The sequence below is a fragment of the Escherichia sp. WS547 genome (assembly GCF_046486065.1).
GTDB classification, from domain to species: Bacteria; Pseudomonadota; Gammaproteobacteria; order Enterobacterales; family Enterobacteriaceae; genus Escherichia; species Escherichia coli.
On record NZ_JBJQMA010000001.1, the window covers coordinates 230,687 to 288,357 of the forward strand.

Here is a 57,671-nt window from a genome sequence, read left to right on the forward strand (position 1 = left end):
ATTCCACGTTGAGTTCCGGTTCGCCTTCCCAGACATCCAGCACTACGCTTAACTTCTGGCCTTCGTTCAGACAGGTCAATAGGGCAGTATTATCGACGACTGCGCCACGGCAGGCGTTAATCAGAATCGCTCCGGGCTTCAGGCTACGGATCAGTTTTTCATCCGCCAGATGTAGCGTTTTGTACGGACCATCTTTAAAGAGTGGCGTATGGAAAGTCAGAATATCCGCATGCTGAACTAATTCATCCAGCGAGCGGAAATCACCCTCATCCCCACGGTCGGCGCGAGGCGGATCGCAAAGTAAGGTTTTAATCCCTAACGCTTCCAGTCGTGCCTGTAAACGCCGACCAACGTTACCAACGCCCACGATCCCCACGGTACGCTCGCGCAGTGAAAATCCATCGCGTTCGGCAAGCATCAGCAGGGAGGAGAAAACATATTCCACCACCGCAATCGCATTACAGCCAGGTGCCGCGGAAAAACCAATTCCCGCCTGCTTTAACCACGCTTCATCGACATGGTCGGTCCCCGCGGTGGCAGTGCCAACAAATTTAATGGGTTTTCCTGCCAGCAAAGATTCATTCACTTTCGTGACCGAACGCACCATCAGCGCATCCGCGTCTGCCAGTTGAGCGACGGGGATTGGACGCCCGGGAACCGCGGTCACCTCACCCAAACGGCTAAATAAGTCGCGGGCATAAGGCATATTTTCATCAACAAGGATTTTCACGTTTGTGTTACCTGTATGAGACGAGAGTTAACCGGACAAGTGTGCCATAATCTCGCGGCCAGGCATACTTGCGAAGATTTCAGGTATAAGGATACGTAATGATACAACCTATTTCCGGCCCTCCTCCTGGGCAACCACCAGGTCAGGGAGATAACCTGCCGTCTGGCGCGGGCAATCAGTCTTTATCCAGTCAGCAACGTACTTCGCTGGAAAGCTTAATGACGAAAGTGACCTCACTGACGCAACAGCAAAGAGCAGAACTGTGGGCGGGTATCAGGCACGATATTGGTCTGTCGGGAGATTCACCGCTGCTTTCGCGTCACTTCCCTGCCGCTGAGCACAATCTGGCGCAACGTCTGCTGGCCGCGCAAAAAAGCCATTCTGCCCGCCAGCTTTTAGCGCAATTAGGGGAGTATTTACGTCTGGGGAATAATCGTCAGGCGGTCACGGATTATATCCGTCATAACTTTGGTCAGACGCCGCTGAATCAGCTCTCACCGGAGCAATTAAAGACCATTCTCACCCTGTTGCAGGAAGGGAAGATGGTTATTCCGCAACCTCAGCAGCGCGAGGCGACCGACCGTCCGTTATTACCGGCGGAGCACAATGCGCTCAAACAGCTGGTGACCAAACTTGCGGCGGCAACGGGAGAACCCAGCAAGCAGATCTGGCAATCGATGCTGGAACTTTCCGGGGTGAAAGATGGTGAGTTAATTCCAGCGAAACTGTTTAACCATCTGGTGACCTGGCTGCAGGCGCGTCAGACGCTAAGCCAGCAAAATACGCCGACGCTGGAATCACTACAGATGGCGCTGAAACAACCTTTAGATGCCAGTGAACTGGCGGCGTTATCGGCATATATCCAGCAAAAATATGGTCTTTCTGCGCAATCATCGCTTTCTTCAGCCCAGGCCGAGGATATTCTTAATCAGCTTTATCAACGGCGGGTTAAAGGGATTGATCCGCGTGATATGCAACCGCTGCTTAATCCTTTTCCACCGATGATGGACACGTTGCAAAATATGGCAACGCGTCCCGCGCTGTGGATACTGTTAGTCGCGATTATCCTGATGCTGGTCTGGCTGGTTCGTTAACCCCGACGAAACGACAGTATCGTGACAATAATTCCCAGCACCGCAGAGATCGCCCCGGCAAGAAATACCGAAGAGTAACCAAACGTGGTCGCCAGCATTCCCGCCAGCGGCCCGGAGACGCCGAGGGCGATATCCTGAAACGCGGCGTAACCGCCCAATGCGGTGCCGCGAACTTGTGAGGGGACGCGTTTAACCACCTCCACGCCCAGCGCAGGAAAGATAAGCGAACATCCGGCTCCGGTTAACGCCGCGCCCGCTAATGCGACCCACGCACCAGGGGCTTGCCAGAGCAGCAACAAGCCCACCGTTTCTACAAGCAGAGAGACAATCGCCACTTTCACGCCGCCAAAACGGTCCGGCATCCAGCCAAACATGACACGCATCACGACAAATGCGCCGCCAAACGCGGTAAGAGTAAAGCCCGCCATCGCCCATCCTTTGCTGGCAAAGTAGAGCGAAACGAAAGTCCCGATAACCGCAAAACCAACGCCTTGTAGTGCCAGACCTAACCCAGGTTTCCAGATAAGCCCGACAACACTCCACAGCGATGGACGTTCTCCCGCCAGGGCCGGTACTTTGCGCACTGTGCCGTTACAGGCCCACGCCAGTAAGGGTAATGCCATTGTGGTGAGCGCCAGTGCGGCAAAACCGTAATGGCTATGAATCAACAGGCCAAGCGGCGCACCAACAGCGAGGGCACCGTAAATCGCCATTCCGTTCCATGACATCACTTTGCCGGAATGTTTTGGCCCAACGATGCCTAATCCCCAGGTCAGAGCGCCCGTCAGTAACTGGCTTTCACCAAAGCCAAGAATCAAACGCCCGACGACCAACAGGGCAAATTTGAACGGTGCGGAGACGGGCAAAATCGCCGCCAACAGCAGCGCGCCGCCAGCCAGACCACAAGCTAACATCCCCTGAAGCGCCGAACGTTTTGCGCCATATTGATCGGCCAGTCGCCCGGCATAGCCACGCGTCAGCACCGTAGCCAGAAACTGAATGCCGACGGCAATCCCGACCATGGTGTTGCCATAGCCCAGTTCATGATGAACAAACAGCGGGATAACCGGCAACGGCAGCCCTACGGTCATGTAGGTGAGAAAAACCGCAAAAGCGATGCGGAAGAGCGAAAAATTGGCAGAAGATCGTGTTTCGGTTTGGCTTACAGCAGTCATGCATTACTCCAGAATGCAGCGCAAGGCGAGGAGTCTCCCCGTCTCATCTCTCTGGTTTTCAGGGTTACGGTGCGTTGGCAGGATTTAACGCGTACGTCTTTTCAGAAGGAAATCGACAAAGCGGGAAGTTTGCCTGGAACAGGCGGCGATTGTCAATAATGTGAAAAAGGGAACCATCAGGTTCCCTTTTGCGTTAGTGTCGGATGCCGCATTGGCGCGTAATGTTGGATGCGACGCTGGCGCGTCTTATCCGACCTACTCCGGCCTACTGCGAATTAATCTTTCAGCTTGCGCATTACCAGCGTGGCGTTGGTGCCGCCGAAGCCGAAGCTGTTAGACATAACGGTGGTCAGTTCGCGATCGGTCGTTTCGGTCACGATGTTCAGACCCGCAGCCTGCTCGTCCAGCTCTTCAATGTTGATGCTCGGGGCGATAAAGCCGTGTTCCAGCATCAGCAGAGAGTAGATAGCTTCCTGTACGCCAGCAGCGCCCAGAGAGTGACCGGTCATTGCTTTGGTTGCAGAAATCGCCGGGCTCTTATCGCCGAATACTTCACGGATAGCCGCCAGCTCTTTCACGTCGCCAACCGGAGTCGAAGTACCGTGAGAGTTCAGGTAGTCGATTGGGGTATCAACACCGTGCATCGCCATCTTCATGCAGCGCACTGCGCCTTCGCCAGACGGAGCAACCATGTCTGCGCCATCAGACGTTGCGCCGTAGCCAACGATTTCAGCGTAGATATGAGCACCACGTGCCAACGCGTGTTCCAGTTCTTCGACCACCACCATACCGCCGCCGCCAGCGATAACAAAACCGTCACGGTGAGCGTCATAAGTACGGGAGGCTTTTTCCGGGGTGTCGTTGTATTTGGTAGACAGCGCACCCATCGCGTCGAATTCGCAAGCCATTTCCCAGCACAGCTCTTCGCCGCCGCCAGCAAACACGATGTCCTGTTTGCCCAGTTGGATCTGCTCTACTGCGTTACCGATACAGTGTGCGGAAGTCGCACACGCGGAGCTGATGGAGTAGTTAACGCCGTGAATCTTAAACGGCGTGGCGAGGCAGGCAGAAACGCCGGATGCCATCGCTTTGGTGACCACATACGGGCCTACCGCTTTCAGGCCGCGCGGGCCGCGCATTGCGTCAGCGCCGAACACCTGAAAACGCGGGGAACCGCCGCCGGAACCTGCAATCAGGCCAACGCGCGGGTTATTCTGGTAAGCTTCCGGGGAGAGGCCAGCATCTGCAATTGCCTGCTCCATAGAAAGGAATGCATAAATGGATGCGTCGCTCATAAAGCGCACAACTTTGCGGTCAATGAGGCCAGTGGTATCCAGTTTTACGTTGCCCCAGACGTGGCTACGCATGCCGGAATCCTTCAGCTCCTGAGAGAAAGTGATCCCTGAACGTCCTTCACGCAGAGATGCCAGGACTTCCTGCTGGTTATTACCGATGCTGGAAACAATGCCCAGGCCAGTAATCACTGCACGTTTCATTCAATACCTCTGTAAGTCGCACATAGAGTAAGTTTCGAATGCACAATAGCGTACACTTGTACGCCGAACAAGTCCGATCAGCCAATTAATAGAGAAATTTGCGCAGCCTGACACACATCGCTAAGATCGAGCCACCGCCTGTAAGACGAGTAACTTACGTGAAACACTACTCCATACAACCTGCCAACCTCGAATTTAATGCTGAGGGTACACCTGTTTCCCGAGATTTTGACGATGTCTATTTTTCCAACGATAACGGACTGGAAGAGACACGCTATGTTTTTCTCGGAGGTAACCAATTAGAGGCACGCTTTCCTGAGCATCCACATCCTCTGTTTGTGGTAGCAGAGAGCGGCTTCGGCACCGGATTAAACTTCCTGACGCTATGGCAGGCATTTGATCAGTTTCGCGAAGCACATCCGCAAGCGCAATTACAACGCTTACATTTCATTAGTTTTGAGAAATTTCCCCTCACCCGTGCGGATTTAGCCTTAGCGCATCAACACTGGCCGGAACTGGCTCCGTGGGCAGAACAACTTCAGGCGCAGTGGCCAATGCCCTTGCCCGGTTGCCATCGTTTATTACTCGATGAAGGCCGCGTGACGCTGGATTTATGGTTTGGCGATATTAATGAACTGACCAGCAAACTGGACGATTCGCTAAATCAAAAAGTAGATGCCTGGTTTCTGGACGGCTTTGCGCCAGCGAAAAACCCGGATATGTGGACGCAAAATCTGTTTAACGCCATGGCCCGGCTGGCGCGTCCGGGCGGTACGCTGGCGACATTTACGTCTGCCGGTTTTGTCCGCCGCGGTTTGCAGGACGCCGGATTCACGATGCAAAAACGTAAGGGCTTTGGGCGTAAACGGGAAATGCTATGTGGGGTGATGGAACAGACATTACCGCTCCCCTGCTCCGCGCCGTGGTTTAACCGTACGGGCAGCAGCAAACGGGAAGCGGCGATTATCGGCGGTGGTATTGCCAGCGCGTTGTTGTCGCTGGCGCTATTGCGTCGCGGCTGGCAGGTAACACTTTATTGCGCGGATGAGGCCCCCGCACTGGGTGCTTCCGGCAATCGCCAGGGGGCGCTGTATCCGCTCTTAAGTAAACACGATGAGGCGCTGAACCGCTTTTTCTCTAATGCGTTTACTTTTGCTCGTCAGTTTTACGACCAATTACCCGTTAAATTTGATCATGACTGGTGCGGCGTCACGCAGTTAGGCTGGGATGAGAAAAGCCAGCATAAAATCGCACAGATGCTGTCGATGGATTTACCCGAAGAACTGGCTGTAGCCGTTGAGGCAAATGCGGTTGAACAAATTACGGGCGTTACGACAAATTGCAGCGGTATTACTTATCCGGAAGGTGGCTGGCTGTGTCCGGCAGAACTAACCCGTAATGTGCTGGAACTAGCGCAACAGCAAGGTTTACAGATTCATTATCAATATCAGTTGCAGGATTTATCCCGTAAGGATGACTGTTGGTTGCTGAATTTTGCAGGAGATCAGCAAGCAACACACAATGTAGTGGTACTGGCGAACGGGCATCAAATCAGCGGTTTCAGCCAAACATCGACTCTGCCAGTGTATTCGGTTGCCGGACAGGTCAGCCATATTCCGACAACGCCGGAACTGGCAAAACTGAAACAGGTGCTGTGCTATGACGGTTATCTCACGCCACAAAATCCGGCGAATCAGCACCATTGTATTGGTGCCAGTTATCATCGCGGCAGCGAAGATACGGCGTACAGTGAGGACGATCAGCAGCAGAATCGCCAGCGGTTGATTGATTGTTTCCCGCAGGCACAGTGGGCAAAAGAGGTTGATGTCAGTGATAAAGAGGCGCGCTGCGGTGTGCGTTGTGCCACTCGCGATCATCTGCCAATGGTAGGCAATGTTCCCGATTATGAGGCAACACTCGTGGAATATGCGTCGCTGGCGGAGAAGAAAGATGAAGCGGTAAGCGCGCCGGTTTATGACGATCTCTTTATGTTTGCTGCTTTAGGTTCGCGCGGTTTGTGCTCTGCCCCGCTGTGTGCCGAGATTCTGGCGGCGCAGATGAGCAACGAACCGATTCCGATGGATGCCAGTACGCTGGCGGCGTTAAATCCGAATCGGTTATGGGTGCGGAAATTGTTGAAGGGTAAAGCGGTTAAGGCGGGGTAATCTCCTTTGGCAGTGTTTGCCGGATGCGGCGTGAACGCCTTATCCGGCACATTACTTACTGCTGTGACGCCTGCTGAAACAGGTTTTCCCACATATCAGTCACCAGCGCCTGGTCACGCGGCGACAACTCACCGGCACCAATGGCTTTTTCCAGACTCTGGCTAACGGTTGTATGTACCGCCTGGGCGGAGTGGTCATCACCACTTTCCAGTTCTGCGATGGCTAATGTCAGGTGGCCACGCAAATACCCACTGGCAAACAACTCATCATCACTGGCATGGTCAACCATACCGTCGATTAATGCCAGAATGCGTGATTCAAACTCCGCGATCATCTTCTTTCCTCATTGTAAAACGTGGCGCTGGCTTTAGTTGAGCGCTTCCGGCCACGGGAACTGTTCCGCCGTAAGTTCCGGCGTGTGATAATAATTTTGTAATGCTTTAATGAAGCGTGCCGGGCGTTCAGGAATGCCGTTTTCCAGATAATCCATCACCTGTGCATGTACCCGCCGTTGAAATACCACGCGGTCCGGTTCGAAATCCCCTTCCAGATTGTCGCAGCTAACATTAAACGGATATCCCGCCGCCACACAGAACAACCAGTCGAACGCCTGCGGCTTCACTTCAACATCTTCAAACTGGCTTTGCGTTTGGGCATCGCGTCCGTCCGGGCAATACCAGTAGCCGAAATCAACCAGCTCACGGCGCGCTTTCCCGGCAATACACCAGTGCGAAATCTCATGAATTGCGCTGGCATAAAAGCCATGAGCAAAGACGATTCGGTTATACGGTACTTCCGCATCAGCAGGAAGATAGATCGGTTCGTCGTCGCCTTTAATCAGACGGGTATTAAAATCATCGGCAAAGCAGCTATTAAAAATTTCAATCAACTGCTCATAGTGGTGTGTACTGTTCATTAGTTAATCCCCAACCAGTGGAGGATCTCCTGTCCGTGGCTATCGTAAAGTAATTTGGCACTCATCACCGCTGAGACAATAACAATCATCGGGCGGATCAGCTTTTGTCCTTTGCTCAACACCAGTCGTGAACCCATGCGCGCGCCGAGGAACTGCCCCACCAGCATCACGAATCCTGTCGCCCAAATCACTTTGCCACCGAGAATAAACAGCAGTAAACCGCCGATATTTGACGTTGCGTTGAGTAATTTGGCGTGAGCCGTGGCTTTGGCGAGGTTGAATCCGCACAGCGTAACAAAGGCCAGCGCGTAAAACGATCCCGCTGCCGGACCAAAGAAGCCGTCATAAAAACCGACGCAGCCACCGGCAATTAACGCGAAGGGTAAACCGTACATCCGGCGCTGGCGATCTTCTTCACCCAGCTTTGGCATCAGCAAGAAATAGAGGCCGATACAAATCACCAGAATGGGCAAAATCTGCCGTAAGACATCAGCCTGAACATACTGCACCAGCAATGCGCCGCTCATTGAGCCGACAAAGGTCATGGCGATATTGAGTTTCTGATCGCTTAAACTAACCACTTTGCGGCGAATAAAGTAGATAGTGGCGGAAATAGAGCCGCCGCAGGCTTGCAGTTTATTGGTTGCCAGCGCGTTAGCGGGAGACATCCCCGCCGCCATCAATGCCGGAATAGTGAGTAACCCACCGCCACCGGCAATCGAGTCGATAAATCCCGCCAGCATGGCGACAAAAAAGAGAACTCCCAGCAACAGCGGGGAAACCATAAACAGGCTATTAAACGTTTCCATTAGATCACGTGCTCATCCAGTAGCGCCTGGCAGGAAGGCGGCAACGGAGGCGGTGTCTTCTTCTCAGGCTTTGTTGTTCCCGGTTTTGGAGGTTCAAACCAGCTTTGCAGTTCTGCCCCGCAACCATCGCCCGGTGGCGGTAAAGGTTGATCTTCACACTCCAGACTATCGGCAGGACAACGTAATCGTACATGCATATGCGCGCGATGCTGGAACCAGGGTCGCACTTTGCGCAACCAGTCGCGATCGGTGCCCGCATCAAGGCAAAGTTGTTGTTTAATCGCCGGATTAACAAAAATGCGTGTGACGTCTTTGTCCTGGGCGGCGAGTTTGATCAAGCTGAAAATTTCCGGCTTCCACAGCGTCGGGACAACGTGTTTACCGTCGCGGGAAACTAAATCTAACGCTTGCGGGCGCAAGAGCTGCGCGGAGGTCCAGCGTGTTTTTGGCAGTTGCAGGAAGATGTCCACATCCAGTCCGGTCTGGTGGCTGGCGTGACCGCCGTTGAAACGACCACCAGCAGGCATCCCCATATCGCCAATCAGCACCGTGCCCAAGCTCAGATTGCTCACCTGGCTACTCAGACGCTGGATAAACATCACCAGATCCGGATGTCCGAAATAGCGACGCTGATCGGTACGCATGACCTGATAATGTTCGGACTGTATCGGCAGCGTGTCAGCGCCGACGATACAACCATTAGAAAAACTGCCTATCGATTGTGCGCTACCCGGCACAGGTTGGGTTATTTTTTGCCACGGCGTCGCTGCCAGGCTGGCGCTACTGGCAAGCAGGGCCAGCAGCGCAATCGCGGTTTTGTTCATTTTTTACCAGCGTGGAATATCAGTCTTCACATCGGCATTTTGCGCCCGTTGCCGTAACAGGTGATCCATCAAAACGATCGCCAGCATCGCTTCTGCGATCGGCACCGCACGGATCCCAACACAAGGATCGTGACGGCCTTTGGTGATCATCTCAACTTCTTCGCCAAAGCGGTTAATGGTACGCCCTGGCACGGTAATGCTGGAGGTTGGCTTCAGCGCCATATGGGCAATGATTTGCTGCCCGCTGCTGATGCCGCCAAGAATGCCGCCTGCATGGTTGCTCTGGAAACCGTCTTTAGTGATTTCGTCGCGGTTCTGGCTGCCACGCAGCGCCACCACGTCAAAACCATCACCAATTTCTACGCCTTTCACCGCATTGATGCTCATCAGCGCATGGGCGATGTCGGCATCCAGGCGGTCAAAGACCGGCTCGCCAAGTCCGGCGGGGACGCCACTGGCAACAACGGTGACTTTCGCGCCGATGGAGTCGCCCTCTTTTTTCAGCGCGCGCATCAGTTCATCTAACGCGTCGATTTTGTCCGGGTCCGGGCAGAAAAACGGATTTTGCTCGACCTGCGACCAGTCTTTGATTTCCAGCGGAATGTCACCCATCTGGGTCAGGCAGCCGCGAATCTCAATGCCAAATTTCTCGGCGAGATATTTTTTTGCAATCGCCCCTGCCGCCACGCGCATGGCGGTTTCACGAGCGGAAGAGCGCCCGCCGCCGCGATAATCGCGCAGACCGTATTTTTGTTCGTAGGTGTAATCGGCATGGCCTGGACGGAAAACGTCTTTAATGGCGCTGTAATCCTGAGAACGCTGGTCGGTATTTTCGATCAACAAGCCAATGCTGGTGCCGGTAGTAACGCCTTCAAAAACACCGGAGAGAATTTTGACCTGATCCGGCTCACGACGCTGGGTGGTGTAGCGCGATGTCCCAGGGCGACGACGATCAAGGTCATGTTGCAGGTCCGCTTCCGTCAGCGGAATGCCTGGCGGAACACCATCGACGATGCAGCCGAGCGCCAGCCCGTGCGATTCGCCGAAGGTGGTTACGCGAAAGAGTTGTCCAATTGTGTTTCCAGCCATCACGGCTCCGTTATTGTTGTGTTTGCGTGTTTACTTAATCTTTATAAATCGCGAAATGTTCACGGGCCGCCAGCAGCTGCTCTTTGGTGAGCATAAACACACCATCGCCGCCGTTATCAAACTCCAGCCAGGTGAACGGAACATCCGGATATTGTTCCATAAGATGTACCATGCTGTTGCCCACTTCACAAATCAGCACGCCATCATCAGCGAGGTAATCTGCCGCGTTTCCGAGAATGCGACGCGTCAGTTTCAGGCCGTCGGTGCCAGATGCTAGGCCCAGTTCCGGCTCGTGACGGTATTCGTTTGGCAGGTCGGACATATCTTCCGCATCGACATACGGCGGGTTAGTGACAATCAGGTCGTACTGCACTTTCGGTAAATCACGGAACAGATCAGAGCGAATCGGAATGACGTTGTGGATCAGACCGTGTTCTTCGATGTTCTGTTCAGCAACCGCCAGCGCGTCGGGAGAGATATCCACCGCGTCAACTTCCGCATCCGGGAAGGCATAAGCACAGGCAATGGCGATGCAGCCGCTACCGGTACACATATCTAAAATATGCTGCGGTTGCTTGCTGATAAGTCCGGCAAATTTATTGTTGATCAATTCACCAATCGGCGAGCGCGGCACCAGCACACGTTCATCGACGTAAAATTCATGACCGCAGAACCACGCTTTGTTAGTCAGGTAAGCCACCGGAATGCGTTCATTGACGCGGCGGATCACGCGCTCAACAATACGGTGTTTTTCGCTGGAGGTCAGACGCGCGGTGCGCATATCTTCCGGGATATCCAGCGGCAGGTAGAGTGAAGGCAACACCAGTTGCACGGCTTCATCCCACGGGTTGTCAGTGCCGTGGCCGTACCAGATATTCGCCGCGCTGAAGCGGCTCACCGACCAGCGCAACATGTCCTGAATGGTTTGCAGCTCATTTACTGCTTCATCAACGAAAATTTTATCCACGTATTCCTCCAGGGCATGATCGCAATAATTTCGGCGGCTAGTTTGCCATGAAGATGACGATAAATCAGCATTCACGCGCGGTGAGTGAGGAAAAATACGTTTAAAACGATCGATTGCGCTACGAGTCGGGTAAACTGTAGGAAAATTAGAAATAGAGACAGATAAATGAAAAAGAAAACAACACTTAGCGAGGAGGACCAGGCTCTGTTTCGCCAGTTGATGGCGGGGACTCGCAAGATTAAGCAGGACACGATTGTCCACCGACCGCAGCGTAAGAAAATCAGCGAAGTGCCGGTGAAACGGTTGATTCAGGAGCAGGCCGATGCCAGCCATTATTTTTCCGATGAATTTCAGCCGTTATTGAATACCGAAGGTCCGGTGAAATATGTTCGCCCGGATGTAAGCCATTTTGAGGCGAAGAAGTTACGCCGTGGCGATTATTCACCGGAGCTGTTTTTGGATTTGCACGGTTTGACGCAGCTGCAAGCCAAGCAGGAGTTAGGCGCATTGATTGCCGCCTGTCGCCGCGAACATGTGTTTTGTGCCTGCGTGATGCATGGTCATGGGAAGCATATTTTGAAGCAGCAAACGCCGCTGTGGCTGGCGCAACATCCGCATGTGATGGCATTTCACCAGGCACCAAAAGAGTACGGTGGTGATGCGGCATTGCTGGTGTTGATTGAAGTGGATGAGTGGTTGCCGCCGGAATTACCGTGAATGCTGGCATCGAATGCCTGATAAGACGCTTCAGCGTCGCATCAGGCATCAGTGCACAACGACGAGCTACTACAGCATATTCAGTACGTACTGGAATCGACAGGTAGAATCAATAGGTTGCCGCGAGGTGGTATCCACGCGAAGCACCATATCATGAAGCTCTTTGTCGGTAATGGGGTGACGATTTGGTGTTACCGTCACTTTGGCATTGTCACAGCCCGATGAGGTGAAGGTGAGCATCTGCGACACCCAACGACAATAAGCACCACGATCGTCAGTATCACCAAATTTGCTGCCGTCACACAGTTTGCCGTCTTTCATCAGGTAGGTGGAGAGCGTTTTTTCAATTATCCCGCCGGTAGACTGGAGCGCTAACGTCTTATCATGCACAACCCGACTTTCATTCCAGGAGACATCATAAGGCCCTAACGGTATAGGTGGACAAGAAGAGTTACTGACTGTGCGTCCGGAATAGGTTCCCGGAGCAGGATCAATAAGATCAATGCTATCTGCATGTGTCGATACCAGCCACGGGCAGCCATGAACGCTGGAGTCTTCCTTCCAGACTTCCATTCGTATTTCATAACAAGTCCACATCGTCCTTTGCGCACGGCTGTCATACTCTGCAAGCCCCGGACAAGATGATTGTGATATCGCTGTCATCGATATGACTTTTAATGATGGTGCAGGGCCAGGTCCCGTCCAGCTTTTCAAAGGTATCCATCCAGTGATTAAACCGGTGTTATTTGGTGTCTCATAAACACCGTGATTGACGCTATCGGGGGTAAGAACATCAAGATAATAAGTTATCTTCGTAGAATAGCTTGCATACCCTATCGGTGTATACATTGTTGCAACAATGACATTCGCCTGAACTGCTGTACTGAAGAAAAGTGATATCAGCAGGCCCAAAATCCAGCGCATTATTTTCATCTTAAATATACTCAAACGTTGCGGTTAACTGGGCGGTAAAATTACCAGGTGTTACATCACGCCCCTCTTTTGCCTGTAACCATGCTCTGAAATTAAGACTGTTATTGCCATCATTCAGCACAAAGGTCACTCCCGTCGTGTTATTAATAGCAACAGCAGTACCATCAGTAGTTTCCATACCAATGCCTACGCCCTGTGCACCAGAGGTATCATCCAGAGCCAGAAATCCCGGTTGCCCACTGTCTTCTGTTCCGGTCAGAGTAACTTTTACGCTGTACTGCGCTGGCCCACGGCAATCTTTCAGGCGAAAAACCACCGGTACACGATCGGACTGACCGCGCACCATCAAATCTTTGTGGCTAATATTCGCAAACTGTACCTCTGCCAACGTTCCAGCCTGTTCCACCGGAGTACAGGTTTTGCTCATCAGGTTGCCGTAAAAATGCAAATTATTAGCTGCCAGTGCTGAATGACTCGCCAGCACCAGCACACCGCCCAACAGAAAGGTTTGCACCCTGATACATTGATATTTCTTCAGTTTGTTCATTGATAATCCACCTGCAATGTGGCGTAAGCGGAAAAGTTACCGTCAGTCAGCGTGGCATCGGAAGCTTTTACAGGTGCGGCCTTCAACTTCGGCAGGTTGGCGGGTGTCACGTTAAGCGGGGTATTCAGCTTAAAGGGCTGACCGTTTTGCTGGAGTTCAATCCCTAATCCCGTGACATCCGTCTGAATCGCCGCATCGTTATAGTTGGTCTGTGTACCGGTCCAGGTTAGCGTCATTACCCAGGCGTCATCGGTAATATCAGGGTCACACGTTATCTGGTACGGAACATCTTTGCGGTAATTAACCCCGTCAATATTGTCGATAATGACGTCGATAAACTGGATCTCAATATCATCACCATTGCTGACGGTGCAGACCGGAGGTTCGATCAGCGTACCCGTGAAGGTGATATCTTCCGGTGCGGCATGCGTTATGGTGCAAAAAGCGGATAATAAAATTAACGAGAGTCGTTTCATTGGTAATCCACCACCATTGTCATGCTGGCGTTAAACTGTGCGCCTGTCAGCGTCACGCCATTCTGTTTGACTGGCACTGCTTTTAGTTGTGGCTGGCTACTGACGCTAAATGGAGTCCAGGTATTGTCGCCAATCGCAAACAGAGAGTTATCTGCTGCATTTTCAATACGAATGCCAAACCCGGTAATTCCCGTGCTTAACACCGTTTCGCCATTGATCGTGGTGGTTGTGCCCTTAAACTGCATCTGAAGGTCATCGCTCAGGCTATTGGCACAGTTCAGGGTATAACCTGCATCTTTGCGATATTCAGTACCATTGATTTTTTTGATGATCACATCACCAAAATCGACGTTACTGCCTTTTACGGTACAAGGAGGTGGTGGGTCTACCAGTACGCGCAATGTCAATGGCACACTTTTCGTTTCACCGGCAAGAGCACTGCCCGTAAGCAGCACTCCTCCCAGCCCGGCCAAAAGTAGTCGTTTCATCTCACACTCCCGGCCTCAGCCTTTGCGGCTCTGCTCTTCATCAACCTGGCAACTGTTACCGTTGCAGGTGAAAAAGAGCGGCATCCGAGCGCCATAGTCGTTGACATAGGTCAGTACCGGCACACTCCCCATCTTCACATTCAGCGGTGCAGAGGTTTTCGGCGACATCACTATTGGCGAGAAACCGGCTGCCGGATTGCCATTTTTCTGTGCGCTGGCATTACTGAAAATGACGTAATACGGCGTCGGGTTATTGACAGTAAATTCCTGACCGTTGCGGGTTAAGGTCACTTTATGCTGCCACGGGTTTTGCGTGGTGTTTTTTTCCAGAGCTTTCGGTCGCCAGAAAAGTTTGATACGCGTCTGAAGAGCGATTTGTAGCGTGTTGGATTTGTTCGATTTCGGCGGAATTTCGCGCACGTTGAAATAGAACATCGATTCCCGATCGGCAGGTAATTTATGAATATCCGGCAGGCCCTGAATTTTAACCTGGCCATTCATCATTGCTTCAATGCGCTGTACAGGCGGCAATACCGCCAGCGGCGAGCTGATCTTGACGCCCTTTTCATCTTCAATCCAGCTTTGCGCCAGATAAGGCAGTTTGGGGTCGTTATTACGCAGCGTCACACTGATAGATTTATCGCTTTCATTAAAAATCAGGCGAGTACGATCGGGCGTTACTGACGCCTGGGTAGAAAAACTTACCGTTGCTGCCAGTAACGACAGTACCGTTGTCAATGTTTTGGCAGAGAGATATTTAGTCATGGATCATTCCTTAATCACGTTATTGGTTCGATGAAACAGACATCGGCGGTTCCATTGGTGTCACCTGTTGTGTCTGCTCCTGAATGACGGGTTGAATATCATGCGGTATGACGGGAGAACTTCCCCCCTTTTGCTGGCATGGCAACAACAAGCCATTGAACAGGTCATTCGGTAACGGGTCTGGCAGGCTGATATCGCAGTGAGATTCACCCTCCCAGAAAACGGTCATATGTTCACCCGGTTTAACGCCTGCCAGATAAACATTACCTTCGTCATCAACCAACCCTACTTGTTGTTGATTATCGTTTTTCACTTCCGCCCCAAATGGCGGATGGCTGCCATCCTGCAAGCGCAGCACTGCCATCGCCTTCTCACCGCTGATTACCGCAAATTTACGGTAGCCAATAGCGCCTTCCGTCAGCGTTGCCTGAACCACTGATTTTGTAGCTTCAGCGTTTTCCGGCAGTTTGTTCAAATCGATATAAGCCTGGTTGCGGTAGTAATCATTAACATCTGCCACCACCGCTTTGCCGAACATGTTGGTATAAACGGCGGAACCATTACCTTCAACCGGCACATTAGCAACGCCATCAGCGTCGATTAACAGACGTGTACCGCCCATGTTTTGTGTACGATGCAGTGCCCCGCCATGAGCGGTCAGCGTTGCCCCGCCCTGTAAAGAGATCCCTGCTGAGGTGTATTGCCCTTCATGGTAGTTGGCACTGAGATCCACTTTTGCCAGAGTACCATCGTGGCTGTAGTAGCCATCCACGCTGCTGTGGTTTTCGCTGGTTCCGGCGCTTAACGTGTAGTGGCTGGCGTCATCAATGCGGTGATACAGACTCACCTGATTGCTGTCGGCACCGCTGCCATAGTTGCCGTTGTAACTGATGGTGCTGTTGTCGCCCCACGGCAAACTTAAGGACAGATAAACACCCTTGTCAGCACTTTTATCGTATTCGTAGCGATAACCGGTCAGAGAAACGCTCAGGTTGCGAAGGCTTCCTAAATTAAAATAATGAGAAAGCATCATGTTGTAGTTGGTCTGATCCTGGCGATCCCAGTAGGTATGGTGGGAATAGTTGAGATAGACCGAAACGCGCGCATCCGTGAAGTTCTGGTTATAGGTGACCGTATACATCTCTTTGTCGTTACCGGTGCGCGCCCGGTCGTCGTCGTTCGCATCCAGATACTCGCTCATGGTCATGTAGTTTTTTTCAGAGAAGCGGTATCCAGCAAACGTCACCCGACTGTTGAGTTCATCAAAATCTTTGGCATAGCTGACGCGATAAGAGTTGCCGTCCAGCGTTTTGTTGCCATACACGCTGTTATCGTCGAGTTGAACACGAGAGTGAGTGACATCAAACGCTAACGCGCCTAGCAGCGCCAGGTCACGACCGAGGCCCAGCGCCGCCGACTGGTAGTTTTCATCGGCTAACGCACCGCCGTAGAGCGACCAGCCATTGGCAATCCCCCAGGATGCCTCGCCGCCCGAGAAGAAGCTACCTGCAACCTGATGGTCCCAGTTTTGTGGACGCCCCATTGTCACTTTGTAACGCACCTGGCCGGGGCGAGTCAGGAACGGCATGGACGCCGTGCTGACGTCGTATTCCTGTACCTGGCCGTTTTGTTCTTCAATGCGGACATGCAGCGTGCCAGAGACGGAATCGCCAATATCCTGGATGCGGAATGGACCTGCGGGTACCTGGGTTTCGTAAATGACACGGCCCATTTGGGTTACGGTCACTTTAGCGGTAGTGTGTGCAACACCTGAAATATCGGGGGCGTAGCCGCGCAGGTTTGGCGGTAACATTTGATCATCGGTACTGATGCTGCCGCCAATGTAACTGAAGCCATCAAAAATATCGGAGTTGAGATAATCTTCGCCCAGCGAAAGTTTGGCTTTTAATGACGACAAGGCGCGCCAGGCGTAGTAACGACTCCACTCCCAGTTTTTTTGCGTACCGCTATCGTCAGTGTCGCCGTCATCGTTACTGCGGGTATGCTGATAATCGCTCTGCCAGTCAGCTCGTAAGCGCCACGGCCCAACGTTAACGCCGACCGTACCATTACCGCTGATGTCGTTAGTGTCATCACCCCCATTTTCATGCCGGGTTTGCGCGTTGATACTGTAATCGGCAATAAGCCCAGGGATACCGTCATCCCAGCGCGAAGGCGGATCCCACTCGCTGTCGGTATATTCCAGATAAGCCTGCGGTACAGAAACAAGGAGTGCAGACTGGCCTAAATCGCCGCTAATTTCTGTACCTGCTAAAAGTGCCGTATTCAGACACTGACCATCGCGGATCCATTGCAAATTCTTTGCAATATCTTCCTTCAGACCAAACTGGGCAACCAGCTCTGGCGATAAGCAGGCATATGATTTATTCGGATCGTTTTCAGTTGCGTACCAGTAGATATCGTAGTCGTCAGGTAACGGCTGATTATTTACATGAACGCGTAAGTTATATTTTCCCGGTTCTACATAGCCTTTTTGCGAAAAACGGCCCAAATCAATTTTGGTATTGCCTTTTAAATCAAGAAATCGGCCATCAAACTGAATGGTATCGTCTGCCAGGGCATTAAATGGACTTCCAGAAATTGCCAGAGCAATCCACCACGAAAGCCCCCGTAAACGGAGAAAAGAATGTTCTGGCATCGGCGTATCCATCCATGATTTTTTATAATTTAGTTATTTGGTAGTTATAAACCCCATAACTTTGCAGCTATGGGGGAAATACATTAGAGATACGTGATCTGGAACGTCGTCAGCGTTTCAAACGGTGCCGGTGTTGGTGTTACAGCATCCGTTTCACCCACTAACCATGCTTTAAAGTTCAGAGTTTGTTTAGGCTTGCCTTTTCCCGTTGAACTGTCCTTCACGATAGGTTGCTTAATCTCTGCTCCCAGTGCATAACCTGTACCGTGCTGGTCACCGATAACCAGGCTAACGTTTGGAATTTCAGTTCCATTATCCATGTTAGACAGAGAATAGTTATCTGCGTTAGTGGAGTACGGATTACCGGTGAATGTGGTAGCCATTGTCGTTTCTGTATTGAAATTACAGTCCTGTAAACGAATCTGGAAATCTTTTGGTGTGGTTGTTTTGCCGCCGGTTAAAGAACCCGTACCGATGCTGCCCATATCCACTTCCAGTTTATGATCGTCAGGAACAATTGAGCACGGGGAGTCTTCAATTGTGCCGTAAAATCTCACTGTACCGTTGTTCCCTGCGGCAACGACTGATGCTGAAGTCAGCGCCCCCATGAGCATTGCCGTGGCAACTGCTGCTTTTACAAACTTACTCATTATTTGTCCTTAAATCATAAATAATTAGAATATAAGCCAACTGAAATATTGACGTAGAGCTTCTTCAATTTTTACAGCGACTTTTAAGCAGCCAATGAACAGATTTTCAGCTCCTGAAAAAACAGGTTCCTTGATATAATATTCTTTGGCGTGCCGAACATGTTGATATTTTAATATGACTGATGCAATTTAAATTTTCTAACATTCAAAGTTAGAAATACTTAATTAATGGACGGGGATAATAATTACTGAAATTTTTCATCTCAGTTATGAAGAATGAGTTCAAAAAAACGGCAAATGCAAAAACTCAGTGAATAAATCAAAGTCAAAAACAATCACATGGCAATGACTATCTTGTGATATTAATTTCGCAACGATATAATATTAAAACACTATAATTAATATAAAATCAAGACCCAATAATATTTTTCACTTTAGTCATTATTTACCTAAAAATGCTTCCAGAAAAATAATTTATGAATAAAAGTAAATTCTCTTTCAATATGTAAATTTTTACAAATAAAAGCGTCATGCCGTATAAAATAAAGACCATTCGATCACAAGCGGATCATTGTTAGTACAATAAGATTGCATAAATTCAACATTGCCAGAAAAAAATAAAGGCCCGATAGATTACACCAGCGGGCCTTGTGCATGCGTATTAAATCGCTTTTGCCATCTTCAGATTACACGGGCTCATCTGCCAGTTGAATGTGCCGTTTCCGCTTTCATCAAGCGTTACGCTGGCAATGGCCGAGGTGGTAAACATAGGCGGCGTTTCGCCCGGACATAACTCAGCAACCAGATACCCGACTAAGGGTAAGTGGGAGATCACCAGTACCGAAGCAACACCTTCATTGGTCAACGCCTGTAAATAGGCACTGACCAGACCAACATCGCCGCAGGGCGTTAACTCCGGCAGAACTTCTGCACTGGAAGGCAGGTTCAGACAATCCCCTACTTCTTCCAGTGTTTGCTCGGCTCGCAGGAACGGGCTCACCAGAACGCGTTCGATTTCCACTTTTTGACCTTTCAGCCAGTTCGCCATCAGGCGAGATTCGTCACAACCGTTAGTAGTCAGAGGACGAACCGAATCACTGGCGGCATCGAGGGCTGCGTCGCCGTGACGCATGATAAAAACTTGCATATTGCACCGCTTTTGTTAACCAGATTCGCCCGTTTTCTTTCATCTGAAACCAGAGAAAGAAAACGGTGGCCGGCATTGTGCCTTATCCATTCACCGAATGAAACGCTGTTTTTTACCTCAATGGCGTAAGTATAGTCAATATGCGTTTACATTTTGAGCAACACTCCGCCATTCAGCGCGGATTCATATAGCTTTGACCTTCTTATTGCAGGTCAGTTGCAGTTGTTTTCCAAAAACTTTCCCCACGCTTGCTCATCTCGACTAAACGCTCGCAAGGGGTAAAACGGGAACCATACTGCGTGGCCAGTCGTTGCATTATTGCAACCACTTCACCCGCACCGAGAGAATCGATGTAGCGGAACGGACCACCGAGAAATGGCGGAAAACCAATGCCAAATACCGCGCCAATATCTCCGTCACGCACGCTACGGATAACCTGCTCGTCCAGACAACGTACTGCTTCATTCAGCATCAACATCACACACCGTTCAGCTACCTGCGGTGCGGAGAGTCGCCCCTGCCCTTGTGTGCCAATCAGCGGGTAAATGGCGGGATCGACCTGTTTTTTGCTTTTACGCCCTTTCTGACCATAAAGATAGAAACCCCGACCATTTTTTCTGCCTTTGCGATCGTCGTTCAAAATTGAAGAAACAACATTTGCAGGCGCGCTAAAACGTTCTCCATAAGCGGCTTCCAGTACAGGAATAATTTTAGTCCCGGTGTCGATTCCTACCTCATCCAAAAGTTGGATTGGGCCTACCGGAAAACCAAATTTCACCAGCGCGGCATCAATGTGCTCTACCCGTTCACCTTCGGTCAACATGCGGATAGCTTCATTAATGTAAGGCGCTAAAATGCGATTGACGTAAAACCCGGCTTTGTCACGCACGACAATGGGCGTTTTACCCTGTTTTTTCGCCAGTTTTACTGTGGTAGCGATGGTTTGCGCCGATGTCCCCGCATGAGGAATAATCTCCACCAGCGGCATTTTTTCCACCGGACTGAAGAAATGCAGGCCAATAACTTGCTCAGGTCGCGTAGCGTGAGCGGCGATATCACCAATCGGTAAAGATGACGTATTCGAAGCAAAGATGGTATGAGCGGCGCAATTTTGCTCAACTTCCGCCACCATTTGTTGTTTTAATTCGAGATTTTCAAACACCGCTTCAATAATCAGATCGCGATGGGCAAAGCCGCGATAGTCCGTCGTTCCGGAGATTAATGCCAGCTGTCTGTCACGTTCGCTGGCTTTGAGATGACGACGGCGAACTTTGCCCTCCAGCTGATCCCAACTGTACTTCAGCGCATGATTTATGCCCTGCGGGTTGATATCTTTAATTCTGACCGGAAGCCCCGCTTTACAAGCAGTGACGTAAGCAATACCGCCGCCCATCAAGCCACCACCTAAAATTCCCACGCTGTTTAATGGCGCAGGCGGCGCATCACTGCCAGGATCTTTCTTCACTTCCGTACTGGCAAAAAAGATACTACGCAGCGCCTGCGATTGCGGCGTCATCGCCAGTTCGCCAAAAGCACGGGCTTCAGCGTCATAGCCGCTACTGGTGCCTTGCGCTAATCCCGTTTCGACAACCTCCAGGATGCGTTCTGTCGCCGGATAGTTACCCTGAGTTTTGTGTTCTGTTTTCTTGCCGACCATTTTGAACAGCAGCGCACGACCTAACGGCCCCGCCAGAATACGCTCGCGTACAGGTAGAGGGCGTGAAGATGGACGATCCTGCTTTGCCAGCTCAACAGCGGCTTCCAGTAAAATGGATTGCGGAACGACGTCATCCACCAGCCCCAGCTTTAATGCCTGTTTCGCCCGAAGTTGTTTTCCGGTGAGGATCATCTCTAATGCTGTGCTGACGCCTATCAGACGCGGTAAACGCTGGGTGCCGCCTGAACCGGGTAATAATCCAAGTTGTACTTCAGGCAAACCGAGCACCGTTTTAGGATCGTCAGTACACATGCGACCGTGGCACGCCAGCGCCAACTCCAGCCCACCGCCCAGGCAAGCGCCATGAATAGCCGCGATAACCGGAACGGGCAAAGCATGAATCTCCGCCATTAACTGTTGACCCTGCCGCGCCAGTGCTTCCGCTTCTTGCGCCGTTTTGCAGTTGGCGATCATGTTGATGTCTGCGCCAGCAATGAAGTTGTCTGGTTTCGCGGAGATAAACACCACGCCGCGCAACTCTTTGTTTTCACGGAGTTGCTTAATAATGGCGCGCACCTGCGAGGCAAACTCCGCCTTCAGGGTATTCATTTTCTCACCCGGTACGTCGATGGTGATAACAGCAATGTTGTCCAGACGGACATTAAGGGTAAACGCTGATGCCATTTCCATTATTCCGCCTCCACAACCATTGCCGCGCCAAGCCCACCCGCAGCACAGGCGGTCACTAATCCAAATCCACCGCCGCGACGCCGAAGTTCATGCAATGTCTGGGTAATCATCCGCGCGCCGGTCGCCGCGAAGGGATGCCCGTAAGCAATCGAACCGCCAAGCACGTTAAATTTGCTATCGTCCACTTCGCCAGTGGCATGTGCACGCCCCAGTACATCACGAGCAAAACGTTCGCTACCCAGCAACTGAATATTCGCCAGTGTCTGAGCTGCAAAGGCTTCGTGCATATCGATCAATGTCAGATCGCTCATTGTCAAACCGGCACGTTCCAGCGCCAGCGGCGTTGACCAGGCCGGACCGAGCAACATGTCCTGCCAGACATCTATCGCAGTAAATGCGTAACTGCGCAGATACCCCAGCGGTACCAGCCCTAATTCTTTCGCCCGGGATTCAGTCATCAGGATCACCGCTGCCGCGCCATCGGTCAGCGGCGTACTGTTTGCCGCCGTTACCGTTCCGTGTTTGCGATCAAACGCCGGGCGCAGCTTTGCGTAATCGGCAAGCGAGGAATTACCGCGAATATTGTTGTCTTCGACAAGCGGTTGTTTATAAGGAGGGATAAAGGCAGTCATCACCTCTTCTTTGAGTTTACCGTCTGACCACGCCTGAGCGGCTCGCTGATGCGAACGGTGCGCTAATGCATCTTGCTGTTCGCGAGTAATACCGTAGGTTTTCGCCATTTGTTCAGCGGTGTCGCCCATCCGTAAGCCAGTAGAGTATTCCGCCACTGCCGGAGGCACCGGCATTAAGTCGCGCAAACGCAGGCGAGAGAAGAGTTTCAGGCGCTGGCTCATGGTTCGAGCTTTGTTGACATCAACCAGCACGCGCGCCAGTTTTTTACTGACGCCAATTGGCAATACGGAAGAGGAATCGGCCCCACCGGCAATCCCCGCGCGAATAGTTCCCGCCATCAGGCTTTCTGCGACGTTTGCAATCGCCTGGAAACTGGTAGCGCAAGCGCGGCTGACGCTGTAAGCATCGGTATGCACATTCATTCCGGTGCCGAGAACAATTTCACGCGCAATGTTGGGGGCTTCCGGCATTTGTACGACCTGACCAAAAACCAGTTGTTCAATCACTTCGGCGGGGATCTCGCTGCGTGCCAGCAGTTCGCCTACCACCATCTTCCCTAAATCAACCGCGGGAATGCCATGAAAAGCCGTCGCCTGGCGGGCAAAAGGCGTACGTAAACCGCTAACAATGGCGATACGATCGCCCTGGCGGGTAACCAGCGGTAAAACCTGACCCATAACACTCCCCTGTAAAATAATAAATAAAGTGGTCTGACCTGATCATAGTCTTAACTATTTTTTTACATTTAGCCAAGTGGAGAAAAGGGAAAGTGGGAGCTATGACACAGAGAGAAAAGTAGAAGAGAAAATAAAACGCCCCTGCCAACAACTGACAGGGGCGTACGTACCCGAGAGGAATTAACGCAGACCCAGCTGGAAGATCAGCATTTCAGCTTCGCAGGCAAAAGTGAAATCGATATCCAGGCGCACACCGTCAGACTCTTCAGTGAAAGTCGGGGTGATTTTGCACGGTTCGGATTCCACGCTACGGGCTTTTTCAGTCAGCGCCGCCAGCGTTTGTTCTGCTTCTGCGCGGTTTGCAAACACGCGGCTGTAAGACGCGGTGCAGTCGGAGTTGTCCATAATGGTGCCAACATCCATACAGCAGCAAACCGGGGTTTCATCAGCACTACATTTACTCATCGTTGATTTCCTCTGTATGTGCACCCAAGGTGCCAGATAAACGTTGTGGATATTTTACGCTTCCGGAAAGTGCTGCTCCAGTTGTTAATTCTGCAAAATCGGATAAGTGACCGAAATCACACTTAAAAATGATCTAAAACAAAATTCACCCGAATCCATGAGTGCGCCACCTCCAAATTTTGCCAGCTGGATCGCGTTTCTTAGATCATATTTGAAAAAAGATAGAAACATACTTGCAACATTCCAGCTGGTCCGACCTATACTCTCGCCACTGGTCTGATTTCTAAGATGTACCTCAGACCCTACACTTCGCGCTCCTGTTACAGCACGTAACATAGTTTGTATAAAAATAAATCATTGAGGTTATGGTCATGAGCCAGAAAACCCTGTTTACAAAGTCTGCTCTCGCAGTCGCAGTGGCACTTATCTCCACCCAGGCCTGGTCGGCAGGCTTTCAGTTAAACGAATTTTCTTCCTCTGGCCTGGGCCGGGCTTATTCAGGGGAAGGTGCAATTGCCGATGATGCAGGTAACGTTAGCCGTAACCCCGCATTGATTACCATGTTTGACCGCCCGACATTTTCTGCGGGTGCGGTTTATATTGATCCGGATGTAAATATCAGCGGAACGTCTCCATCTGATCGTAGCCTGAAAGCCGATAACATCGCGCCTACGGCATGGGTTCCGAACATGCACTTTGTTGCACCGATTAACGACCAATTTGGTTGGGGCGCTTCTATTACCTCTAACTATGGCCTGGCAACAGAGTTTAACGATACTTATGCAGGCGGCTCTGTCGGGGGTACAACCGACCTTGAAACCATGAACCTGAACTTAAGCGGTGCGTATCGCTTAAATAATGCATGGAGCTTTGGTCTTGGTTTCAACGCCGTCTACGCTCGCGCGAAGATTGAACGTTTCGCAGGCGATCTGGGGCAGCTGGTTGCCGGTCAGATCATGCAATCTCCTGCCGGGAAGACTCCTCAAGGGCAAGCATTGGCAGCTACCGCCAACGGTATCGACAGTAATACCAAAATCGCTCATCTGAACGGTAACCAGTGGGGCTTTGGCTGGAACGCCGGTATCCTGTATGAACTGGATAAAAATAACCGCTATGCACTGACCTACCGTTCTGAAGTGAAAATTGACTTCAAAGGTAACTACAGCAGCGATCTTAATCGTGCGTTTAATAACTACGGTTTACCAATACCTACCGCGACAGGTGGCGCAACGCAATCGGGTTATCTGACGCTGAACCTGCCTGAAATGTGGGAAGTGTCGGGTTATAACCGTGTTGATCCGCAGTGGGCGATTCACTATAGCCTGGCTTACACCAGCTGGAGTCAGTTCCAGCAGCTGAAAGCGACCTCAACGAGTGGCGACACGCTGTTCCAGAAACATGAAGGCTTTAAAGATGCTTACCGCATCGCGTTGGGAACCACTTATTACTACGATGATAACTGGACCTTCCGTACCGGTATCGCCTTTGATGACAGCCCAGTTCCGGCACAGAATCGTTCTATCTCCATTCCGGACCAGGACCGTTTCTGGCTGAGTGCAGGTACGACTTACGCATTTAATAAAGATGCTTCAGTCGATGTTGGTGTTTCTTATATGCACGGTCAGAGCGTGAAAATTAACGAAGGCCCATACCAGTTCGAGTCTGAAGGTAAAGCCTGGCTGTTCGGTACTAACTTTAACTACGCGTTCTGATAACGCGTTCGCCTGGATAAAGTCACCAGCTATGCAGGTGACTTTAACTCCCCCACTTCACCGAAAGTAGTTTCCTCATTGCTTGCCTCCTGAGTTTTGCAAACAGCCTGATGGCAGCTTGCCCTTTCAAATCAGTAAGTGGTATCCACAGACAAACCTGAAGGGAAACGCATATTTTCAGGCGTTCTGCTCGTCCTTCTCAAAGAGTTTACTTTTCTGCATTTCCAGGATACTCAACCTCCCTGGCTATTGTGCGCTCATACACTCAAATTAAAGATAGGCTCTAAATAAATGAGCGTTTTTTGATAGTCTATTTTATTAGGTAATATATATTTGTAACAAATCAATCAACATGGAATAAAATCATGCTACCATCTATTTCAATCAACAATACCAGCGCAGCTTACCCAGAATCCATCAATGAAAATAACAATGATGAAGTTAATGGATTAGTACAAGAGTTCAAAAACCTTTTTAATGGTAAGGAAGGAATAAGCACCTGTATTAAACATTTGCTTGAGCTTATAAAAAACGCCATGCGAGTAAACGACAATCCTGATAGATTTAATATTAATAATTCCTCAGTTACTTATATTAATATTGATTCCAATGATACAGACTATATTACTATTGGTATCGATAACCAAGAACCAATAAAATTACTTGCGAGCTATAAAGACAAAGAACTCGCCCGTACTATCATTAATGACAACATAGTTGAGAAGACTCATGATGATATAAATAATGCTGAATTTACTGATGGTAGTATCGTTGTTAGTGGTAATGAGGGTGCTATTGACTCCAATGATACAGCCGATATTACTAGTGGTATCTATAATCAAGAACCAATAAAATCACCTACGAACGATGAAAACAAAAAAGTCGGCCAAACCATCATCCATGAAAATGTAGTAGAGAATACTCATGATATCAATAACAAGGAAATGATCTTCAGCGCATTAAAAGAAATATATGATGGAGATCCTGGTTTTATCTTCGATAAGATATCACAAAAACTCAGACATACGATAACGGAATTTGATGAGAATGGGAAAAGCGAACCAACGGACTTATTTACCTGGTACGGTAAAGATAAAAAAGGCGATTCTCTCGCTATTGTAATTAAAAATAAAAACGGAAATGATTACTTATCTCTCGGTTACTATGATCAGGACGACTACCACATTCAAAGAGGAATTCGTATTAATGGTGATAGTCTCACCCAATATTGTAGTGAAAAAGCCAGGAATGCTTCAGCGTGGTTTGAAAGCAGTAAAGCTATCATGGCAGAATCATTTGCAACAGGTTCCGATCATCAGGTTGTAAACGAGCTCAACGGGGAAAGACTGAGAGAGCCAAACGAAGTTTTTAAACGTTTAGGTCGAGCAATAAGATATAATTTTCAAGTGGACGATGCAAAATTTAGACGCGATAATGTAAAAGAAATAATTTCTACTTTAGTCGATAACGAAGTTGACCGTTCTCAAAATAAATATGACCACTTTAAGGAAATCGAAGATAAAGTTGAAAAAAGGCTTCAAAATCGCCAGGCTAAATATCAAAATGAAATTAATCAACTATCTGCATTGGGTGTTAATTTTGATGATAATTAAAATTGTCCAGTTTTTTTGATTTTTCAACGTCTGAATATCGGAAACAGACAATGACGAACATCAGTATTTTTACATAATTATGTCCAGGTCATTGTCGGTTTATCTTCTTTTACTTGGGGTAATTGAGGGATAACAACAAAAAAGGTGAGTTTTGTGACTCACCTTTTTTATTTGTTTCTTATTCAGAATCGATATCTTTTAAATCATCCTGAATCGCTTGCGCGTTCGGATTTTCCTGCGGTTTGAGTTCGCCGCCATTAGCGATGAAATCATGACGCTGGAAGTACGCTTCGCGCACCATAATATAAGGATCGGACGACTGACGCAGCAGACCATCGGAATCCAACAACTGCGCACGAGTTTCTATCCCTTCAAGCGTCCATTTACCCACAGACATCGGCCAGGTCAGCCAGGAAAGAACCGGGTAAAGACCATCCGCCATATCACCACCGTCATCACGCAGCGTGAAGCTACCGTAGAACGGTAACTGAACGTATGGCCCATAACCCACACCATAATGACCAAGCGTACTACCGAAGCGGTGAGGTTCAGTCCGTTGCAGTTTCGGGTTCGCCATCCCTGCAACATCAATAAAGCCGCCCATCCCCAAAATGGTGTTCAGGAAAAAGCGGGTAAAGTGGACCATCCCCTGATAAGGGTCGCCCTGCAAGAAGTAGTTAACCATCACCGCAGGTTCTTCAAGGTTGCCAGTAAAGTTGCTCAAACCGTTACGCGCCGGTTGCGGAACATAATCACGCCAGGCGACAGCGACCGGTCGAACAATATACGGGTCTAATACATTGAAGTTGAAGTTGTACATGGTGCGGTTGAACCCTTCTAACGGGTCAGAACGCCCTTGCTGATCTGTACCGGAACTCGCACACCCCACCAGAAGCGTAGTTCCCAGAGCAAGCGCCGACAGGCGAAGCTTCATAAATGTCTCCCTGTTTTTTTATGGCTTATGCAGTTTGCCATCCATGACGGAACGATACCGTATCCGCCTGTTTAGGTGTGGGCGATTGTAACAGCACGTCAACTGATGTCCAGACGCCCTGATTTGCTGATTTGATCATAGCCTGGTAATCGCCGCCCTGTAGGCTACTTGATTCTATAGAAACAGAAAAAGGCAAACGCGGCCTTTTCTACATTTTCAGAGTAACTCCCGCCAGTTGCGAGCAAAAAAGCCGCTACGCTTTAGCTATACGTGCTAATTCAAGAGAAGAGACCATGGACAACGACAAAATTGATCAACACAGCGACGAAATTGAAGTTGAGAGCGAAGAAAAAGAGCGCGGCAAAAAAATAGAAATAGATGAAGACCGACTCCCCTCCCGGGCGATGGCAATTCATGAGCATATCCGCCAGGATGGTGAAAAAGAGCTGGAACGCGACGCAATGGCACTACTGTGGTCAGCCATTGCGGCGGGTCTGTCGATGGGCGCTTCGCTACTGGCAAAAGGGATATTTCATGTCGAACTGGAAGGCGTGCCGGGCAGCTTCTTGCTGGAGAATCTCGGTTATACCTTTGGTTTTATTATCGTCATTATGGCCCGCCAGCAATTATTTACCGAAAACACCGTGACTGCGGTACTACCCGTCATGCAAAAACCGACAATGAGCAACGTTGGCTTACTTATGCGGTTATGGGGCGTCGTGCTGCTGGGTAATATTCTCGGGACAGGTATTGCGGCGTGGGCATTTGAATATATGCCAATCTTCAATGAAGAAACTCGCGATGCATTTGTCAAAATCGGCATGGATGTGATGAAGAACACCCCCAGCGAGATGTTTGCCAACGCGATCATTTCCGGCTGGCTGATCGCCACTATGGTATGGATGTTTCCTGCAGCGGGTGCGGCAAAGATTGTGGTGATTATATTGATGACCTGGCTTATTGCCCTGGGTGACACCACTCACATCGTTGTCGGTTCTGTTGAAATCCTCTATCTGGTGTTTAACGGTACGCTGCACTGGAGCGATTTCATCTGGCCCTTCGCACTACCTACTTTAGCGGGGAACATCTGCGGCGGCACCTTTATCTTCGCGTTAATGAGTCATGCACAGATCCGCAACGACATGAGCAACAAGCGCAAAGCAGAAGCACGCCAAAAAGCAGAACGTGCGGAAAACATTAAGAAAAATGATAAAAACCCGGCATAAATGGCGAGGGTTTAAGCAATCGAGCGGCAGCGTACTTACCCCGCAGTCCATTAGCGGGTATACTCATGCCGCATTGTCCTCTTAGTTAAATGGATATAACGAGCCCCTCCTAAGGGCTAATTGCAGGTTCGATTCCTGCAGGGGACACCAGATACCCTTCAAACCAAATCTACCTTCACCCCGTAAAAGATGGGTTTGGCAGCACACTAGCCCTATATCTACTCATTTTTACTGCAACAGGTTGAAATCTCAGCACTGTCAGAAAGCGCTGATGACTAAACAGCCCTGGGCCGGGCGATGTAACCATCATACAGAATCCTGATAGCGAAATATGGCGTGACTCGATACTTCACTCTGCAATGCATTCCTTGATGAATTCGCAGGCCCGTGATACTCGGGACAGGTCGCTGAATGACGACAATGTCCTGGAAATCAGCGAACCGCGTATCCGGAGTACATTTGAGCGACTGTACCAGAACATGAATGAGGCGTTTGGATTAGGTGATTATTAGTTGGGCTAAGCATTTTTGTATTATTATTTTCCGGTTGAGGGATATGGAGATATCGACAACAACCGGAAAAAGTTTACGTCTATATTGCTGAAGGTACAGGCGTTTCCATAACTATTTGCTCGCGTTTTTTACTCAGGAAGAAAATGCCAAATAGCAACATCAGGCAGACAATACCCGAAATTGCGAAGAAAACTGTCTGGTAGCCTGCGTGGTCAAAGAGTATCCCAGTCGGCGTTGAAAGCAGCACAATCCCAAGCGAACTGGCAATTTGAAAACCAATCAGAAAGATCGTCGACGACAGGCGCTTATCAAAGTTTGCCACGCTGTATTTGAAGACGGATATGACACAAAGTGGAACCTCAATGGCATGTAACAGCTTCACTAATGAAATAATCCAGGGGTTAACGAACAACGCGCAGGAAAGGATACGCAACGCCATAATCACAACACCGATAAGTAATGCATTTTTTGGCCCTACCCGATTCACAAAGAAAGGAATAATCGCCATGCACAGCGCTTCGAGTACCACCTGGAATGAGTTGAGATAACCATACAGGCGCGTTCCTACATCGTGTGATTCGAATAAACCTGCATAAAAGACAGGAAAGAGTTGTTGATCAAAAATGTTATAGAAAGACCACGTCCCCACAATAAATATGACGAAAACCCAGAAGTTTCGATCCTTGAAAACTGCGATAAAATCCTCTTTTTTTACCCCTCCCGCATCCGCCGCTATGCACTGGTGATCCTTATCTTTAAAACGCATGTTGATCATCATAAATACAGCGCCAAATAGCGAGACCAACCAGAAGTTGATATGGGGACTGATACTAAAAAATATACCGGCAAAGAACGCGCCAATAGCATAGCCAAAAGATCCCCAGGCGCGCGCTGTTCCATATTCGAAATGAAAATTTCGCGCCATTTTTTCGGTGAAGCTGTCAAGCAAACCGCATCCCGCCAGATACCCCAGGCCAAAAAAGAGCGCCCCCAGAATTAGACCTACAGAAAAATTGCTTTGCAGTAACGGTTCATAAACGTAAATCATAAACGGTCCGGTCAAGACCAGAATGAAACTCATACACCAGATGAGCGGTTTCTTCAGACCGAGTTTATCCTGAACGATGCCGTAGAACATCATAAATAGAATGCTGGTAAACTGGTTGACCGAATAAAGTGTACCTAATTCCGTCCCTGTTAATCCTAGATGTCCTTTCAGCCAAATAGCGTATAACGACCACCACAGCGACCAGGAAATAAAAAAGAGAAATGAGTAACTGGATGCAAAACGATAGTACGCATTTCTGAATGGAATATTCAGTGCCATAATTACCTGCCTGTCGTTAAAAAATTCATGTCCTATTTAGAGATAAGAGCGGCCTCGCCGTTTACTTCTCACCTTCCAGTTCTTGTCGACATGGCAGCGCTGTCATTGCCCCTTTCGCTGTTACTGCAAGCGCTCCGCAACGTTGAGCGAGATTGATAATTCGTCGCATTTCTCTCTCATCTGTAGATAATCCCGTAGAGGACAGACCTGTGAGTAACCCGGCAACGAACGCATCTCCCGCCCCAGTGCTATCGACACAATTCACAGACATTCCAGCAAAATGGTGAACTTGTCCTCGATAACAGACCACCACCCCTTCTGCACCTTTAGTCACCAACAGCATGGCGATCTCATACTCTTTTGCCAGCGCGCATATATCCCGATCGTTCTGTGTTTTTCCACTGATAAGTCGCCATTCTTCTTCCGAGAGCTTGACGACATCCGCCAGTTGTAGCGCCTGCCGCAAACACAAGCGGAACAAATGCTCGTCTTGCCATAGATCTTCACGAATATTGGGATCGAAGCTGACAAAACCTCCGGCATGCCGGATCGCCGTCATCGCAGTAAATGCGCTGGTACGCGAAGGCTCGGCAGACAACGCAATTGAACAGAGATGTAACCATTCGCCATGTCGCCAGCAGGGCAAGTCTGTCGTCTCTAAAAAAAGATCGGCACTGGGGCGGACCATAAACGTAAATGAACGTTCTCCTTGATCGTTCAGATCGACAAGCACCGTGGATGTCCGGTGCCATTCATCTTGCTTCAGATACGTGATATCGACACCCTCAGTTAGCAGCGTTCTTTGCATTAACGCACCAAAAGGATCATCACCGACCCGACCTATAAACCCACTTGTTCCGCCTAATCTGGCGATTCCCACCGCAACGTTAGCTGGCGCGCCGCCAGGACAAGGCAGTAGCCGCCCGTCTGATTCTGGCAAGAGATCTACGACCGCATCCCCTAAAACCCATACTTTGGCTGACATTTTTTTCCCTTAAATTCATCTGACTTACGCATAGTGATAAACCTCTTTTTCGCAAAATCGTCATGGATTTACTAAAACATGCATATTCGATCACAAAACGTCATAGTTAACGTTAACATTTGTGATATTCATCGCATTTATGAAAGTAATGGACTTTATTTTTATAAAAGTTAACGTTAACAATTCACCAAATTTGCTTAACCAGGATGATAAAAATGACGCAATCTCGATTACATGCGGCGCAAAACGCACTAGCAAAACTTCACGAGCGCCGAGGTAACACTTTCTATCCCCATTTTCACCTCGCGCCTCCTGCCGGGTGGATGAACGATCCAAACGGCCTGATCTGGTTTAACGATCGTTATCACGCGTTTTATCAACATCACCCGATGAGCGAACACTGGGGGCCAATGCACTGGGGACATGCCACCAGCGACGATATGATCCACTGGCAGCATAAGCCTATTGCGCTAGCGCCAGGAGACGAGAATGACAAAGACGGGTGTTTTTCAGGTAGTGCTGTCGATGACAATGGTGTCCTCTCACTTATCTACACCGGACACGTCTGGCTCGATGGTGCAGGTAATGACGATGCAATTCGCGAAGTACAATGTCTGGCTACCAGTCGGGATGGTATTCATTTCGAGAAACAGGGTGTGATCCTCACTCCACCAGAAGGAATCATGCACTTCCGCGATCCTAAAGTGTGGCGTGAAGCCGACACATGGTGGATGGTTGTCGGGGCGAAAGATCCAGGCAACACGGGGCAGATCCTGCTTTATCGCGGCAGTTCATTGCGTGAATGGACCTTCGATCGCGTACTGGCCCACGCTGATGCGGGTGAAAGCTATATGTGGGAATGTCCGGACTTTTTCAGCCTTGGCGATCAGCATTATCTGATGTTTTCCCCGCAGGGAATGAATGCCGAGGGATACAGTTACCGAAATCGCTTTCAAAGTGGCGTAATACCCGGAATGTGGTCGCCAGGACGACTTTTTGCACAATCCGGGCATTTTACTGAACTTGATAACGGGCATGACTTTTATGCACCACAAAGCTTTTTAGCGAAGGATGGTCGGCGTATTGTTATCGGCTGGATGGATATGTGGGAATCGCCAATGCCCTCAAAACGTGAAGGCTGGGCAGGCTGCATGACGCTGGCGCGCGAGCTATCAGAGAGCAATGGCAAACTTCTACAACGCCCGGTACACGAAGCTGAGTCGTTACGCCAGCAGCATCAATCTATCTCTCCCCGCACAATCAGCAATAAATATGTTTTGCAGGAAAACGCGCAAGCAGTTGAGATTCAGTTGCAGTGGGCGCTGAAGAACAGTGATGCCGAACATTACGGATTACAGCTCGGCACTGGAATGCGGCTGTATATTGATAACCAATCTGAGCGACTTGTTTTGTGGCGGTATTACCCACACGAGAATTTAGATGGCTACCGTAGTATTCCCCTCCCGCAGGGTGACATGCTCGCCCTAAGGATATTTATCGATACATCATCCGTGGAAGTATTTATTAACGACGGGGAGGCGGTGATGAGTAGCCGAATATATCCGCAGCCAGAAGAACGGGAACTGTCGCTCTATGCCTCCCACGGAGTGGCTGTGCTGCAACATGGAGCACTCTGGCAACTGGGTTAACATAATATCAGGTGGAACAACGGATCAACAGCGGGCAAGGGATCCGCGTCACTCTTCCCCCTTCACGATCTTCAATAATATGCAATGCAGCTTCCCGCCCGATAATGTCATGTGGAAGCTGAATTGTGGTCAGCGGCGGTAAAAACAGATGCCCGACGCCAACCAGATTATCAAAGCCCATTACGGCGACATCCTGCGGGATACGTACCCCCTTCGCCAGGAGAACCTGATAAGCGACAAAGGCTGCGCGATCGTTACCACATATCAGAACATCAAAATCTGGTTTGCCAGATTTGAAGTGGGCATTGAGTAAACTTGCGAGATCGGTGTAGTGATCATCACCTGTTGCCATGTGAAATTGTTTCACCTCAGCCAGATCTCGTCCAGCATCACGCCAGGCCTGCTCAAATCCCTGCCGACGATACCCTGTTGCCAACGCACTTTCCGGTAGCCAGAAGCATAACGGTTGACGATAGCCCGCCGCGAGCAAATGCTGTGTTGATTCATATTGTGCAGTGTAATCATCAGGGATATAACTGGGTAACGCTGGGTCATCCGCCACACAGTTCGCCAATACAATATTTTCACCATACAGAGACTCAGGCAGCGTGATATGTCGCAGCCCCATTGTAGTATAGATAATGCCATCCGGACGGTGGGCAAGCAGCTGACGAGCAGCACGGGCAGCGTCATCTTCAGAAAAAATATTGATTAAAAAACTATTCCAGCCGAACTCGCTGGCGGTTTGCTCAATGGCAAGCAGAATATCAACAGAGAAAGGAGTGGTAGCAGTGTCCTGCGCCAGCACGGCGAGAGTCGACGGCTTACGTCCTTGAGCGCGCATCTTACGGGCGGAAAGATCAGGAACATAATTCAGGGTCTGGATTGCCTGCAATACGCGGTCACGCGTTGCAGGACGCACAGATTCTGCATTATGCATCACCCGGGAGACTGTCATCATCGACACTCCCGCCAGGCGTGCGACATCCTTTAATGAAGCCATACCCAAGCCGTTTGCCGTAAAACGGGCACTGTAGCAGAAACAGACGTCACTGGCGAGATCCAACGATATTCTCGACGCCCTATCACCCGACACGGCAATACAATAAAAAATAACAATAATTCCCGGACAATTGTACCCAATTCCGCCTCTGTTCTCGCCAACGAGTAACCATGTAGGCAAGTAGGTAAAACATGCCAACTGGCATCGCCAACCTGGAGAAGAAAATATAAATATGGATCATTGTGCTGCCGCTGTATCCCGACATCAGCCCGGAAATTATTGCGATTGCTATCGGTTCAGGTGCGATTGGCTGCACGATCGTTACGGACTCGCTTTTCTGGCTGGTGAAGCAATATTGCGGCGCTACGCTCAATGAAACATTTAAATACTATACGACCGCGACATTTATCGCTTCAGTCGTCGCTCTGGCGGGCACATTCCTGCTGTCATTTATCATCTAAGCGCAAAGAGACGTACTATGGAAAACGCTAAAATGAACTCGCTCATCGCCCAGTATCCGTTGGTAAAGGATCTGGTTGCTCTTCAAGAAACCACCTGGTTTAATCCTGGCACGACCTCATTGGCTGAAGGTTTACCTTATGTTGGCCTGACCGAACAGGATGTTCAGGACGCCCATGCGCGCTTATCCCGTTTTGCACCCTATCTGGCAAAAGCATTTCCTGAAACTGCTGCTACTGGGGGGATTATTGAATCAGAACTGGTTGCCATTCCGGCTATGCAAAAACGGCTGGAAAAGGAATATCAACAACCGATCAGCGGGCAACTGCTACTGAAAAAAGATAGCCATTTGCCCATTTCCGGCTCCATAAAAGCACGCGGCGGGATTTATGAAGTCCTGGCACATGCAGAAAAACTGGCTCTGGAAGCGGGGTTGCTGACGCTTGAAGATGACTACAGCAAACTGCTTTCTCCGGAGTTTAAACAGTTCTTTAGCCAATACAGCATTGCTGTGGGCTCAACCGGAAATCTGGGGTTATCAATCGGCATTATGAGCGCCCGCATTGGCTTTAAGGTGACAGTACATATGTCTGCTGATGCCCGGGCATGGAAAAAAGCGAAACTGCGCAGCCATGGCGTTACGGTCGTGGAATATGAGCAAGATTATGGTGTTGCAGTCGAGGAAGGACGTAAAGCAGCGCAGTCTGACCCGAACTGTTTCTTTATTGATGACGAGAATTCCCGCACGTTGTTCCTTGGGTATTCCGTCGCTGGCCAGCGTCTTAAAGCGCAATTTGCCGAGCAAAGTCGTATTGTCGATGCTGATAACCCTCTGTTTGTCTATCTGCCGTGTGGTGTTGGCGGTGGTCCTGGTGGCGTCGCATTCGGGCTTAAACTGGCATTTGGCGATCATGTTCACTGCTTTTTTGCCGAACCAACGCACTCCCCTTGTATGCTGTTAGGCGTCCATACAGGATTACACGATCAGATTTCTGTTCAGGATATTGGTATCGACAACCTTACCGCAGCGGATGGCCTTGCAGTTGGTCGCGCATCAGGCTTTGTCGGGCGGGCAATGGAGCGTCTACTGGATGGCTTCTATACCCTTAGCGATCAAACCATGTATGACATGCTTGGCTGGCTGGCGCAGGAAGAAGGCATTCGTCTTGAACCTTCGGCACTGGCGGGTATGGCCGGGCCTCAGCGCGTGTGCGCATCAGTAAGTTACCAACAGATGCACGGTTTCAGCGCAGAACAACTGCGTAATGCCACTCATCTGGTGTGGGCGACGGGAGGTGGAATGGTGCCGGAAGAAGAGATGGAGCAATATCTGGCAAAAGGCCGCTAATTACTTTTCAATTCAGCATCGCCATCCTTTCCCTGGGTGAGCGATGCTGCCGATGGCGCAGACTTAAGGTCCCTGGTCTTACCTGCTATAACCCCCTCCTTTTATCATCACCCAACGCCTTTCGCTGTAAACGGCGGTTTCGCAAACCAAACCAAAACTGTAAGTAAGATAAAAGCAATAGCCGCCATACGGAAAATCTCATTTGCAGAAATTGAAAGTGACTGCTGAGTTATTTCATTATTAATTTCATTAAGAACCCCTGAAAGCGAACCATAGTATTTATCCATAATTTGTGACGATGAATTAAACACGGGGTTAAATTGATCGATGGTTGCTGTCAACTGACTATGGTGTAACGATTCGCGTCGTCCCCACAGCGTCATTGTCAACGACGTACCAACTGATCCTGACAAGGTGCGAAAAAAATTACTCATACTCGAGGCATTGGCAAATTTATTATCTGGCAACCCTGAAAACGAAATCGTTGTTAAGGGTAAAAAGAAACAGGCAACGGCGAATCCCTGGAAAAACTGTGGCAAAATGATGCCTGTAAAATCAATCGTTGGCATAAATGTCACAGAACGCCAGTAATAGCAAACCGCATACATTAAAAAACTAAATGTCACCAACAACCGCATATCAATTTTGTTGCCATAACGTCCTATCAAAGGTGATATTAATAGCGGCATGATGCCGATGGGCGCATAGGCAAGTCCGGCCCATATCGCATTATACCCCATCGTTTCCTGGAGTAACTGCGGCATAAGGACTATCGCCCCAGAGTAAAATAAATACGCGCATGTGATACTCACAATACCAATGGTGAAATTACGGGACTTAAACAAACTGAGATCAAGAATCGGGTTCTCTGAGGTCGACTCCCAAATGACTAAAGAAATCAGAGAAATAACTGACACTACTGTTAGTATTATTATTGTACTCGAGTTGAACCAATCCAGGTCGCGCCCTTTATCAAGCATTATCTGCAAGCCACCAACACCGAGCACTAACAGGGTCAGTCCTGGTAGATTCATTTTGACCGGTGAAGTCTCAGTTTCTCTTCCTTTAAGTAAGGTTAAGCATAATGTCAGAACGATAATCCCCATAGGGACATTGATTAAAAATATCCAACCCCAGCTAAAGTTATCACAAATATAACCGCCCAATATCGGCCCACATATCGGCGCGATAATCACGGTCATAGACCATAATGCCAGAGCAAATGTTCTTTTTTCTGGTGGATAATTCCTTAATAATAAACTCTGTGACAGTGGAATTAACGGCCCCGCCATTAACCCCTGAACGACTCTAAAAAATATCAGCACATCAAGATTGGTCGATAGGCTACACATTAATGAAGATAGCGAAAAAAAGGTTACTGAAAGTAAAAATAATCTTAATTCGCCTATTCTTTGTGCCAACCTGCCGGTAACAGGGATCGCAATGGCATTTGCTACACCAAACGAAGTGATAACCCAGGTGCCTTCGTCTGTTGATGCTCCCAGAAAGCCAGATATTGTCGGTATTGCGACGTTAGAAATAGTGGAATCCAACATTTGCATAAACGTCGCTAATGACAATGCAATAGTGACGCACCATAACGTCCCACCGGTTAATGGTGCCGGAGTTGATTTAGTGATTGCCATTAAAGTTGTCCATTATGCGAAATAATGTTGCTAATTTCTTTTTCTATCGGACTGGTATCGATAACTAAAGCCTTACTGGTATAAGCAGGCATGGACGTCACGGTTGAAGCCAGCTCAGGCATCTCGGCAATGTCTTCGTTCTTCGTATCAATAGTTGCTGTCATCGATAAACCAATACGTAAGGGATGTTCCATGAGTTCTTTTGGATCAAGAGAAACTTCAACCGGTACACGCTGAACGATTTTGATCCAGTTCCCTGTCGCATTTTGTGCAGGTAATAAGGAGAACGCATTGCCGGTTCCCATATTGATCCCTGTCACCCGACCATGAAACACAACATTTTCACCATAAAGATCGCTGATAATATTGACCGATTGACCAATCCGTACATCCGTGAGTTGTGTTTCTTTAAAGTTGGCATTAACCCACATTTGACGTGCCGGTACGACAGCCATTAACGATTGTCCGGGACTCACTGTTTCGCCGACCTGAACGCTTCTCTGGGCAATATAGCCGGTAACAGGACTCTTAATATCCGTACGTTTAAGCGCTAACCAGGCTTCTTTGGTTGCATCCGCCGCTTCAACGACTTGTGGCTGACGGTTTAATGGTGTGTTCATTACTAAAGCTTTATTCGCTTTATAAGCCTGGATAGCGGCATTCAATGCCGCTTTGCTACTTATTAACGTATCTTTGGTATGCTCCAGCGTTTCTTTTGAAATAACCCCCTGCTTCGCTAAAGGTACACGACGGTTATAATCTTCTAAAGATTGTTGATACTGAATACGTGCTGAAGCGACTTCGGCACTGTATTGTTTATCCTGTAAGTACAGTTTATTCGTTTGCCGAACAATATTGGCCAGATTATTTTTAGCTTTATTGAGTGCGATAGTGGCATCAGTCTTATCCAGTGAGACTAAAATGTCACCCTGTCGAACGTAGTTCGTATCTTTATGATTAACGACAGTGACGCTGCCTGAAACTTGTGCAGAAATTGGATCTGCATTCCCCGTGACATAGGCATCATCTGTACTAATCATGTCTTCTAATTCCATTGACCAATAGGCATAGGCACCTGAAAACGCAATAAATAAAACTACCGCCAATAAAGAAAAGTATTTTCTTCTGTTAGAATGTTTTTTATTTGAATTAATCTGTTCCACTATTATCTCTCATTTCGCATAGATGAAATTTATGAATTGAATGAAAAGAGTATTCATTCTTCATATCAAACACAGTGCATGTGTTGCACATTGTCCCAGGAACGTTGGAGGCCTAATTTAAATGAGGTGCAAAAAAAACAACAGAGGACTAAACCGTGGCTTTTGCAATACAATTCTTACGCATGTAGGATTAGTGAGAAGACTTATAGTACTAATGTGAAACTATAAATCATCGGTACAATCCCTGATTTTATTGTTGACATTTCATATATGCCGACTATTTATATGGTATACTTGTCGAATTATCTTAAAGGAAGCTCAAATTTTCTTATTTTTATTGAGAAAATGAGATGATGCCTTATGTCTGTATTACTACAGGGAGAAGGGAGATGCTTCATTGCAAAGGGAATAATCTATGAACGCAATAATTATTGATGACCATCCTCTTGCTATCGCAGCAATTCGTAATTTATTGATCAAAAACGATATTGAAATCTTAGCGGAGTTGACTGAAGGGGGAAGTGCCGTTCAGCGGGTGGAAACACTTAAACCTGATATCGTCATCATTGATGTCGATATCCCCGGAGTTAACGGTATCCAGGTGTTAGAAACGCTGAGGAAGCGCCAATATAGCGGAATTATTATTATCGTCTCCGCTAAAAATGACCATTTTTACGGGAAACATTGTGCTGATGCTGGCGCTAATGGATTCGTGAGTAAAAAAGAAGGCATGAACAATATCATTGCGGCTATTGAAGCTGCAAAAAATGGCTACTGCTATTTCCCCTTCTCTCTCAACCGGTTTGTTGGAAGTTTAACGTCCGACCAGCAAAAACTCGACTCCTTATCGAAACAAGAAATTAGTGTCATGCGATATATTCTTGATGGCAAGGATAATAATGACATTGCTGAAAAAATGTTCATCAGCAACAAAACTGTCAGCACTTATAAAAGTCGCCTGATGGAAAAATTAGAATGTAAATCACTGATGGATCTTTACACATTCGCACAACGTAACAAAATCGGCTAACCACATGAAGTTTTTACCCTATATTTTTCTTCTCTGTTGTGGTCTTTGGTCGACCATAAGTTTCGCAGACGAAGATTACATCGAATATCGTGGCATCAGTAGTAACAACCGTGTCACGCTTGATCCACTACGTCTGAGCAACAAGGAATTACGTTGGTTAGCGAGCAAAAAAAATCTTGTGATTGCAGTACACAAGTCCCAAACGGCTACTTTGTTGCATACCGATTCGCAGCAACGGGTTCGTGGTATTAATGCTGATTATTTAAATCTTTTAAAAAGAGCGTTAAATATTAAATTAACACTCCGGGAATACGCAGATCATCAAAAAGCAATGGACGCGCTTACAGAAGGGGAAGTCGATATAGTGTTATCACATTTAGTTGCTTCGCCGCCTCTTAATGATGACATTGCTGCAACCAAACCGCTGATAATTACCTTTCCGGCGCTGGTCACCACCCTTCACGATTCAATGAGACCGCTTACCTCATCAAAACCAGTAAATATTGCTCGGGTAGCAAATTACCCTCCAGATGAGGTAATTCATCAATCATTTCCAAAAGCAACAATTATCTCTTTTACAAATTTATATCAGGCATTAGCATCCGTCTCAGCCGGACAGAATGATTACTTTATTGGTAGTAACATTATTACCAGCAGTATGATTTCCCGCTATTTCACTCACTCCTTAAATGTAGTGAAATATTATAACTCGCCGCGTCAATATAACTTTTTCTTAACCAGAAAAGATTCAGTCGTTCTTAATGAAGTACTCAATCGATTTGTTGATGCTTTAACAAATGAAGTTCGCTATGAAGTATCACAAAATTGGCTTGATACAGGAAACCTGGCCTTTCTGAACAAACCATTAGAACTCACTGAACATGAAAAACAGTGGATTAAGCAGCATCCCGATTTAAAGGTGCTGGAAAATCCTTACTCGCCACCCTATTCTATGACAGATGAAACTGGCTCAGTTCGGGGCGTGATGGGTGATATTCTTAATATTATTACCTTGCAAACAGGTTTAAATTTTTCTCCGATCACCGTTTCACACAATATTCATGCGGGGACACAGCTTAACCCCGGTGGATGGGATATATTGCCCGCCGCTATTTATAGTGAAGATAGAGAAAATAATGTTTTATTTGCTGAAGCCTTCATAACAACGCCTTACGTTTTTGTCATGCAAAAAGCGCCTGACAGTGAACAAACATTAAAAAAAGGAATGAAAGTTGCCATTCCCTATTATTATGAGCTTCATTCGCAATTAAAAGAGATGTATCCGGAGGTAGAGTGGATAAAAGTCGATAACGCCAGCGCTGCATTTCACAAGGTCAAGGAAGGCGAACTTGATGCTCTGGTCGCGACACAGTTAAATTCACGTTACATGATCGACCATTACTATCCTAATGAACTTTATCATTTTCTTATTCCCGGCGTTCCGAATGCATCGCTTTCGTTCGCTTTTCCTCGCGGAGAACCGGAACTTAAGGATATTATTAATAAAGCACTGAATGCAATTCCCCCAAGCGAAGTTCTGCGCCTGACGGAAAAATGGATTAAAATGCCCAATGTGACCATTGACACATGGGACCTCTATAGCGAGCAATTTTATATTGTCACGACATTATCCGTTTTATTAGTTGGCAGTAGCCTTTTATGGGGATTCTACCTGTTACGCTCAGTTCGTCGTCGTAAAGTCATTCAGGGTGATTTAGAAAACCAAATATCATTCCGAAAAGCACTCTCGGATTCCTTACCGAATCCAACTTATGTTGTAAACTGGCAAGGTAATGTCATTAGTCATAATAGTGCTTTTGAACATTATTTCACTGCGGATTACTACAAAAATGCAATGTTACCATTAGAAAACAGTGACTCACCCTTTAAAGATGTTTTTTCTAATGCGCATGAAGTTACAGCAGAAACGAAAGAAAATCGAACAATATACACACAGGTATTTGAAATTGATAATGGCATCGAGAAAAGATGCATTAATCACTGGCATACATTATGCAATCTGCCAGCCAGCGATCATGCTGTTTATATTTGTGGTTGGCAAGATATTACCGAGACGCGTGATTTAATTCATGCACTCGAGGTAGAGAGAAATAAAGCGATCAATGCAACTGTCGCAAAAAGCCAGTTTCTGGCAACAATGAGTCACGAAATAAGAACACCAATAAGCTCCATTATGGGCTTCCTGGAACTTCTGTCGGGTTCTGGTCTTAGCAAGGAGCAACGGGTGGAGGCGATTTCACTTGCCTACGCCACCGGACAATCACTCCTCGGCTTAATTGGTGAAATCCTTGATGTCGACAAAATTGAATCGGGTAACTATCAACTTCAACCACAATGGGTCGATATCCCTACTTTAGTCCAGAACACTTGTCACTCTTTCGGTGCGATTGCTGCAAGCAAATCGATCGCATTAAGTTGCAGCAGTACGTTTCCTGAACATTACCTGGTTAAGATCGACCCTCAGGCGTTTAAGCAGGTCTTATCTAATTTACTGAGCAATGCTCTCAAATTTACCACCGAGGGGGCAGTAAAAATTACGACCTCCCTGGGTGACATTGATGACAACCACGCTGTTATCAAAATGACGATTATGGATTCTGGAAGTGGATTATCGCAGGAAGAACAACAACAACTGTTTAAACGCTATAGCCAAACAAGTGCAGGTCGTCAGCAAACAGGTTCTGGTTTAGGCTTAATGATCTGCAAAGAATTAATTAAAAACATGCTGGGTGATTTGTCATTAGAAAGTCATCCCGGCATAGGAACGACATTTACGATCACAATCCCGGTAGAAATTACCCAACAAGTGGCGACTGTCGAGGCAAAAGCAGAACAACCTATGACACTCCCTGAAAAGTTGAGTATATTAATCGCGGATGATCATCCAACCAACAGGCTATTACTCAAACGCCAGCTAAACCTATTAGGATATGATGTTGATGAAGCCACTGATGGTGTGCAAGCGCTACACAAAGTCAGTATGCAACATTATGATCTGCTTATTACTGACGTTAATATGCCGAATATGGATGGTTTTGAGTTGACTCGCAAACTCCGTGAGCAAAATTCTTCCTTACCCATCTGGGGGCTTACAGCCAACGCACAGGCTAACGAACGTGAAAAAGGGTTAAATTGCGGCATGAACTTATGTTTGTTCAAACCGTTGACCCTGAATGTACTGAAAACACATTTAAGTCAGTTACACCAGGTTGCGCATATTGCACCTCAGTATCGCCACCTTGATATCGAGGCCCTGAAAAATAATACGGCGAAAGATCTACAACTGATGCAGGAGATTCTCATGACTTTCCAGCATGAAACGCATAAAGATCTACCCGCTGCGTTTCATGCGTTAGAAGCTGGCGATAACAGAACTTTCCATCAGTGTATTCATCGCATCCACGGTGCGGCTAACATCCTGAATTTGCAAAAGTTGATTAATCTTAGCCATCAGTTAGAAATAACGCCCGTTTCAGATGACAGCAAGCCTGAAATTCTTAAGTTGCTGAACTCTGTTAAAGAACACATTGCAGAGCTGGACCAGGAGATAGCTGTTTTCTGTCAACAAAATGACTAAATAGCGGCTCCCACAATATTCAAATGTGGGAGCTATTTACCAGCACATCTTACATTTATGATGAGAACTCCTGGCGAATTTGTTCCCCATGCTGGTCGAGCGTTGCCGCTCCCGGCATAACATGCGGGTCCGCGCAGCCGCTGATTTTTATCGGATTACCTGGCATCATTATTCCCCCGGCTTCAATCAACATATTTCTCGCCTGAGTTTGTGGCAAATTAATGGCCTCAGCCACACTTAATAACGGCGCGACGGGCACACCAACTTCATGTATTTTGGCTAACCAAACTTCAGCTGCCTGCGTTTTTAACGTTCGCTCAATATATTGTTTAAGAATAGCCTGGTTTTGTACGCGTAAAATATTGCTGCTAAATCGGGGATCATTAACCAGTTCCGTAAGCTCCAGTGCCTGGCATAACGCAGAAAAAAGCTTGTCATTACCACAACAAATAGTAATCGGCTTATCCTGAGTATCAAAAACATCAAAAGGTGCCATGTAGGGATGGCGATTTCCCAGGCGTTGTGGTGACTTCCCTGTCGCAATATATGCCATCAGACCATGCTCCAGAAAACTCAGCGTGGCATCAAACATCGCTATATCGACATGCGCCCCTCTCTGGCTCTTTTCGCGGCCATAAAGTGCACTCACTATTCCGCTGAATAAATAGACACCGCCACATAAATCCGCAAGAGAGGTACCCACGCGCACTGGCGGAGCATCAGGGTACCCTGTTTCCATCATTATCCCGCTCATTGCCTGAATGATGGTATCGTAGGCAGGAGCATCTTTTAGCGGGCCGGTATGCCCAAAACCTGACGATGAAGCATATATGAGACGCGGGTTGATTTCTTGTAGCGTTTCCCATGAAAACCCCAGTTTTTCCATTGTACCTGGGCGAAAATTCTCAGCTAATACATCCGCTTGTTTAAGCATATTTATAAATATGCTTTTATCGTGATCATTCTTTAAATCAAGAACCACACTCTCTTTGCCATGATTAATAAAACTGTAATAGAGTGACTGTCCATCCACATAGGGACCAAATGTGCGGGTATCATCACCATGACCTGGCGGCTCAACTTTAATTACCCTTGCGCCCATATTACAAAGAAGTTGAGTTCCGAAAGGCCCATTAAGGACATGCGTCATATCGATAACTAATAAGCCTTCAAACGGCCCTTTGCATTCATTATTGGTCATTTGCTTATACCTTGAAAAAAGCCGAAGGTGAAAAGACACTTCGGCATTTATGTAAAATCAATAACATGATTAATTATGAAACCAGTCGACTGACATAAATCCACAAGGGAGCCGTGACGACAAAACCCAGTACGCTCACAGCCAATGACGCTGTACCAGTGCGGGTGTAGACATTAAACCGACTGGCAATAATGATTCCGGAGAATGCCGGCGGTAATGCGCCTGCCAGTACCATCATCTGCAGATGTTCGCTGTTCAAATGACATGCCATACCCACGAGAAGCAGCGCCAGTGGCATCAGAATCAGCTTCAGGAAGGTGTTATAAGCAATTTCGGCACTGAACTCGAATTTATGTGCAGCCAGAGTCAACCCCGCAGCGAATACCGCCACCCCTGAGTTAGCCTTCGCAATCAGATTAAAGGTTGGGTCCCATGCTGCCGGAATTTTTACCCCAACCAACACCAGGATCGTTGCCAGAACAGGTGCCCATACTACTGGCTCCTTTGCCGCAGAAATTAATGCGCTCAGATTACTATTCTTCTTACCATCTGCTCCTGAGGAAGGATTCAGCAAATACAGACCAATAGGAATAGTAATTGCGTTAACAATAATAGAAATAATTGCTACAACTAAACCTGTTGATACGGAATCACCATAAATAGGATCGAGAACTGCAAATCCCAGGAATCCGATGGTAGGTGAACCTGCAATTAATGCACATACTGCTGCTTCTGCATGAGTACGTTTAAAAAATTTGTAGCAACCAAACCAGGAGAAAAAGAAACATCCGACAATAACCACAAGTGATACAAGGGTCAGGCGAGTGTCCGCAAAAATCATTTCCCTGTTTGCCCGGGTAATAGAAACAAATAGGGCCGCAGGAAGAGCGTAGTTTAATACCAGTTTATTAAATGCCCGGGCTTGATCTTCTGAAAAAGTTTCTCGTCTGCCGCTAAAATAACCCAACAGCATGATTACGATAATAGGCAATAAATCGCCAATAAAAAATGTTAGCATAATAGTATTTCCGATAAGGGTCCCCTCACCATCGATAATGAGTTGGCAAGAGGAGACGATGTCAGTATTTAATTACCAGCGACTTGTTTTGGGTTAAGTTTGGTAATATGGCCACTTTCAGTTCCTGCTGCAGGGTCGATGACCACATTAATAATGGTCGGTTTGCGCGACTGAATACCGGTGGTTAAAGCATGACGAAGTTCATCTGTCGTAGTGACGTTATAGCCAACGCCACGAAACGCATCCATTAATTTGTCATACCTTGCATGGTGCAATAGATCTGTTGGTGATGGTGCACCAGCGCCACTGAGATCAACACCGTCTCCTCTGTAGATGCCGCCATTATTAAAAATAACGATCGTCACCGGCAGGTTATATCGACAAATCGTTTCAATCTCCATCCCACTGAAACCAAAAGCACTATCACCTTCAATGGCGACAACCGGAGAACCAGAGGTCACGCTAGCACCGATGGCATAGCCCATACCGATGCCCATGACACCCCAGGTTCCACAATCCAGACGGCGACGTGGTTTATACATATCAATAATATTTCGTGCATTATCCAGGGTATTTGCACCTTCATTAACTAAATAAATATCCTGGTTCTCGCGCAATACATCGCGCACAGCACTTAATGCATTAAAGTAATTTAATGGTTGAGTATCTGTACTTAATTTTTCATGCATTTTTTGTGCATTTTGCTGCTTGTGGATATTTAAAATATCGCGCCATACCAGTGGAGTCGTAAATGTGTTTTGTTTCAGTTCTGCCAGCATACCTTGCATACTGGATGCAATATCGCCAACGACTGGCACAGCAATGGGGCGGTTGCTGTCAATTTCCTGCGGTTCAATATCCAGTTGAATAAACTGTGTATCTGCCGCCCATCCTTTTTTACCGTGTGCCAGTAACCAATTCAGTCGTGCACCAACAAGCATGACAACGTCAGCATTTGCCAGGGCAAACGAACGCGCAGTTGCCGCAGAAAGTGGATGTGTATCTTCGAGGATCCCTTTCGCCATAGACATTGGCAGGAATGGAATCTGGGCACTTTCAATAAATTCACGAAGCTGTTCATCCGCTTGTGAATACGCCGCGCCTTTGCCAAGGATAACTAATGGTCGTTCAGCTTTTGCTAAAAGCGAAATTGCGCTAGCGACTGACTTCGGGCATGGCAATAATGCTGGCGACGGATTTTCAACTTTTACAATCGTGGTTAACGCTTCGTCTTTTTCCATCGTCGCGGCCAGGACATTTGCAGGCAAATCAAGATAAACTCCGCCAGGGCGACCCGATACTGAGACCCGGATAGCGCGTGCCAATGCAATGCCAAGATCCTGCGGCTGATTAACGCGAAATGCTGCTTTGGCATACGGTTTTGCCGCATTCATTTGGTCCAGCTCTTCATAATCACCTTGCTGTAGGTCGACGATCGCGCGGTCGCTGGAGCCGCTAATCATGATCATCGGAAAACCATTTACCGTTGCGTTGGCCAATGCGGTCAAACCATTGAGGAATCCTGGCGCAGACACTGTCAGGCAGATCCCTGGTTTTTGGGTAAGAAAACCGCTTGCAGCAGCGGCATAGCCTGCCGACTGCTCATGACGAAAACCAATATAACGAATGCCTTCCGCCTGGGCATGGCGTGCCATATCCGTCACAGGAATACCTACAACACCATAAATAGTGTCAATATTATTCTGTTTTAATGCTTCAACGATGATATGCATACCATCTGTCATTTGAAGTTGATCTGACATGATTAATAACCTCGAAATTTTTATAAATTGGGAGCCAGAAGCCCCCGTTAATATCAGATGGCGTGGTTTTGCTTCATTGCAGCAATTTCATCGTCGCTATAACCCAGCTCCTGCAATACAGCAGCGGTATGTTCACCTAATAGCGGCGCAGCTTTAATATCCGGCGTAAAGGCAGAGAATTTCATTGGACAACCAACTGTCAGATATTTTCCACGCAATGGTTGTTCCACTTCAACAACACTGCCACTTTGGCGCAAAGAGGGATCAAGTGAAATTTCTTTCATACTTAAAACCGGTGCACAAGGAATATCAAACTGAGTCAAATAGGCCACCGCTTCATGTTTATCAATAGTGACAGTGTATTTTTCGATTTCAGCAAAAATATCGAAAATATGTGGCTGTCGGGCATGGGCTGTACTGTATGCCGGATCGGTAATCCAATCTGGTTTGCCGATGGCTTTACAGGTGTTTTCCCAGTTTTGCTCCTGAATAGTGAAATAAATATAGGCGTTAGGATCGGTTTCCCAACCTTTACATTTCAGGATCCAGCCAGGCTGACCGCCACCACCCGCATTACCTCCGCGGGGAACTGCATCACCAAATGTGCCATTCGGATACTGCGGGTATTCTTCCAGATAACCCAATTTATCGAGACGCTGCTGGTCGCGTAATTTCACGCGGCAAAGGTTCAATACGGCATCCTGCATTGACATGGTGACTCGTTGCCCACGCCCCGTTTTTTCGCGATGCAGCAAAGCAGCAAGTAAACCGATCAGTAAATGCATTCCGGTGTTGCTGTCACCCAACGCTGCAGCGCTTACCAGCGGCGGACCGTCCCAAAAACCCGTAGTGGATGCCGCACCACCCGCTGCCTGAGCAACGTTTTCATAGGCTTTTACATTCACATAAGGCGAACACTCATCAAACCCTTTGATCGAACCAAAAATCAGACGTGGATTGATTTCTTGAATATGCTCCCAGGTGAAGCCCATGTGATCAATGGCCCCTGGATGAAAGTTCTCGACTAAGATATCAGCTTCGCGGATCAGCTTTTCCATTACCTCTTTGCCTTCCGCTGTTTTGGTATTTAATTCAATAGAACGTTTGTTACTGTTAAGCATGGTGAAGTAAAGCGCATCGATATCAGGAATATCTCGCAGCTGGTGACGCGTTACGTCACCAACGCCGGGACGTTCAATTTTAATGACGTCAGCGCCAAACCAGGCCAGCATTTGAGTACAAGATGGGCCAGATTGCACACCGGTGAAATCGAGAACTTTAATTCCTTGAAGTGGAGTTGACATAGCAATACCTATTAGTTAATTAAATATGTGTTAATTTAGCGTTTATTTAAGACATAACGCCTCTATAAATAATCCGCAAAATATCGTCGTAGCTGCACTCGATATTTTTAAATTCCTGTATCAAGTACTGAAAATCATTTCATCGCTACTTCCAATTCCTTTCTGCATGGTAAGTAGTGAGGACGAAAAGAAGAATATGATAAATATTGGTTCGCGGTAATCAGAGAGAGCCGCGACATTTGTGATGTTATTCTTACAACTGTAAGAAGCGCCGGTGATTTACAAGTAAGGGTATGATTACGCTTTTTAAAGCGTACCATAAAACATAACATAATAAATGATTTGTGATGACACGGGATTATTGCGGTTTACTTTGAGGAAGATAAAATGCGAGTTTATAGAACCGCGAGCGCCAAATAATTTTATGACCACAATCTGTCGTATTGTGGTCATAAAAAATTGTCGGCTGGAGGGAGTTAAATCCTTTACCTCAATATACTGCCTGTCAGCATTAGTTCACAAACAGTGCTTCGCTATCGACGATGATTCCATCTTCCGCACCTTTAAGCGCCAGGTTTGCCTCGTAGTATTGCTTTTTATCAAGCAGTTTCTGCGCATCAGCAAGTGCATTACGAGTCTGTTTGAGCGGCATCAGATATTGGTTTTCCATTACGCCAACACCGGCCAGGCGAAGCTCTTCCATTGCGCCCTTTTTATCCCCTTTCGCCATTTTTTCGTTGGCAATTTTTATCGCGGCTTCTTTTTCGGGTGTCGCTACATAACTCTCAGAAATTCCGATAGATGCATTAATGACAATATATTGGTCATCATTGACATTGGTTTTTTTACCTGGCTTAGCGAACTTTGCCCATTCGGTACTGTCATCTGACAACAAAGCTGAAGCTTCATTGGTCAGTTCTTTTGCCTTTTCCGGATCGCCATGAAACAGAGCCAGGCGCGCTACCTGCACGTCACGCATCGCATATAAACCTTGTTCAGAGATACGCTCTGCTGCTGCCGTTTTCTGGGTTTGCTGAACTTGCTGAGTTTGCTGTTGTGCCGCTACCGGTGCATTATCAGCCGCCCATACAGTTGAAGATGCCAGAATTGCTGTGACCATCGTAGCCATAATTAAACGTTTCATACTTACCTCATTCTTTAACAGTTTTAGAAAACGCCGCCATCATATTGGGTGAGCATGAAATGAGAAATCAGAGAGCAACGGTCATTTTGAAAGGGTTATCTTACAGTTGTAGTTATTATCGCAAGAAGTATTTTAGTCTTACAATTGTAGGAATATGCTTCCTGTCGCAGAGAACTATTCTTATATACCACAAAGAGATGTCATTTATTATATCGATGTAAATACTGATTAATTAAATGTAAATACAGCCATAACATCGTAGGTTCTCAGTGAGCCATTCTCAGGATAACTTTCTATGAAAGTAAACTTAATGCTTTTTAGCTTATTTTTATTGGTCTCTATTATGGCATGCAATGTTTTTGCATTTTCCATTTCTGGTGGTGGAAGTGAGACGAGCTATAAAGAGACAGAAAAAACGTCAGTGATGACGACAACTCATTCTACAAAACTTCAGCCATCACAGGCGATTTTGTTTAAGATGAGAGAAGATGCGCCACCATTAAATCTCACAGAAGACATCACGCCCCCTTTTCCGACAAAGGCGAATTATCTTATTCATCCTGTGCGATAGCGTCTGTCACATGGCAGGTGAACAATCATATCTGTTGATGATGTGAGCACCTGCCCAAATGATCCATCCTGAACTACTACCGCCTGCCATACCCCACCATAAAGCGAATCATCAAGCCACAAGCCGGGGCAAGAAACATAAATATCCCCGTCACCAGTTCATTACCGCCTGTTAACCACATGGTGAAGTAGTAAATGAGTGCAGCGAGGATCACCATGCCGAAGAAAGAAGAGACCGCCGAGACCACGTTCAGTACCTGACCGATGTATCCGCTTACGCAGACAATACACAGGGCGAGAAACATCCATAAATAAATCATAGCTCAACCTCCTGCCGCGCTAAAAAACCTGTAACTTCAGTCAATTTAATAGTAAGACAATCCTTAACCTCTGGCAATTTTTGCTAAGCATCAATGAAAACAGCATGTTAAATGCAAGACTGTTGCGTACGGAAAAATATTTACTTTGCACGATTAATAATCAGTAGCTGAAAGTAGTCAGCCAGTGATAAAGTACAGATACCGCATTCATGCTCCTCGTGGTTATGTCCTGACTAGTCTTTACACTCTTTACAGGAACCATTGTCGTACATGATGGCCCAACCAATTGAGTGTACCGCTGTCGACATGGAATCTTCTGCGATACAACAATTCGTATCTACAGAAGGTAACTATGTTTCCAAAATGCAAATTTTCCCGCGAGTTTCTGCATCCTCGCTACTGGCTCACATGGTTTGGGCTTGGTGTACTCTGGCTTTGGGTACAGCTTCCTTATCCTGTTCTCTGCTTTCTCGGCACGCGTATTGGCGCAATGGCGCGACCATTCCTGAAACGGCGTGAATCTATCGCCCGTAAAAACCTGGAACTTTGTTTCCCGCAGCATTCTGCTGAAGAGCGCGAGAAGATGATCGCCGAAAACTTTCGTTCACTCGGCATGGCGCTGGTAGAAACCGGCATGGCGTGGTTCTGGCCCGACAGTCGCGTACGCAAATGGTTTGATGTTGAAGGGCTGGATAACCTTAAACGCGCACAAATGCAAAATCGCGGCGTAATGGTTGTCGGCGTCCATTTTATGTCGCTGGAACTGGGCGGCCGCGTGATGGGACTGTGTCAACCAATGATGGCTACCTATCGTCCACATAATAATCAGCTGATGGAATGGGTGCAGACCCGTGGGCGCATGCGCTCTAACAAAGCGATGATCGGCAGAAATAATCTGCGCGGCATTGTTGGTGCACTGAAGAAAGGTGAAGCGGTATGGTTTGCTCCCGATCAGGATTATGGTCGTAAAGGCAGCTCCTTCGCGCCGTTCTTTGCGGTGGAAAATGTCGCCACAACCAATGGTACGTATGTCCTTTCACGTCTCTCTGGCGCAGCCATGTTAACCGTAACGATGGTAAGAAAAGCGGATTACAGCGGATATCGTTTGTACATCACCCCAGAGATGGAAGGCTACCCGGCAGATGAAAATCAAGCCGCTGCCTATATGAACAAGATTATCGAAAAAGAGATCATGCGCGCACCGGAGCAGTACCTCTGGATCCACCGTCGCTTTAAAACGCGCCCGGTGGGAGAATCGTCGCTATACATTTAACAAACTGCTCTAACTCTTTCCCTCCTCAAATCAGCCATAATAACCTCATGGTTTTTATGGCTTTTTTCTTAAGGTTTTTTCCTTCGCTGAATCTCTAATTATTACCGTCAGAAATTAAACTGTCGCCGATATGAGACACCTGTAAGTTACTAAAAGTAAATAAGAAAATGCCTCTTGTCTCGTTTCAGTTTTAGGCGTACATTAGCGCCGTCTGGAGCAGTTTAGCTCAGAATTCTGGGGTGATGCCCACGGTAAAATACAGGACTTTTAAGGTCGTTTTGCCCGGTGTCAACTCACTGTATCAGGTGTAATGAAGTCATTCAGGCGTAACAGTAATTACGCGGAGAGATGTAAAGTGAAATATTTCTTTATGGGCATTTCTTTTATGGTCATCGTTTGGGCCGGTACTTTTGCCCTGATGATCTAAAAGCAAACTGTGCAATGAAAAACAGGAGCCATCAGGCTCCTGTTTGCATTTTTGAGGTCGGTGTTTATTCCGCGTTTTCGTGAATATGTTTGCTGCTGGCGGGTAGTAAACCATCGGCACGGAACATCGCTTTAATCCCACGAATCGCCTGACGAATACGGTCGCGGTTTTCAATCAGTGCAAAGCGAACATGCGTGTCGCCGTAGTCGCCAAAGCCAATCCCCGGAGAGACACAGACCTTCGCTTCGTTCAGCAGCTTCTTGGCAAATTCCAGCGAGCCCATGGCAGCATACGGTTCCGGGATTTTCGCCCAGACATACATCGAAGCCTTCGGCATTTCGACCATCCAGCCCGCTTCATGCAGCCCTTTTACCAGTACATCACGGCGGCGTTTGTACTGTTCAGCAATGTCGCGCACGCACTGCTGATCGCCCTCCAGCGCCGCAATCGCTGCCACCTGCAACGGCGTAAAGGTGCCGTAATCGTGATAGCTTTTAATACGTGCCAACGCGCTGACCAGCGTTTTGTTGCCAACCATAAAGCCGATACGCCAGCCCGCCATGTTGTAACTTTTCGACAGGGTAAAGAACTCGACCGCCACGTCGCGTGCGCCCGGCACCTGCATGATTGACGGCGCTTTCCAGCCATCGTAGACGATATCGGCATAGGCCAGGTCATGGACCACCAGCACATCGTAGCGTTTTGCCAGCGCCACAACCTTCTCAAAGAATTCCAGTTCCACGCATTGCGCGGTTGGGTTCGACGGGAAGCCGAGGATCATCATCTTCGGTTTCGGATAACTTTCGCGAATGGCGCGTTCCAGTTCGTTGAAGAAATCGACACCTTCCACCAGCGGCACTGAGCGTACCTGCGCCCCGGCAATCACCGCGCCGTAAATATGAATCGGGTAGCTTGGATTAGGCACCAGTACAGTGTCACCATGATCCAGCGTCGCCAGCATCAGATGCGCCAGTCCCTCTTTCGAACCAATGGTGACGATGGCTTCTGATTCCGGGTCGATCTCGACGTCGTAGCGATCCTGATACCAGCGGGAAATGGCGCGACGTAGCCGCGGAATGCCGCGTGACGTGGAGTAACCATGCGTGTCCGGGCGCTGGGCCACCGTACATAATTTTTCGACGATATGCGGCGGAGTCGCACCGTCCGGGTTACCCATACTGAAATCGATAATATCTTCGCCGCGCCGACGCGCAGCCATTTTCAGTTCAGCGGTAATATTAAAAACGTAGGGCGGGAGACGATCAATGCGCGTAAAGCGACGTTCAGGGCGAGTGTCAGCCATAATTTCCTCAGATTAACGTTAGCGCCCGGACCGTCCGAGCGACGCTGCCACGATGGTGGCTGTTTTGAAAATAGCCTGATTAATTTCTGTCTGTCCAGCGTTTTAGAACATTTTTATCAATGGCTTTAAATGAGGAACTCCACTTCAAAAACAGGAAATTTATCTGCGCTAACAAGAAAATTACCACTCATTTTATTAACATTATAATTTCAATAAATTTACCAAGCAGATGTGCATTATCAAGAGATGCATTGCCAATACACCATTTATCTTTCAATCCCCTTTTAAAATTGTGGTTTTTCCTCAAAAACGGCCTGCTGGTCATCAGCCTTCAGGTTACCTATCATAGAGGTTTAATCCTTATTCAGAGTCACCCGTGCACGAAATATTCAACATGCTGCTGGCGGTCTTCGATCGGGCAGCGTTAATGCTTATCTGCCTGTTCTTTCTCATCCGTATCCGCCTGTTTCGCGAACTGTTGCACAAGTCGGCGCACTCCCCAAAAGAGCTGCTCGCTGTTACCGCCATTTTCTCGCTGTTCGCCCTGTTCAGCACCTGGTCCGGCGTTCCCGTAGAAGGCTCGCTAGTGAACGTTCGTATTATCGCGGTGATGTCAGGCGGGATTCTGTTTGGCCCGTGGGTAGGCATCATTACCGGCGTGATTGCGGGTATTCACCGGTATTTAATTGATATCGGCGGCGTGACGGCGATCCCCTGCTTTATCACCAGCATTCTGGCGGGTTGTATATCGGGCTGGATCAACCTGAAAATCCCCAAAGCACAGCGCTGGCGCGTCGGTATTCTCGGCGGCATGTTATGTGAAACGTTGACCATGATTCTGGTGATTGTCTGGGCACCAACTACCGCGTTGGGGATCGATATCGTCTCTAAAATCGGCATTCCGATGATCCTCGGTAGCGTCTGTATCGGCTTTATTGTGCTGCTGGTGCAAAGCGTTGAGGGCGAAAAAGAGGCCAGCGCCGCGCGGCAGGCCAAGCTGGCGCTGGATATCGCCAACAAAACGCTGCCGCTGTTTCGCCATGTCAATAGCGAGTCATTACGCAAAGTTTGTGAAATTATCCGCGATGATATTCATGCCGATGCGGTGGCGATTACCAATACCGATCATGTGCTGGCCTATGTTGGCGTGGGTGAACACAACTATCAGAATGGCGATGACTTCATTAGCCCGACTACCCGACAGGCGATGAATTACGGAAAAATCATCATTAAAAACAATGATGAAGCCCACCGCACACCAGAGATTCATTCCATGCTGGTGATCCCATTGTGGGAGAAAGGCGTTGTGACCGGAACACTGAAAATTTACTACTGCCACGCGCATCAGATTACGTCATCATTACAGGAAATGGCGGTCGGTCTGTCGCAAATCATCTCCACGCAACTGGAGGTTTCACGCGCCGAGCAGCTACGTGAAATGGCAAATAAGGCAGAGCTTCGCGCCCTGCAAAGCAAAATTAATCCCCATTTCCTGTTTAACGCTTTGAACGCTATTTCATCGTCAATCCGTCTGAATCCGGATACCGCTCGCCAGCTGATCTTTAATCTGTCGCGTTATCTGCGCTATAACATTGAATTAAAAGACGATGAGCAAATCGATATCAAAAAAGAGCTGTATCAAATTAAAGACTATATTGCCATTGAGCAGGCCCGCTTTGGCGACAAGCTGACGGTTATCTATGATATTGATGAAGAGGTGAATTGCTGCATTCCCAGCCTGCTGATCCAGCCGCTGGTGGAGAACGCCATTGTCCACGGTATTCAGCCTTGCAAAGGTAAAGGCGTTGTCACCATCAGCGTTGCAGAGTGCGGTAATCGGGTACGCATTGCGGTGCGGGATACCGGGCACGGCATCGATCCAAAGGTGATTGAGCGGGTCGAAGCGAACGAAATGCCGGGCAATAAAATTGGCCTGCTGAATGTCCATCATCGCGTGAAGTTATTGTATGGCGAGGGGCTGCATATCCGCCGCCTGGAACCGGGGACGGAAATTGCGTTTTACATTCCTAACCAACGCACCCCAGTCGCCTCACAGGCTACGTTATTGCTTTGAGCCGGAGTGATATTGTGAAAGTCATCATTGTTGAAGACGAATTCCTGGCACAACAGGAACTGAGCTGGCTAATTAAAGAGCATAGCCAGATGGAGATTGTCGGCACCTTTGACGACGGTCTGGACGTGTTGAAGTTTTTGCAGCATAACCGCGTCGACGCCATTTTTCTGGATATCAATATTCCGTCGCTGGATGGCGTGTTGCTGGCGCAAAACATCAGCCAGTTCGCCCATAAACCGTTTATTGTGTTCATCACCGCGTGGAAAGAACATGCGGTAGAAGCATTTGAACTGGAAGCGTTTGACTACATTCTCAAACCGTATCAGGAGTCACGCATTACCGGGATGCTGCAAAAACTGGAAGCAGCCTGGCAACAACAGCAGACCAGCAGTACGCCTGCCGCGACGGTAACGCGTGAGAATGACACCATTAATCTGGTGAAAGATGAGCGAATCATTGTCACGCCAATTAACGATATCTATTACGCCGAAGCGCACGAGAAAATGACCTTTGTCTATACGCGGCGTGAATCCTACGTAATGCCGATGAACATTACCGAGTTTTGCAGCAAGCTGCCGCCGTCGCATTTTTTCCGCTGCCATCGCTCATTTTGTGTCAATCTGAACAAAATCCGCGAGATCGAACCGTGGTTTAATAACACCTATATTCTGCGGCTGAAAGATCTGGATTTTGAAGTGCCGGTCAGCCGCAGCAAAGTTAAAGAATTCCGCCAGTTAATGCATCTTTAATCGGGAACTTTCATGAAAGCACCAGGCTTGCCCGCCGATCAACAATTTTTCGCCGATCTGTTCAGCGGCCTGGTGCTTAACCCGCAACTACTGGGGCGCGTCTGGTTTGCCAGCCAGCCTGCCTCATTGCCAGTGGGCAGTTTATGTATTGATTTTCCCCGTCTGGATATCGTGCTACGCGGCGAATACGGCAATCTGCTGGAAGCAAAGCAGCAACGTATGGTGGAAGGAGAAATGCTGTTTATTCCGGCACGCGCGGCTAATTTACCGGTCAACAACAAACCGGTGATGCTGTTAAGCCTGGTGTTCGCTCCGACCTGGCTTGGGTTATCGTTTTACGATAGCCGCACCACGTCGTTGTTGCATCCTGCTCGCCAGATCCAGCTTCCCAGCCTGCAACGCGGTGAAGGTGAAGCGATGCTTACCGCCCTCACCCATCTTAGCCGTTCACCGCTGGAGCAGAATATCATTCAGCCACTGGTGTTAAGTTTGCTGCATCTTTGCCGCAACGTGGTGAATATGCCACCGGGCAATTCGCAGCCGCGCAGCGA

General features: G+C 48.1%; 50 protein-coding genes, 1 tRNA gene and 1 pseudogene (2 of these 52 running past the window's edge). 19 read left to right on the top strand and 33 right to left on the bottom strand.

Annotated elements, in window-relative coordinates; translation table 11 throughout:
• Nucleotides 1-730, bottom strand: the 5' portion of a protein-coding gene (gene pdxB, locus ACJHWK_RS01015; RefSeq protein ID WP_000699144.1) for a 4-phosphoerythronate dehydrogenase PdxB. 407 nt of this gene lie to the left of the window's left edge; the window shows 730 of its 1,137 coding nt (coding positions 1-730); the start codon lies at nt 728-730; its stop codon lies beyond the left edge, outside the window.
• Nucleotides 731-828: 98 nt separating this feature from the next.
• Between pdxB and flk the strand changes: the two genes are divergently transcribed.
• On the top strand, nt 829-1,824 hold the full coding sequence (gene flk / locus ACJHWK_RS01020) for a flagella biosynthesis regulator Flk (RefSeq protein WP_001520944.1): 996 nt from the start codon (nt 829-831) through the stop codon (nt 1,822-1,824).
• Here flk and ACJHWK_RS01025 read toward each other — a convergent pair.
• Nucleotides 1,821-2,999, bottom strand: coding sequence for an arabinose transporter (locus ACJHWK_RS01025; protein ID WP_000127789.1), 1,179 nt, complete (start codon nt 2,997-2,999; stop codon nt 1,821-1,823). The two genes, flk and ACJHWK_RS01025, sit on opposite strands and share 4 nt — an antisense overlap.
• A gap of 275 nt (nt 3,000-3,274) precedes the next feature.
• Nucleotides 3,275-4,495: a beta-ketoacyl-ACP synthase I gene (gene fabB / locus ACJHWK_RS01030; protein ID WP_000817178.1), complete on the bottom strand. Its 1,221-nt coding sequence runs from the start codon at nt 4,493-4,495 to the stop codon at nt 3,275-3,277.
• 158 nt (nt 4,496-4,653) lie between these two features.
• Between fabB and mnmC the strand changes: the two genes are divergently transcribed.
• Entirely contained in the window at nt 4,654-6,660 is a 2,007-nt protein-coding gene (mnmC, locus tag ACJHWK_RS01035; RefSeq protein ID WP_001520946.1) for a bifunctional tRNA (5-methylaminomethyl-2-thiouridine)(34)-methyltransferase MnmD/FAD-dependent 5-carboxymethylaminomethyl-2-thiouridine(34) oxidoreductase MnmC, read from the top strand.
• Between the two features lie 55 nt (nt 6,661-6,715).
• On the opposite strand, the gene ACJHWK_RS01040 is transcribed toward mnmC, so the two are convergent.
• From ACJHWK_RS01040 to prmB, 6 genes are read right to left on the bottom strand one after another with little or no spacing between them, the layout of a single operon-like run.
• Nucleotides 6,716-6,994, bottom strand: coding sequence for a YfcL family protein (locus tag ACJHWK_RS01040; RefSeq protein WP_000559764.1), 279 nt, complete (start codon nt 6,992-6,994; stop codon nt 6,716-6,718).
• A gap of 33 nt (nt 6,995-7,027) precedes the next feature.
• The gene (gene epmC, locus ACJHWK_RS01045; RefSeq protein ID WP_001089216.1) at nt 7,028-7,576 is read right to left on the bottom strand and encodes an elongation factor P hydroxylase; all 549 of its coding nucleotides are present in this window, start codon (nt 7,574-7,576) and stop codon (nt 7,028-7,030) included.
• Nucleotides 7,576-8,385 (bottom strand): sulfite exporter TauE/SafE family protein, encoded by an 810-nt coding sequence (locus tag ACJHWK_RS01050; RefSeq protein ID WP_001520948.1) that lies wholly within the window; start codon nt 8,383-8,385, stop codon nt 7,576-7,578. Before ACJHWK_RS01050 ends, epmC begins: the two co-directional genes overlap by 1 nt.
• Nucleotides 8,385-9,209: a penicillin-insensitive murein endopeptidase gene (gene mepA, locus ACJHWK_RS01055; protein WP_001043827.1), complete on the bottom strand. Its 825-nt coding sequence runs from the start codon at nt 9,207-9,209 to the stop codon at nt 8,385-8,387. The genes ACJHWK_RS01050 and mepA overlap by 1 nt, the downstream gene beginning before the upstream one ends.
• Before the next feature lie 3 nt (nt 9,210-9,212).
• Nucleotides 9,213-10,298: a chorismate synthase gene (aroC, locus tag ACJHWK_RS01060; RefSeq protein WP_001297933.1), complete on the bottom strand. Its 1,086-nt coding sequence runs from the start codon at nt 10,296-10,298 to the stop codon at nt 9,213-9,215.
• A gap of 34 nt (nt 10,299-10,332) precedes the next feature.
• Nucleotides 10,333-11,265 carry a 50S ribosomal protein L3 N(5)-glutamine methyltransferase gene (prmB, locus tag ACJHWK_RS01065; protein WP_001309606.1) on the bottom strand — a complete coding sequence of 311 codons (933 nt, stop codon included), beginning with the start codon at nt 11,263-11,265 and terminating at the stop codon, nt 10,333-10,335.
• A 165-nt stretch (nt 11,266-11,430) separates the two neighbouring features.
• Here prmB and smrB point away from each other — a divergent pair, with 165 nt between their 5' ends.
• Nucleotides 11,431-11,982: an endonuclease SmrB gene (gene smrB / locus ACJHWK_RS01070; RefSeq protein WP_000730805.1), complete on the top strand. Its 552-nt coding sequence runs from the start codon at nt 11,431-11,433 to the stop codon at nt 11,980-11,982.
• 69 nt (nt 11,983-12,051) lie between these two features.
• On the opposite strand, the gene ACJHWK_RS01075 is transcribed toward smrB, so the two are convergent.
• The 11 genes from ACJHWK_RS01075 to ACJHWK_RS01125 form a co-directional block, all read right to left on the bottom strand.
• Complete coding sequence (locus ACJHWK_RS01075; RefSeq protein WP_001520950.1) at nt 12,052-12,915, bottom strand: StfH/YfcO family fimbrial adhesin; 864 nt, start codon at nt 12,913-12,915, stop codon at nt 12,052-12,054.
• Between the two features lies 1 nt (nt 12,916).
• Nucleotides 12,917-13,462, bottom strand: a complete 546-nt coding sequence (locus tag ACJHWK_RS01080; protein WP_001037531.1) for a fimbrial protein — start codon at nt 13,460-13,462, stop codon at nt 12,917-12,919.
• Nucleotides 13,459-13,938, bottom strand: coding sequence for a fimbrial protein (locus ACJHWK_RS01085; protein ID WP_000826833.1), 480 nt, complete (start codon nt 13,936-13,938; stop codon nt 13,459-13,461). Before ACJHWK_RS01085 ends, ACJHWK_RS01080 begins: the two co-directional genes overlap by 4 nt.
• Nucleotides 13,935-14,426: a fimbrial protein gene (locus ACJHWK_RS01090; protein ID WP_000826023.1), complete on the bottom strand. Its 492-nt coding sequence runs from the start codon at nt 14,424-14,426 to the stop codon at nt 13,935-13,937. Before ACJHWK_RS01090 ends, ACJHWK_RS01085 begins: the two co-directional genes overlap by 4 nt.
• A gap of 15 nt (nt 14,427-14,441) precedes the next feature.
• Nucleotides 14,442-15,191 carry a fimbria/pilus periplasmic chaperone gene (locus tag ACJHWK_RS01095; RefSeq protein WP_000170521.1) on the bottom strand — a complete coding sequence of 250 codons (750 nt, stop codon included), beginning with the start codon at nt 15,189-15,191 and terminating at the stop codon, nt 14,442-14,444.
• Nucleotides 15,192-15,210: 19 nt separating this feature from the next.
• A complete protein-coding gene (locus ACJHWK_RS01100; protein WP_410234789.1) occupies nt 15,211-17,850 on the bottom strand; it encodes a fimbrial biogenesis outer membrane usher protein in 2,640 nt (879 codons plus the stop codon).
• A gap of 83 nt (nt 17,851-17,933) precedes the next feature.
• Nucleotides 17,934-18,500, bottom strand: a complete 567-nt coding sequence (locus tag ACJHWK_RS01105) for a fimbrial protein (RefSeq protein WP_000033306.1) — start codon at nt 18,498-18,500, stop codon at nt 17,934-17,936.
• A 661-nt stretch (nt 18,501-19,161) separates the two neighbouring features.
• Nucleotides 19,162-19,647 carry a phosphohistidine phosphatase SixA gene (gene sixA / locus ACJHWK_RS01110; protein WP_001195819.1) on the bottom strand — a complete coding sequence of 162 codons (486 nt, stop codon included), beginning with the start codon at nt 19,645-19,647 and terminating at the stop codon, nt 19,162-19,164.
• 202 nt (nt 19,648-19,849) lie between these two features.
• On the bottom strand, nt 19,850-21,994 hold the full coding sequence (gene fadJ, locus ACJHWK_RS01115; RefSeq protein WP_000425037.1) for a fatty acid oxidation complex subunit alpha FadJ: 2,145 nt from the start codon (nt 21,992-21,994) through the stop codon (nt 19,850-19,852).
• Nucleotides 21,994-23,304, bottom strand: coding sequence for an acetyl-CoA C-acyltransferase FadI (gene fadI, locus ACJHWK_RS01120; protein WP_000531924.1), 1,311 nt, complete (start codon nt 23,302-23,304; stop codon nt 21,994-21,996). Before fadI ends, fadJ begins: the two co-directional genes overlap by 1 nt.
• A 180-nt stretch (nt 23,305-23,484) precedes the next feature.
• Nucleotides 23,485-23,769 carry a YfcZ/YiiS family protein gene (locus ACJHWK_RS01125; RefSeq protein ID WP_001296261.1) on the bottom strand — a complete coding sequence of 95 codons (285 nt, stop codon included), beginning with the start codon at nt 23,767-23,769 and terminating at the stop codon, nt 23,485-23,487.
• 371 nt (nt 23,770-24,140) lie between these two features.
• On the opposite strand from ACJHWK_RS01125, the gene fadL reads away from it, so the two are divergent.
• Together fadL and ACJHWK_RS01135 are read left to right on the top strand one after the other, a co-directional pair.
• Nucleotides 24,141-25,481: a long-chain fatty acid transporter FadL gene (fadL, locus tag ACJHWK_RS01130; protein WP_001520953.1), complete on the top strand. Its 1,341-nt coding sequence runs from the start codon at nt 24,141-24,143 to the stop codon at nt 25,479-25,481.
• 365 nt (nt 25,482-25,846) lie between these two features.
• Nucleotides 25,847-27,094 carry a hypothetical protein gene (locus ACJHWK_RS01135; RefSeq protein WP_001520954.1) on the top strand — a complete coding sequence of 416 codons (1,248 nt, stop codon included), beginning with the start codon at nt 25,847-25,849 and terminating at the stop codon, nt 27,092-27,094.
• A gap of 178 nt (nt 27,095-27,272) precedes the next feature.
• Here the strand turns inward: ACJHWK_RS01135 and mlaA are convergent, their stop codons facing one another.
• Complete coding sequence (mlaA, locus tag ACJHWK_RS01140) at nt 27,273-28,028, bottom strand: phospholipid-binding lipoprotein MlaA (protein ID WP_000776768.1); 756 nt, start codon at nt 28,026-28,028, stop codon at nt 27,273-27,275.
• A gap of 293 nt (nt 28,029-28,321) precedes the next feature.
• On the opposite strand from mlaA, the gene ACJHWK_RS01145 reads away from it, so the two are divergent.
• The 3 genes from ACJHWK_RS01145 (at nt 28,322) to ACJHWK_RS01155 (ending at nt 29,766) form a co-directional block, all read left to right on the top strand.
• Nucleotides 28,322-29,254 (top strand): formate/nitrite transporter family protein, encoded by a 933-nt coding sequence (locus tag ACJHWK_RS01145; protein ID WP_000368131.1) that lies wholly within the window; start codon nt 28,322-28,324, stop codon nt 29,252-29,254.
• A 75-nt stretch (nt 29,255-29,329) separates the two neighbouring features.
• Nucleotides 29,330-29,404, top strand: a tRNA-Arg gene (locus ACJHWK_RS01150).
• Nucleotides 29,405-29,583: 179 nt separating this feature from the next.
• Nucleotides 29,584-29,766 (top strand): DUF4942 domain-containing protein, encoded by a 183-nt coding sequence (locus ACJHWK_RS01155; protein WP_223362157.1) that lies wholly within the window; start codon nt 29,584-29,586, stop codon nt 29,764-29,766.
• A gap of 79 nt (nt 29,767-29,845) precedes the next feature.
• Here the strand turns inward: ACJHWK_RS01155 and ACJHWK_RS01160 are convergent, their stop codons facing one another.
• Together ACJHWK_RS01160 and ACJHWK_RS01165 are read right to left on the bottom strand one after the other, a co-directional pair.
• Nucleotides 29,846-31,093 carry an MFS transporter gene (locus ACJHWK_RS01160; protein WP_001197021.1) on the bottom strand — a complete coding sequence of 416 codons (1,248 nt, stop codon included), beginning with the start codon at nt 31,091-31,093 and terminating at the stop codon, nt 29,846-29,848.
• Between the two features lie 61 nt (nt 31,094-31,154).
• On the bottom strand, nt 31,155-32,078 hold the full coding sequence (locus tag ACJHWK_RS01165) for an aminoimidazole riboside kinase (protein WP_001520959.1): 924 nt from the start codon (nt 32,076-32,078) through the stop codon (nt 31,155-31,157).
• A 215-nt stretch (nt 32,079-32,293) separates the two neighbouring features.
• Here ACJHWK_RS01165 and cscA point away from each other — a divergent pair, with 215 nt between their 5' ends.
• Complete coding sequence (gene cscA / locus ACJHWK_RS01170) at nt 32,294-33,727, top strand: sucrose-6-phosphate hydrolase (protein WP_001520960.1); 1,434 nt, start codon at nt 32,294-32,296, stop codon at nt 33,725-33,727.
• 7 nt (nt 33,728-33,734) lie between these two features.
• Here cscA and ACJHWK_RS01175 read toward each other — a convergent pair whose 3' ends face one another.
• On the bottom strand, nt 33,735-34,730 hold the full coding sequence (locus ACJHWK_RS01175) for a LacI family DNA-binding transcriptional regulator (RefSeq protein WP_001317964.1): 996 nt from the start codon (nt 34,728-34,730) through the stop codon (nt 33,735-33,737).
• A 242-nt stretch (nt 34,731-34,972) separates the two neighbouring features.
• Between ACJHWK_RS01175 and ACJHWK_RS01180 the strand changes: the two are divergent.
• Nucleotides 34,973-35,191 (top strand): annotated as a pseudogene (locus ACJHWK_RS01180) (D-serine transporter DsdX); the annotation flags it as partial.
• Nucleotides 35,192-35,208: 17 nt separating this feature from the next.
• Complete coding sequence (gene dsdA, locus ACJHWK_RS01185; RefSeq protein ID WP_001520962.1) at nt 35,209-36,537, top strand: D-serine ammonia-lyase; 1,329 nt, start codon at nt 35,209-35,211, stop codon at nt 36,535-36,537.
• A 107-nt stretch (nt 36,538-36,644) separates the two neighbouring features.
• Here the strand turns inward: dsdA and emrY are convergent, their stop codons facing one another.
• Together emrY and emrK are read right to left on the bottom strand one after the other, a co-directional pair.
• On the bottom strand, nt 36,645-38,183 hold the full coding sequence (gene emrY, locus ACJHWK_RS01190; protein WP_001018714.1) for a multidrug efflux MFS transporter permease subunit EmrY: 1,539 nt from the start codon (nt 38,181-38,183) through the stop codon (nt 36,645-36,647).
• Complete coding sequence (emrK, locus tag ACJHWK_RS01195) at nt 38,183-39,346, bottom strand: multidrug efflux MFS transporter periplasmic adaptor subunit EmrK (RefSeq protein WP_000435167.1); 1,164 nt, start codon at nt 39,344-39,346, stop codon at nt 38,183-38,185. The genes emrY and emrK overlap by 1 nt, the downstream gene beginning before the upstream one ends.
• 415 nt (nt 39,347-39,761) lie before the next feature.
• Here emrK and evgA point away from each other — a divergent pair, with 415 nt between their 5' ends.
• Together evgA and evgS are read left to right on the top strand one after the other, a co-directional pair.
• Nucleotides 39,762-40,376 (top strand): acid-sensing system DNA-binding response regulator EvgA, encoded by a 615-nt coding sequence (gene evgA, locus ACJHWK_RS01200; protein ID WP_000991370.1) that lies wholly within the window; start codon nt 39,762-39,764, stop codon nt 40,374-40,376.
• Nucleotides 40,377-40,380: 4 nt separating this feature from the next.
• Nucleotides 40,381-43,974, top strand: coding sequence for an acid-sensing system histidine kinase EvgS (gene evgS, locus ACJHWK_RS01205; protein WP_001520963.1), 3,594 nt, complete (start codon nt 40,381-40,383; stop codon nt 43,972-43,974).
• 55 nt (nt 43,975-44,029) lie between these two features.
• Here evgS and yfdE read toward each other — a convergent pair whose 3' ends face one another.
• The 5 genes from yfdE to ACJHWK_RS01230 form a co-directional block, all read right to left on the bottom strand.
• Nucleotides 44,030-45,175, bottom strand: coding sequence for a CoA:oxalate CoA-transferase (yfdE, locus tag ACJHWK_RS01210; protein WP_001314918.1), 1,146 nt, complete (start codon nt 45,173-45,175; stop codon nt 44,030-44,032).
• A gap of 73 nt (nt 45,176-45,248) precedes the next feature.
• Nucleotides 45,249-46,193: a transporter YfdV gene (gene yfdV, locus ACJHWK_RS01215; RefSeq protein ID WP_000955028.1), complete on the bottom strand. Its 945-nt coding sequence runs from the start codon at nt 46,191-46,193 to the stop codon at nt 45,249-45,251.
• Nucleotides 46,194-46,261: 68 nt separating this feature from the next.
• Nucleotides 46,262-47,956 carry an oxalyl-CoA decarboxylase gene (oxc, locus tag ACJHWK_RS01220; protein WP_001283480.1) on the bottom strand — a complete coding sequence of 565 codons (1,695 nt, stop codon included), beginning with the start codon at nt 47,954-47,956 and terminating at the stop codon, nt 46,262-46,264.
• A 53-nt stretch (nt 47,957-48,009) separates the two neighbouring features.
• Nucleotides 48,010-49,260, bottom strand: a complete 1,251-nt coding sequence (gene frc / locus ACJHWK_RS01225; RefSeq protein WP_000106757.1) for a formyl-CoA transferase — start codon at nt 49,258-49,260, stop codon at nt 48,010-48,012.
• 511 nt (nt 49,261-49,771) lie between these two features.
• Entirely contained in the window at nt 49,772-50,404 is a 633-nt protein-coding gene (locus tag ACJHWK_RS01230) for a YfdX family protein (protein WP_000825607.1), read from the bottom strand.
• 295 nt (nt 50,405-50,699) lie between these two features.
• On the opposite strand from ACJHWK_RS01230, the gene ypdI reads away from it, so the two are divergent.
• The gene (ypdI, locus tag ACJHWK_RS01235) at nt 50,700-50,975 is read left to right on the top strand and encodes a colanic acid biosynthesis lipoprotein YpdI (protein ID WP_000867670.1); all 276 of its coding nucleotides are present in this window, start codon (nt 50,700-50,702) and stop codon (nt 50,973-50,975) included.
• 76 nt (nt 50,976-51,051) lie between these two features.
• On the opposite strand, the gene ACJHWK_RS01240 is transcribed toward ypdI, so the two are convergent.
• Entirely contained in the window at nt 51,052-51,294 is a 243-nt protein-coding gene (locus ACJHWK_RS01240; RefSeq protein WP_000639883.1) for a YfdY family protein, read from the bottom strand.
• 352 nt (nt 51,295-51,646) lie between these two features.
• Between ACJHWK_RS01240 and lpxP the strand changes: the two genes are divergently transcribed.
• The gene (gene lpxP / locus ACJHWK_RS01245) at nt 51,647-52,567 is read left to right on the top strand and encodes a kdo(2)-lipid IV(A) palmitoleoyltransferase (protein WP_000484013.1); all 921 of its coding nucleotides are present in this window, start codon (nt 51,647-51,649) and stop codon (nt 52,565-52,567) included.
• 355 nt (nt 52,568-52,922) lie between these two features.
• The gene (gene ypdK / locus ACJHWK_RS01250) at nt 52,923-52,994 is read left to right on the top strand and encodes a membrane protein YpdK (protein WP_010723117.1); all 72 of its coding nucleotides are present in this window, start codon (nt 52,923-52,925) and stop codon (nt 52,992-52,994) included.
• Between the two features lie 64 nt (nt 52,995-53,058).
• On the opposite strand, the gene alaC is transcribed toward ypdK, so the two are convergent.
• Nucleotides 53,059-54,297: an alanine transaminase gene (gene alaC / locus ACJHWK_RS01255; RefSeq protein ID WP_000785931.1), complete on the bottom strand. Its 1,239-nt coding sequence runs from the start codon at nt 54,295-54,297 to the stop codon at nt 53,059-53,061.
• 376 nt (nt 54,298-54,673) lie between these two features.
• Here alaC and ypdA point away from each other — a divergent pair, with 376 nt between their 5' ends.
• The 3 genes in view from ypdA to ACJHWK_RS01270 are tightly spaced (at most 14 nt apart) and all read left to right on the top strand, a layout consistent with a single transcriptional unit that may run on beyond the window.
• Complete coding sequence (ypdA, locus tag ACJHWK_RS01260) at nt 54,674-56,371, top strand: two-component system sensor histidine kinase YpdA (RefSeq protein WP_000544359.1); 1,698 nt, start codon at nt 54,674-54,676, stop codon at nt 56,369-56,371.
• A 14-nt stretch (nt 56,372-56,385) separates the two neighbouring features.
• Nucleotides 56,386-57,120: a two-component system response regulator YpdB gene (ypdB, locus tag ACJHWK_RS01265; protein WP_001295458.1), complete on the top strand. Its 735-nt coding sequence runs from the start codon at nt 56,386-56,388 to the stop codon at nt 57,118-57,120.
• A 12-nt stretch (nt 57,121-57,132) separates the two neighbouring features.
• Nucleotides 57,133-57,671: the 5' portion of an AraC family transcriptional regulator gene (locus ACJHWK_RS01270; RefSeq protein WP_001520966.1), read on the top strand. It continues 319 nt past the right edge of the window; 539 of the gene's 858 nt are visible here — the first part of the coding sequence; its start codon is at nt 57,133-57,135; its stop codon lies beyond the right edge, outside the window.

Bases quoted from the DNA above. Each gene is read 5' to 3' on its own strand.
- flk (WP_001520944.1), top strand. From the start codon at position 829: ATGATACAACCTATTTCCGGCCCTCCTCCTGGGCAACCACCAGGTCAG.
- ACJHWK_RS01025 (WP_000127789.1), bottom strand. From the start codon at position 2,999: ATGACTGCTGTAAGCCAAACCGAAACACGATCTTCTGCCAATTTTTCG.
- fabB (WP_000817178.1), bottom strand. From the start codon at position 4,495: ATGAAACGTGCAGTGATTACTGGCCTGGGCATTGTTTCCAGCATCGGT.
- ACJHWK_RS01040 (WP_000559764.1), bottom strand. From the start codon at position 6,994: ATGATCGCGGAGTTTGAATCACGCATTCTGGCATTAATCGACGGTATG.
- epmC (WP_001089216.1), bottom strand. From the start codon at position 7,576: ATGAACAGTACACACCACTATGAGCAGTTGATTGAAATTTTTAATAGC.
- ACJHWK_RS01050 (WP_001520948.1), bottom strand. From the start codon at position 8,385: ATGGAAACGTTTAATAGCCTGTTTATGGTTTCCCCGCTGTTGCTGGGA.
- mepA (WP_001043827.1), bottom strand. From the start codon at position 9,209: ATGAACAAAACCGCGATTGCGCTGCTGGCCCTGCTTGCCAGTAGCGCC.
- aroC (WP_001297933.1), bottom strand. From the start codon at position 10,298: ATGGCTGGAAACACAATTGGACAACTCTTTCGCGTAACCACCTTCGGC.
- smrB (WP_000730805.1), top strand. From the start codon at position 11,431: ATGAAAAAGAAAACAACACTTAGCGAGGAGGACCAGGCTCTGTTTCGC.
- ACJHWK_RS01075 (WP_001520950.1), bottom strand. From the start codon at position 12,915: ATGAAAATAATGCGCTGGATTTTGGGCCTGCTGATATCACTTTTCTTC.
- ACJHWK_RS01080 (WP_001037531.1), bottom strand. From the start codon at position 13,462: ATGAACAAACTGAAGAAATATCAATGTATCAGGGTGCAAACCTTTCTG.
- ACJHWK_RS01085 (WP_000826833.1), bottom strand. From the start codon at position 13,938: ATGAAACGACTCTCGTTAATTTTATTATCCGCTTTTTGCACCATAACG.
- ACJHWK_RS01090 (WP_000826023.1), bottom strand. From the start codon at position 14,426: ATGAAACGACTACTTTTGGCCGGGCTGGGAGGAGTGCTGCTTACGGGC.
- ACJHWK_RS01095 (WP_000170521.1), bottom strand. From the start codon at position 15,191: ATGACTAAATATCTCTCTGCCAAAACATTGACAACGGTACTGTCGTTA.
- ACJHWK_RS01100 (WP_410234789.1), bottom strand. From the start codon at position 17,850: ATGCCAGAACATTCTTTTCTCCGTTTACGGGGGCTTTCGTGGTGGATT.
- ACJHWK_RS01105 (WP_000033306.1), bottom strand. From the start codon at position 18,500: ATGAGTAAGTTTGTAAAAGCAGCAGTTGCCACGGCAATGCTCATGGGG.
- sixA (WP_001195819.1), bottom strand. From the start codon at position 19,647: ATGCAAGTTTTTATCATGCGTCACGGCGACGCAGCCCTCGATGCCGCC.
- fadJ (WP_000425037.1), bottom strand. From the start codon at position 21,994: ATGGAAATGGCATCAGCGTTTACCCTTAATGTCCGTCTGGACAACATT.
- fadI (WP_000531924.1), bottom strand. From the start codon at position 23,304: ATGGGTCAGGTTTTACCGCTGGTTACCCGCCAGGGCGATCGTATCGCC.
- ACJHWK_RS01125 (WP_001296261.1), bottom strand. From the start codon at position 23,769: ATGAGTAAATGTAGTGCTGATGAAACCCCGGTTTGCTGCTGTATGGAT.
- fadL (WP_001520953.1), top strand. From the start codon at position 24,141: ATGAGCCAGAAAACCCTGTTTACAAAGTCTGCTCTCGCAGTCGCAGTG.
- ACJHWK_RS01135 (WP_001520954.1), top strand. From the start codon at position 25,847: ATGCTACCATCTATTTCAATCAACAATACCAGCGCAGCTTACCCAGAA.
- mlaA (WP_000776768.1), bottom strand. From the start codon at position 28,028: ATGAAGCTTCGCCTGTCGGCGCTTGCTCTGGGAACTACGCTTCTGGTG.
- ACJHWK_RS01145 (WP_000368131.1), top strand. From the start codon at position 28,322: ATGGACAACGACAAAATTGATCAACACAGCGACGAAATTGAAGTTGAG.
- ACJHWK_RS01160 (WP_001197021.1), bottom strand. From the start codon at position 31,093: ATGGCACTGAATATTCCATTCAGAAATGCGTACTATCGTTTTGCATCC.
- ACJHWK_RS01165 (WP_001520959.1), bottom strand. From the start codon at position 32,078: ATGTCAGCCAAAGTATGGGTTTTAGGGGATGCGGTCGTAGATCTCTTG.
- cscA (WP_001520960.1), top strand. From the start codon at position 32,294: ATGACGCAATCTCGATTACATGCGGCGCAAAACGCACTAGCAAAACTT.
- ACJHWK_RS01175 (WP_001317964.1), bottom strand. From the start codon at position 34,730: ATGGCTTCATTAAAGGATGTCGCACGCCTGGCGGGAGTGTCGATGATG.
- dsdA (WP_001520962.1), top strand. From the start codon at position 35,209: ATGGAAAACGCTAAAATGAACTCGCTCATCGCCCAGTATCCGTTGGTA.
- emrY (WP_001018714.1), bottom strand. From the start codon at position 38,183: ATGGCAATCACTAAATCAACTCCGGCACCATTAACCGGTGGGACGTTA.
- evgA (WP_000991370.1), top strand. From the start codon at position 39,762: ATGAACGCAATAATTATTGATGACCATCCTCTTGCTATCGCAGCAATT.
- evgS (WP_001520963.1), top strand. From the start codon at position 40,381: ATGAAGTTTTTACCCTATATTTTTCTTCTCTGTTGTGGTCTTTGGTCG.
- yfdE (WP_001314918.1), bottom strand. From the start codon at position 45,175: ATGACCAATAATGAATGCAAAGGGCCGTTTGAAGGCTTATTAGTTATC.
- yfdV (WP_000955028.1), bottom strand. From the start codon at position 46,193: ATGCTAACATTTTTTATTGGCGATTTATTGCCTATTATCGTAATCATG.
- oxc (WP_001283480.1), bottom strand. From the start codon at position 47,956: ATGTCAGATCAACTTCAAATGACAGATGGTATGCATATCATCGTTGAA.
- frc (WP_000106757.1), bottom strand. From the start codon at position 49,260: ATGTCAACTCCACTTCAAGGAATTAAAGTTCTCGATTTCACCGGTGTG.
- ACJHWK_RS01230 (WP_000825607.1), bottom strand. From the start codon at position 50,404: ATGAAACGTTTAATTATGGCTACGATGGTCACAGCAATTCTGGCATCT.
- ypdI (WP_000867670.1), top strand. From the start codon at position 50,700: ATGAAAGTAAACTTAATGCTTTTTAGCTTATTTTTATTGGTCTCTATT.
- ACJHWK_RS01240 (WP_000639883.1), bottom strand. From the start codon at position 51,294: ATGATTTATTTATGGATGTTTCTCGCCCTGTGTATTGTCTGCGTAAGC.
- lpxP (WP_000484013.1), top strand. From the start codon at position 51,647: ATGTTTCCAAAATGCAAATTTTCCCGCGAGTTTCTGCATCCTCGCTAC.
- alaC (WP_000785931.1), bottom strand. From the start codon at position 54,297: ATGGCTGACACTCGCCCTGAACGTCGCTTTACGCGCATTGATCGTCTC.